The sequence below is a fragment of the Pantoea sp. USHLN256 genome (assembly GCF_037149875.1).
Lineage (GTDB): Bacteria > Pseudomonadota > Gammaproteobacteria > Enterobacterales > Enterobacteriaceae > Pantoea > Pantoea nemavictus.
This window is the reverse complement of sequence record NZ_JBBCQO010000003.1, coordinates 1-57,671: the sequence shown is the minus strand read 5'-3', so window position 1 is coordinate 57,671 and position 57,671 is coordinate 1. Positions and strand designations below refer to the sequence as shown.

Annotated in this window: 50 protein-coding genes, 1 rRNA gene and 2 pseudogenes (1 of these 53 running past the window's edge); 40 read left to right on the top strand and 13 right to left on the bottom strand. The window is 52.6% G+C overall.

Features of this window, described 5'->3' with window-relative positions:
- The 3 genes in view from WFL93_RS09525 to WFL93_RS09515 are tightly spaced (at most 14 nt apart) and all read left to right on the top strand, a layout consistent with a single transcriptional unit that may run on beyond the window.
- On the top strand, window positions 1–171 hold the 3' portion of the coding sequence (locus WFL93_RS09525; protein ID WP_097096377.1) for a hypothetical protein. 54 nt of this gene lie to the left of the window's left edge; the window shows 171 of its 225 coding nt (coding positions 55–225); the start codon falls outside the window, past its left edge; the stop codon is at window positions 169–171.
- Complete coding sequence (locus tag WFL93_RS09520) at window positions 168–491, top strand: DUF5375 family protein (RefSeq protein ID WP_336778007.1); 324 nt, start codon at window positions 168–170, stop codon at window positions 489–491. Before WFL93_RS09525 ends, WFL93_RS09520 begins: the two co-directional genes overlap by 4 nt.
- A gap of 14 nt (window positions 492–505) precedes the next feature.
- Window positions 506–2,824 carry a phage/plasmid primase, P4 family gene (locus WFL93_RS09515; protein WP_336778006.1) on the top strand — a complete coding sequence of 773 codons (2,319 nt, stop codon included), beginning with the start codon at window positions 506–508 and terminating at the stop codon, window positions 2,822–2,824.
- 248 nt (window positions 2,825–3,072) lie between these two features.
- Here WFL93_RS09515 and WFL93_RS09510 read toward each other — a convergent pair.
- Window positions 3,073–3,473, bottom strand: a pseudogene (locus WFL93_RS09510) (VOC family protein).
- Window positions 3,474–3,866: 393 nt separating this feature from the next.
- On the opposite strand from WFL93_RS09510, the gene WFL93_RS09505 reads away from it, so the two are divergent.
- From WFL93_RS09505 to WFL93_RS09495, 3 genes are all read left to right on the top strand, one after another.
- Window positions 3,867–4,523, top strand: a complete 657-nt coding sequence (locus WFL93_RS09505) for a GIY-YIG nuclease family protein (protein WP_336778005.1) — start codon at window positions 3,867–3,869, stop codon at window positions 4,521–4,523.
- Between the two features lie 139 nt (window positions 4,524–4,662).
- A complete protein-coding gene (locus WFL93_RS09500; protein WP_336778004.1) occupies window positions 4,663–5,880 on the top strand; it encodes a hypothetical protein in 1,218 nt (405 codons plus the stop codon).
- Between the two features lie 463 nt (window positions 5,881–6,343).
- Complete coding sequence (locus WFL93_RS09495; RefSeq protein WP_336778003.1) at window positions 6,344–6,832, top strand: DUF3916 domain-containing protein; 489 nt, start codon at window positions 6,344–6,346, stop codon at window positions 6,830–6,832.
- 148 nt (window positions 6,833–6,980) lie between these two features.
- Here WFL93_RS09495 and WFL93_RS09490 read toward each other — a convergent pair whose 3' ends face one another.
- Complete coding sequence (locus WFL93_RS09490) at window positions 6,981–7,190, bottom strand: DUF6434 domain-containing protein (RefSeq protein WP_336778002.1); 210 nt, start codon at window positions 7,188–7,190, stop codon at window positions 6,981–6,983.
- 355 nt (window positions 7,191–7,545) lie between these two features.
- Between WFL93_RS09490 and WFL93_RS09485 the strand changes: the two are divergent.
- The 5 genes and pseudogenes from WFL93_RS09485 to WFL93_RS09460 all read left to right on the top strand — a co-directional run bounded on the left by WFL93_RS09485 (window position 7,546) and on the right by WFL93_RS09460 (window position 15,753).
- A pseudogene (locus WFL93_RS09485) lies at window positions 7,546–8,369 on the top strand (pyridoxal-phosphate dependent enzyme).
- A gap of 566 nt (window positions 8,370–8,935) precedes the next feature.
- A complete protein-coding gene (locus WFL93_RS09475) occupies window positions 8,936–11,251 on the top strand; it encodes a tellurite resistance TerB family protein (RefSeq protein ID WP_336777999.1) in 2,316 nt (771 codons plus the stop codon).
- Window positions 11,252–12,568, top strand: a complete 1,317-nt coding sequence (locus WFL93_RS09470) for an ATP-binding protein (protein WP_336777998.1) — start codon at window positions 11,252–11,254, stop codon at window positions 12,566–12,568.
- A complete protein-coding gene (locus tag WFL93_RS09465; protein ID WP_336777997.1) occupies window positions 12,565–14,763 on the top strand; it encodes a DEAD/DEAH box helicase in 2,199 nt (732 codons plus the stop codon). Before WFL93_RS09470 ends, WFL93_RS09465 begins: the two co-directional genes overlap by 4 nt.
- Window positions 14,764–14,922: 159 nt before the next feature.
- The gene (locus WFL93_RS09460) at window positions 14,923–15,753 is read left to right on the top strand and encodes an HNH endonuclease (protein WP_336777996.1); all 831 of its coding nucleotides are present in this window, start codon (window positions 14,923–14,925) and stop codon (window positions 15,751–15,753) included.
- A gap of 280 nt (window positions 15,754–16,033) precedes the next feature.
- On the opposite strand, the gene WFL93_RS09455 is transcribed toward WFL93_RS09460, so the two are convergent.
- A complete protein-coding gene (locus WFL93_RS09455) occupies window positions 16,034–17,071 on the bottom strand; it encodes a S66 family peptidase (RefSeq protein ID WP_336777995.1) in 1,038 nt (345 codons plus the stop codon).
- A gap of 209 nt (window positions 17,072–17,280) precedes the next feature.
- Complete coding sequence (locus WFL93_RS09450) at window positions 17,281–17,997, bottom strand: helix-turn-helix transcriptional regulator (protein ID WP_336777994.1); 717 nt, start codon at window positions 17,995–17,997, stop codon at window positions 17,281–17,283.
- Window positions 17,998–18,054: 57 nt separating this feature from the next.
- On the opposite strand from WFL93_RS09450, the gene WFL93_RS09445 reads away from it, so the two are divergent.
- The gene (locus WFL93_RS09445; RefSeq protein WP_293797516.1) at window positions 18,055–18,417 is read left to right on the top strand and encodes a VOC family protein; all 363 of its coding nucleotides are present in this window, start codon (window positions 18,055–18,057) and stop codon (window positions 18,415–18,417) included.
- A gap of 94 nt (window positions 18,418–18,511) precedes the next feature.
- On the opposite strand, the gene WFL93_RS09440 is transcribed toward WFL93_RS09445, so the two are convergent.
- On the bottom strand, window positions 18,512–18,694 hold the full coding sequence (locus WFL93_RS09440) for a hypothetical protein (protein WP_336777993.1): 183 nt from the start codon (window positions 18,692–18,694) through the stop codon (window positions 18,512–18,514).
- Window positions 18,695–19,607: 913 nt separating this feature from the next.
- Here WFL93_RS09440 and WFL93_RS09435 point away from each other — a divergent pair.
- The 4 genes from WFL93_RS09435 (at window position 19,608) to WFL93_RS09420 (ending at window position 22,842) form a co-directional block, all read left to right on the top strand.
- Window positions 19,608–20,300, top strand: a complete 693-nt coding sequence (locus tag WFL93_RS09435; RefSeq protein WP_336777992.1) for a hypothetical protein — start codon at window positions 19,608–19,610, stop codon at window positions 20,298–20,300.
- Between the two features lie 250 nt (window positions 20,301–20,550).
- Window positions 20,551–21,405: a PA4780 family RIO1-like protein kinase gene (locus WFL93_RS09430; RefSeq protein ID WP_336777991.1), complete on the top strand. Its 855-nt coding sequence runs from the start codon at window positions 20,551–20,553 to the stop codon at window positions 21,403–21,405.
- Window positions 21,406–21,702: 297 nt separating this feature from the next.
- The gene (locus WFL93_RS09425) at window positions 21,703–22,059 is read left to right on the top strand and encodes a hypothetical protein (RefSeq protein WP_007886138.1); all 357 of its coding nucleotides are present in this window, start codon (window positions 21,703–21,705) and stop codon (window positions 22,057–22,059) included.
- Between the two features lie 123 nt (window positions 22,060–22,182).
- The gene (locus WFL93_RS09420; RefSeq protein ID WP_007886137.1) at window positions 22,183–22,842 is read left to right on the top strand and encodes an epoxyqueuosine reductase QueH; all 660 of its coding nucleotides are present in this window, start codon (window positions 22,183–22,185) and stop codon (window positions 22,840–22,842) included.
- Between the two features lie 135 nt (window positions 22,843–22,977).
- Here WFL93_RS09420 and mgtA read toward each other — a convergent pair whose 3' ends face one another.
- The gene (gene mgtA, locus WFL93_RS09415) at window positions 22,978–25,701 is read right to left on the bottom strand and encodes a magnesium-translocating P-type ATPase (protein ID WP_007886136.1); all 2,724 of its coding nucleotides are present in this window, start codon (window positions 25,699–25,701) and stop codon (window positions 22,978–22,980) included.
- 797 nt (window positions 25,702–26,498) lie between these two features.
- Here mgtA and WFL93_RS09410 point away from each other — a divergent pair.
- From WFL93_RS09410 to speG, 6 genes are read left to right on the top strand one after another with little or no spacing between them, the layout of a single operon-like run.
- Window positions 26,499–28,067: an ABC transporter substrate-binding protein gene (locus tag WFL93_RS09410; RefSeq protein ID WP_336777990.1), complete on the top strand. Its 1,569-nt coding sequence runs from the start codon at window positions 26,499–26,501 to the stop codon at window positions 28,065–28,067.
- Window positions 28,067–29,119, top strand: a complete 1,053-nt coding sequence (locus WFL93_RS09405; RefSeq protein WP_007886439.1) for an ABC transporter permease — start codon at window positions 28,067–28,069, stop codon at window positions 29,117–29,119. The genes WFL93_RS09410 and WFL93_RS09405 overlap by 1 nt, the downstream gene beginning before the upstream one ends.
- Window positions 29,116–29,973: an ABC transporter permease gene (locus WFL93_RS09400; RefSeq protein ID WP_336777989.1), complete on the top strand. Its 858-nt coding sequence runs from the start codon at window positions 29,116–29,118 to the stop codon at window positions 29,971–29,973. Before WFL93_RS09405 ends, WFL93_RS09400 begins: the two co-directional genes overlap by 4 nt.
- Window positions 29,963–30,796 carry an ABC transporter ATP-binding protein gene (locus WFL93_RS09395; RefSeq protein WP_336777988.1) on the top strand — a complete coding sequence of 278 codons (834 nt, stop codon included), beginning with the start codon at window positions 29,963–29,965 and terminating at the stop codon, window positions 30,794–30,796. The genes WFL93_RS09400 and WFL93_RS09395 overlap by 11 nt, the downstream gene beginning before the upstream one ends.
- Window positions 30,789–31,481, top strand: coding sequence for an ABC transporter ATP-binding protein (locus tag WFL93_RS09390; protein WP_336777987.1), 693 nt, complete (start codon window positions 30,789–30,791; stop codon window positions 31,479–31,481). Before WFL93_RS09395 ends, WFL93_RS09390 begins: the two co-directional genes overlap by 8 nt.
- Complete coding sequence (gene speG, locus WFL93_RS09385) at window positions 31,478–32,023, top strand: spermidine N1-acetyltransferase (protein ID WP_007886431.1); 546 nt, start codon at window positions 31,478–31,480, stop codon at window positions 32,021–32,023. The genes WFL93_RS09390 and speG overlap by 4 nt, the downstream gene beginning before the upstream one ends.
- 83 nt (window positions 32,024–32,106) lie before the next feature.
- Here speG and WFL93_RS09380 read toward each other — a convergent pair whose 3' ends face one another.
- From WFL93_RS09380 to WFL93_RS09365, 4 genes are all read right to left on the bottom strand, one after another.
- A complete protein-coding gene (locus WFL93_RS09380; protein ID WP_007886429.1) occupies window positions 32,107–32,526 on the bottom strand; it encodes a hypothetical protein in 420 nt (139 codons plus the stop codon).
- 84 nt (window positions 32,527–32,610) lie between these two features.
- Entirely contained in the window at window positions 32,611–33,546 is a 936-nt protein-coding gene (gene mmuM / locus WFL93_RS09375) for a homocysteine S-methyltransferase (protein WP_336777986.1), read from the bottom strand.
- A complete protein-coding gene (gene mmuP / locus WFL93_RS09370) occupies window positions 33,536–34,951 on the bottom strand; it encodes an S-methylmethionine permease (RefSeq protein ID WP_336778170.1) in 1,416 nt (471 codons plus the stop codon). The genes mmuM and mmuP overlap by 11 nt, the downstream gene beginning before the upstream one ends.
- 132 nt (window positions 34,952–35,083) lie before the next feature.
- Window positions 35,084–35,422 (bottom strand): DUF2002 family protein, encoded by a 339-nt coding sequence (locus tag WFL93_RS09365; RefSeq protein ID WP_007886422.1) that lies wholly within the window; start codon window positions 35,420–35,422, stop codon window positions 35,084–35,086.
- 150 nt (window positions 35,423–35,572) lie between these two features.
- Between WFL93_RS09365 and WFL93_RS09360 the strand changes: the two genes are divergently transcribed.
- From WFL93_RS09360 to emrB, 11 genes are all read left to right on the top strand, one after another.
- Window positions 35,573–35,893 carry a DUF883 family protein gene (locus tag WFL93_RS09360; protein WP_007886414.1) on the top strand — a complete coding sequence of 107 codons (321 nt, stop codon included), beginning with the start codon at window positions 35,573–35,575 and terminating at the stop codon, window positions 35,891–35,893.
- Between the two features lie 458 nt (window positions 35,894–36,351).
- Window positions 36,352–36,594 (top strand): glutaredoxin-like protein NrdH, encoded by a 243-nt coding sequence (gene nrdH, locus WFL93_RS09355; RefSeq protein WP_007886413.1) that lies wholly within the window; start codon window positions 36,352–36,354, stop codon window positions 36,592–36,594.
- Between the two features lie 3 nt (window positions 36,595–36,597).
- Window positions 36,598–37,002 (top strand): class Ib ribonucleoside-diphosphate reductase assembly flavoprotein NrdI, encoded by a 405-nt coding sequence (nrdI, locus tag WFL93_RS09350; RefSeq protein ID WP_007886412.1) that lies wholly within the window; start codon window positions 36,598–36,600, stop codon window positions 37,000–37,002.
- On the top strand, window positions 36,981–39,119 hold the full coding sequence (gene nrdE, locus WFL93_RS09345; protein ID WP_336777985.1) for a class 1b ribonucleoside-diphosphate reductase subunit alpha: 2,139 nt from the start codon (window positions 36,981–36,983) through the stop codon (window positions 39,117–39,119). The genes nrdI and nrdE overlap by 22 nt, the downstream gene beginning before the upstream one ends.
- Window positions 39,120–39,127: 8 nt before the next feature.
- Window positions 39,128–40,087: a class 1b ribonucleoside-diphosphate reductase subunit beta gene (nrdF, locus tag WFL93_RS09340; protein ID WP_036620205.1), complete on the top strand. Its 960-nt coding sequence runs from the start codon at window positions 39,128–39,130 to the stop codon at window positions 40,085–40,087.
- A 459-nt stretch (window positions 40,088–40,546) separates the two neighbouring features.
- Window positions 40,547–41,737 carry a glycine betaine/L-proline ABC transporter ATP-binding protein ProV gene (gene proV / locus WFL93_RS09335; protein WP_007886409.1) on the top strand — a complete coding sequence of 397 codons (1,191 nt, stop codon included), beginning with the start codon at window positions 40,547–40,549 and terminating at the stop codon, window positions 41,735–41,737.
- 2 nt (window positions 41,738–41,739) lie between these two features.
- Entirely contained in the window at window positions 41,740–42,924 is a 1,185-nt protein-coding gene (proW, locus tag WFL93_RS09330) for a glycine betaine/L-proline ABC transporter permease ProW (protein ID WP_336777984.1), read from the top strand.
- A 63-nt stretch (window positions 42,925–42,987) separates the two neighbouring features.
- Window positions 42,988–43,983, top strand: coding sequence for a glycine betaine/L-proline ABC transporter substrate-binding protein ProX (gene proX / locus WFL93_RS09325; RefSeq protein WP_336777983.1), 996 nt, complete (start codon window positions 42,988–42,990; stop codon window positions 43,981–43,983).
- Window positions 43,984–44,701: 718 nt separating this feature from the next.
- The gene (gene mprA, locus WFL93_RS09320) at window positions 44,702–45,232 is read left to right on the top strand and encodes a transcriptional repressor MprA (RefSeq protein WP_007886395.1); all 531 of its coding nucleotides are present in this window, start codon (window positions 44,702–44,704) and stop codon (window positions 45,230–45,232) included.
- A gap of 148 nt (window positions 45,233–45,380) precedes the next feature.
- Window positions 45,381–46,553, top strand: coding sequence for a multidrug efflux MFS transporter periplasmic adaptor subunit EmrA (gene emrA, locus WFL93_RS09315; protein ID WP_007886393.1), 1,173 nt, complete (start codon window positions 45,381–45,383; stop codon window positions 46,551–46,553).
- 17 nt (window positions 46,554–46,570) lie between these two features.
- The gene (emrB, locus tag WFL93_RS09310; RefSeq protein WP_007886391.1) at window positions 46,571–48,106 is read left to right on the top strand and encodes a multidrug efflux MFS transporter permease subunit EmrB; all 1,536 of its coding nucleotides are present in this window, start codon (window positions 46,571–46,573) and stop codon (window positions 48,104–48,106) included.
- Window positions 48,107–48,142: 36 nt separating this feature from the next.
- Here emrB and WFL93_RS09305 read toward each other — a convergent pair whose 3' ends face one another.
- A complete protein-coding gene (locus tag WFL93_RS09305; protein WP_007886389.1) occupies window positions 48,143–49,285 on the bottom strand; it encodes a tRNA/rRNA methyltransferase in 1,143 nt (380 codons plus the stop codon).
- A gap of 156 nt (window positions 49,286–49,441) precedes the next feature.
- Here WFL93_RS09305 and trxC point away from each other — a divergent pair, with 156 nt between their 5' ends.
- The 7 genes from trxC (at window position 49,442) to WFL93_RS09265 (ending at window position 56,012) form a co-directional block, all read left to right on the top strand.
- The gene (gene trxC / locus WFL93_RS09300; protein ID WP_007886387.1) at window positions 49,442–49,861 is read left to right on the top strand and encodes a thioredoxin TrxC; all 420 of its coding nucleotides are present in this window, start codon (window positions 49,442–49,444) and stop codon (window positions 49,859–49,861) included.
- 94 nt (window positions 49,862–49,955) lie between these two features.
- Complete coding sequence (locus WFL93_RS09295; RefSeq protein ID WP_336777982.1) at window positions 49,956–50,648, top strand: tRNA-uridine aminocarboxypropyltransferase; 693 nt, start codon at window positions 49,956–49,958, stop codon at window positions 50,646–50,648.
- An 83-nt stretch (window positions 50,649–50,731) separates the two neighbouring features.
- Window positions 50,732–50,983, top strand: coding sequence for a hypothetical protein (locus WFL93_RS09290; RefSeq protein ID WP_336777981.1), 252 nt, complete (start codon window positions 50,732–50,734; stop codon window positions 50,981–50,983).
- Window positions 50,946–51,515 carry a YiiX/YebB-like N1pC/P60 family cysteine hydrolase gene (locus tag WFL93_RS09285; protein WP_336777980.1) on the top strand — a complete coding sequence of 190 codons (570 nt, stop codon included), beginning with the start codon at window positions 50,946–50,948 and terminating at the stop codon, window positions 51,513–51,515. Before WFL93_RS09290 ends, WFL93_RS09285 begins: the two co-directional genes overlap by 38 nt.
- A gap of 43 nt (window positions 51,516–51,558) precedes the next feature.
- On the top strand, window positions 51,559–54,216 hold the full coding sequence (locus WFL93_RS09280) for a bifunctional acetate--CoA ligase family protein/GNAT family N-acetyltransferase (protein ID WP_336778169.1): 2,658 nt from the start codon (window positions 51,559–51,561) through the stop codon (window positions 54,214–54,216).
- A 116-nt stretch (window positions 54,217–54,332) separates the two neighbouring features.
- A complete protein-coding gene (pssA, locus tag WFL93_RS09270; RefSeq protein ID WP_007886380.1) occupies window positions 54,333–55,688 on the top strand; it encodes a CDP-diacylglycerol--serine O-phosphatidyltransferase in 1,356 nt (451 codons plus the stop codon).
- Between the two features lie 3 nt (window positions 55,689–55,691).
- Window positions 55,692–56,012, top strand: coding sequence for a YfiM family lipoprotein (locus WFL93_RS09265; RefSeq protein ID WP_180822321.1), 321 nt, complete (start codon window positions 55,692–55,694; stop codon window positions 56,010–56,012).
- Here the strand turns inward: WFL93_RS09265 and WFL93_RS09260 are convergent, their stop codons facing one another.
- The gene (locus WFL93_RS09260) at window positions 56,013–57,317 is read right to left on the bottom strand and encodes an MFS family transporter (RefSeq protein WP_336777979.1); all 1,305 of its coding nucleotides are present in this window, start codon (window positions 57,315–57,317) and stop codon (window positions 56,013–56,015) included.
- A gap of 245 nt (window positions 57,318–57,562) precedes the next feature.
- Window positions 57,563–57,671 (bottom strand): 5S ribosomal RNA (gene rrf / locus WFL93_RS09255); the annotation flags it as partial.

The following is a 57,671-nucleotide window of genomic DNA, read 5'->3' as shown; positions in this document are numbered from 1 at the left end:
AACGCCGGGCGCTTCGTCAGCGATATGACCGCCTTTCAGGAGTGCCACGAACTGCCGCAGCCCGCTCAGCGCGCGCAGCTGGCTTCGCTGGTCTTTCTCATCACCGAGCAGCTGGATGACGTGGTGACGCGCTGCCAGAACAACTGGATGAACGCGGAGGATGAATCATGAAAGACCGCACCCTTTCGCCTGAACTGCGCGCCGCGCTTTCACGCCGCGCCGTCGCCTGCGCATGGCTGACCGTCTGCCGCGAACAGCAGCGCTACCCCGGCCTGACGCTGGCGCGCCTTGAGCACGTTATTGAAGCCGAGCTGGAGGGCTTTTACCTGTGCCAGCACGGACGCAGGCGCGGTCAGGAAATTGCCTGCGCGCTGCTGGACGACCTGCTGTCCACCGGGCCGCTGAAGTCGGCCCCGCGCCTGAGCTTTCTCGGCCAGGTAATGATGGATGAACTCTGCCTGCGCATGACAGACGCGCCGGTGCTGCACTGAGGGAGAACAGAACGATGAAAATGATCGTATCAGAGGCGGCCACCGCAGCGCGGGGCCACTGGCCCCGCATTCTGCCCGCGCTGGGCGTGAAGGTAATCAAAAACCGCCACATGCCGTGCCCGGTCTGTCAGGGAACGGACCGCTTTCGCTTCGACGATATAGACGGGCGCGGCACGTGGATTTGTAATCAGTGCGGAGCCGGTGACGGCATGGACCTGGTGAAAAAGGCGCTCAGCATTACGTTCCGCGAGGCCGCCGCGCGCGTAAACGACCTGACCGGCAACCTGCCGCCGGTGGCTGCTGGCATCAGTGCCGGCCCCGAAACGGACGAGGCATCACGCGCCGCAGCGTCTGCACTGGCGCAGCAGCTGGTCAGCACGGCAAAGGAAACGGCGGGCAACGCCTACCTGTCCCGGAAGGGGCTGCCAGAGCAGGCGTGCCTTACGCTTTCGAAGGCGCATAAGGTGGCGTTAACGACCTACCGCACCGGCGATGTGGTTGTGCCCCTGCACGACATGAGCGGCCGGCTGGTTAACGTGCAGCTCATCAATGCCAGCGGAGAGAAGCGCACGCTCAAGGGCGGCCAGGTGAAAGGCGCCTGCCACGTTCTCAGCAGCGCTAAGCCCGCAAAGCGCATCTGGCTTGCCGAGGGCTACGCGACCGGCCTGACGGTGCACAACCTGACCGGTGATGAGGTGTGGGTTGCGCTCTCATCGGGCAACCTCCTTTCTCTGGCTGGCCTTGCCCGTGAAAAGCACGCCACGCTGCAGCTGATGATTGCCGCCGACCGCGACCTTAACGGCAACGGCCAGGACAAGGCGAAGAAGGCCGCTGATGTCAGTAACGCCGTCGTCGCGCTGCCGCCCGTGTTCGGCGACTGGAACGACGCCTTTGTGCAGCTCGGCGGCGTCCCGACAAAGCAGGCGCTTGCTGAGGCCGCAGCGCCCGCCACCGCCAGCCCGTTTGACGTGATGAGCGAAGCGGAGTTTTCGGCGATGAGCGCCAGCGAAAAAGCGGAGCGCGTTGCTGAGCATTACCGCAATGCGCTGGCGGTGGATGCCAGCGGCGAAATCCTGTCACGCTACAGGGCGGGCGCGTGGAAGGTCATTTCGGGGAAGCAGTTTGAGCGCGACGTGGCGAAACTGTTCCAGCGGCTGCGCGCGCCGTTCTCGGCGGGCAAGATTTCAGGCGTGGTGGACACGCTGAAGCTGATGCTGCCGCAGCAGTCCGACCCGGCGCGCCGCCTGATAGGTTTCCGCAACGGCGTACTGGACACGCGCACCGGCAGCTTCAGCCCGCACAGCAAACGCTTCTGGCTGCGCACGGTCAGCGAGGTGGACTTTACCCCGCCGGTTAAGGGCGAGACGCTGGCAACCCACGCGCCGTACTTCTGGCAGTGGCTGGACCGCGCCGCCGGACGCGACGCGGCAAAGCGCGATATTATTCTCGCGGCGCTGTTTATGGTGCTGGCGAACCGCTACGACTGGCAGCTGTTTCTGGAGGTCACGGGTCCCGGCGGCAGCGGCAAAAGCATCATGGCCGAAATCGCCACGATGCTGGCCGGAACGGACAACACCACCTCCGCGACCATCGAGACGCTGGAGTCATCGCGCGAGCGCGCGGCGGTGATTGGCTTCTCGCTGATAATTCTGCCCGACCAGGAGAAGTGGAGCGGCGACGGCGCGGGCATCAAGGCGATCACCGGCGGCGACGCGGTATCCGTGGACCCGAAATACCGCGATGCCTACTCAACGCACATTCCGGCGGTGATACTGGCGGTAAACAACAACCCGATGCGCTTCACCGACCGCAGCGGCGGCGTATCGCGCCGCCGGGTTATCCTTCACTTCCCGGAAATCATCCCGGCAAACGAGCGCGACCCGCAGCTGAAGGAAAAAATCAGCGGCGAGCTGGCCATTATCGTGCGCCAGCTGATGCAGCAGTTCAGCCAGCCGCAGGACGCAAGGGTGCTGCTTCAGTCGCAGCAGAACTCCGATGAGGCGATGCGCATCAAGCGCGACGCGGATCCGATGGTGGACTTCTGCGGCTACCTGTTCACCACGCCGGAGCCTACTTCGCTTTATATGGGGAACGCCAGCATCAGGCCACTACAGCCGAAACGCTATCTCTATCACGCCTATCTGGCTTACATGGAGGCGAACGGCTACAGGAATCCACTCAGCATGAAGATGTTCAGTCTGTCGCTGGAGAGCATTATGCGCGAGTACGGGCATCATTATCTGAAGCGGCGCACGAAGCTTGGGATGCAGACCAACCTCGATCTGACTGAGGAAAGTAGTTCTGACTGGCTGCCAAAGTGTGATGCCGCCTGAGCTTAATAACTAACAAGAACCGGCGAAAGCCGGTTTTTCTGCACAAAAAGTGGCCGTATAACCTATTTGGCCGCCTGTAAAATCTGTTCACCACTTTTATAAGAGTGCTTTCGTAACCGAATCCTACAAATGAGACTTTAGGCAGCTATGAGCGAGGAGCGGACGTTAAAATGATGGCGACCGGGAAGTTCTGCCACTTTAGACATAACACCCCGGCCACGAACGGAACACGCGCAGCCTTAAAGCGGTTAGGGCTGAGCGTTCTGGTAGAGGTCCCAGCGATTGCCGTAGATGTCCTCGAATACAACCACCATCCCATACTTCTCCTCCCGCGGCTCCTGGCAGAAGTGGACGCCCTTTTCCTTCATGGCGTTGTAGTCGCGCCAGAAGTCGTTGGTCTGCAGGAACAGGAATCCCCGCCCGCCCACTGGTTCCCGATAAAACTCTCCTGCCGCTCGTTTGAGGCGCGAGCCAAGAGGAGATTACAGTCGCTTTCCGGCTTCGGTGTCACCACAACCCAGCGTTTGCCTGGCTGCGGCGTGTCCTCAACCAAGGTAAAGCCCAGCTTGTCGGTGTAGTACTCTATCGCTCGGTCGTAGTCGTCGACCACGATCGCCACGTATCCCATACATCGCTTTTGCGTTCTCATTTCTGCTCCGTCAGGTTTCAGGCACAACAGCCCGGACACACTCTTTTGACATAAAAGTGCCTTACCGCCCCCCCTGAGAGGCCCTCAGCGCGATTCTGGCGCTAACGAAGCGTTTCCGGCACTTTTTTCCGGCCAGAATCCTGAAAAAAGGCCATGAAGATTACGGTGCATCTGAATTATTGTGCGGTAAGATTTACTCTTCACCGATTAGTGCTCGCAGATGCTGGAAACGTCCGCTTCAAATAGCACGAAGCGGACGCTAGCAAAAGGTTCGCTATGAGCGAGGAGCGGACGTTGGTCACTTTATTAGTAGTCATCACAACTTGCCTGAAGAATGATGGGCTGTGGTGAAATATGTAGCAGGCTAGAATTTTAGCAAAAGGAAAAGTATCTATGGTTCCTGGATATGTATATATTCTAATCAATCCGAGCATGCCCGGGTTGATTAAAATCGGTCGAACGTTACGCGACTCCCGCATGCGTGCACGTGAACTTTCTTCAACTGGTGTGCCCACACCGTTTCAAGTGGCCTTTGAGCTGTTTGCTGAACAACATGAAACTCTCGAAGCTATGGTACATAATGAACTGAATGATTTCCGTGTCAGTACGTCACGAGAGTTTTTTCGTTACCCGCTCGATAAGGCTATTGCATTATTAATCAAATCAGCAAAACCACATCAAAATTCCACTGAACATTATATGGCCGAGGATGTCACGCAACGACTTCGAGAAAAATATCCTTCATATCTTCGTCCTGAAATTGTAGCTGTGAGAATCGTTCAGATGCCCGGATACGTCTCGTTAGAAATTATGATTGAGGAAGAAAAAGCTGGATATCTTATTGACCAGACGATCCGACGTATGGACTTAGAATTTATCAGTGATAAAGATGGACTATTCTTTCGGCCGGAAGATGATGTAAGTTTGAATGCAGATAAACTTGTAAATGACTACGATCCTTATTCTATTGTCATGACAACAGATCTTTTTCATGAGAAAGCATGCCAACAAATAGCAAGTGAATTTGAAAGGCACCACGATAGCTTCTAACTTGGTATTCTCAAGAGTTGGGCGAGAAGTCTGCTATGGGCGAGGAGCGGGAATTGCTAACCTCATTGCTTGTGAATCAATGGGTAGCAAGTCAACATATCTAAAGGAAGTTTAAAATTACATGTGGAGGTAAGAACTCATGAGTGAAAAAACATTGACTTTTGTGTGCTGCTTAGACAAGGCAAATATAACCTTAGACTATATGCCTGAACATCAAGGTGTCAGATTAAATAGTTTCAATAGAGATGAGTTGAATGACGATTCAACTGCGGTTTCAACGTTTTCAATCGACATCAAAGAGTCGGAGTTTTACAATAGAGAATCCAAAAAAGGAAACTTGTATGTTCAACGGCATTTCAATAACCTTAAGAATAGCCATTGCTATGTTTTATTGAAGTTTAAAAATTCAAATATTGCCGATGGATATTATTATCAAAATTATCAACCCTCTGAGGCAAGTGAAACAGAACAAGAGTATGAAAAAATTAAAATCATAAGCTTGGCATTTGTTTACCCATCAAATAAATTGGTGACAAAAAACAATCTGATTCAAAGCTTCCTAAATAAAAAGAAAAATCCTACAAAAATAAATAAGGAGTTTAGTGGGAAAATATATTTAAACAGTTATTCTGTAGGGCAAGGAATGTGCTCATTGCTACACAACGGAAAAGAGGGTATCCTTCTTGACTGTGGCGCAGGTAAGCCCATTTTAAAGCCTAATTATAAAAAACTGTCCACCAATAAACTTATAATTGATCTTAATTCTTTATCACAGGTGGATATGATTTTATCTCATTTAGATAGCGATCATCATAGACTTTTATCTTGGGATTCAAACATATTAAAAATGGTGTCTAATATATACATCCCTAGCAATACAAATGATCTTTTCCTTAAGGATAAACTAACTTTTCAGAAGGTTATACCCTGTTCCTTGATTAAAATAAAATTTGCTAACGGGTTTCTGCATTCATATCGTACTCAACCTATTTCTTCTTCAAAAGAAAAAAACGATAATGCACTAGTTACACATATTAGTACTGAAAAAGAGGAGGTTTTAGCTCCCGGAGATTATTTATACAAACATATTCATACTGATTTATGTCCAGAAATAGCTGCGCTTAAGAACAATGAATACACTTATGTTATTGTGCCGCATCATGGTGACATAGAAAGCAGTAAATTAATCCTAAGTCCATCAAAGTCAATTTTAGCAATTGCTTTTTTTTCAGCTGGCACTCATGATAAATGGAAGCATCCATCCACTCAATCAATGGTTGCACATAGTGCATCGATGTTCATAAATGTCGTAGACAATGAAAACAATGATATTGACAGAATACAGTTTAATCTTTAATTGCTAGAGTGTTTAATTACATTGTGCCTTTGGGTACACCCGCCTAATTTTAGGAAAGGATGAGTTAACCTTCTCTCCGCAGATTAGTAACCCCGGAGTTAGTAACGTCCGCTCATGGCAAAGGCTGTGTTAAAACTCTGACCTAAAACTGAAGTGCGTGCATCTAGGCAAAACAAGGAATTTCTCGACTGTTTAGCGTAGCTAAAATTTACTTATGAGCGCAGTTTTCAGCGCTGTTTTTCGTAGTTTAAACAATCAAAGCAGTTTTCACACAGACTGGGCTCGAAGAGGACGAGCTAACATAGTTGAAGGCCCTCAGAAAGCGAAGAGCAGACCGCAGGTAATTTCAAATCGGGAAAGAATAGTTACATAATTCGTAACCATCATCTGGACTATATAAATAGAGTGTGGTCCTGTACTGAAATACCGCCTAAACCATCTGAAGGGTAAAATTTTAATATATATGAGCAGACGATTTAACAGAGATCATCGAACCAAAGTCAGAAATACTCCACGCCGCTTGAAAGCCCTTAACCGTTGGGCTGATACTTTTTACTGCCCTGATCGGGCCCTATTTTCTGAAAATGAGCATTATTGGAATTTCAAAATCCCTGTAGAGATCAATCTTGTTCAGGGGAAGTACAGCACGATTAGAGATAAGGCAGCTTGTGCGCAGACCATGATCAACGCCTGTTCAAATCTTATTATGGCAACTACATACATGGATTATCGTCCTCGGATTACTGCAGTAATATGCCTTCCCGATATGTTTACAAGCGAAATCTGTCTCTATTGTTCAGAAGACTATTACCAAAGCTTTATTACTGAAGGCCGTTCTGAAAATGGTGCCTCCACTTTGATTAAAGAGCGCAGCCTAGCTGCCGAGTGGGGGCTCATTCTTCCTGCTAATGTGCAGGAACTGGATATTACACTCGAATACTATGGGAATTAGGATCGTGATGAATGGTTCACCGGTGAGCGTTAGTATTATGGACAGGTCCTGTGATTGTGCTGTTTTCTATATTTACTTAAACGTCCGCTCCTGGCACTGATCGGCCCGAAGCGTTCCTCACTGGCAGCGAAGACAGGCCGCTCCTGCTTTAGAGTGAATGTCTGCGTCTCAATTCATCAATTACATCACCCAAATTTTTTGGTACATCATTTCTTATCCAGGCCATAAACTCGCGATCAAAGCGGAAGTCTGCACCACACACATCCACCATGAAACGGCGAACGTTTTGTGTATTTTTATAATTTTTATCCACGATTTTAGAACGTGTTAATGAAGAACTATGCCAGTCGATGTTCACTTATGGACTCCTGTTTTAAGCAAACGATAGCAGCGTTTAAATTTAACACACTGAATTTGAAATGCCCGCTTCTACACGAAACTGCCCCATGCATGGGCGAAAGGGCTGCTGTGAGCGAGAAGCGGACGAACCGTTACTTTGTTAGGACGTAACTGTAACCAGTACTTTCGTTAGACGTTGTATCCATCCCTTTACGCTCGTACCCCTTATGATAAATCTGTCTCTTAGACTGAAACGCTTCCGTTTATCAGGAAAAGAAATCCTAAGGAACACACTCATGGGAATAAGTATCCGGACTCCTCTTATACATTCACTGCCTTTAAGTTAGCATTGCGAATGCCATGTCTGGCTTAAAATGGAATCTTCCCAGCCGACAGGATCGTTCAAGCTCAGGAGCGCGGAGAATATTTGTCGCCACTACGCGGAAAGGGGCGCAACAGCCTTCATCAGTTCATCTGGCGGCAATGCAGGCATAGCGGTGGCACATTGCGGCCGCAAACTAGAGTTGCCGGTCACTGTCGTGGTGCCAGAAAGCACGTCTGCTAGGGCAAAAGAGCTTATCGAGCAGGAAGGCGCGAGGCTTATTCTGCACGGGAAAGTATGGAGTGAGGCGAACGACTACACCCTGTCACTGGCGACAGATGACATCATCTGTGTGCATCCCTTTGATCATCCACTTTTGTGGGAGGGCATCAGCACAATCGTGGATGAGGTCATCAGCGAAGGGGTAAAGACTGATGCGGTGATCCTTTCCATTGGTGGCGGAAGCATGCTGTCCGGCATCGCTCAGGGGCTGGAGAAACATCAGCTTGGCCATATTCGGTTTACGCCGTGGAAACCCACGGCACGGCCTCTCTTCACGCCTCGCTTAATGCCGGTAAGCTGGTGCGTCTTGATAAGGTCAGCGGCATAGCCACGACGCTGGCCGCAAGTCAGGTGTGCGAAAATGTTTTCAATGTGGCCAGACGGCTGGATGTCAGAAGTATGCTGGTTTCCGACCAGGAAGCGTTGCAAGCCTGCCGGCGCTTTCTCGATGACCATCGAGTACTTACTGAGCCGGCATGCGGCGTGTCACTCTCACTGTTGTACGACCGTAAAATCAGGTTTAACACTCCTGATAACGTACTGGTCATTGTTTACGGCGGAGCATCGGTCACGCTGGAAGGGATAGCGGGCTGAGAGAAAAGCAAATTGATTCTGCCAGGGTTTATGCACAAAAAGGTTTTGCGAATTGTCGGTTAGTTAACCTTTAAAGTAAATTAAGCCCGCTTTGGCAAAACGCAAACAGGCGCGCGAGTCAAAGCCCGCTTAGAGCGAAAAGCGGACGTAATAGGTTTTTTAGAAGATGGAGGTTTTGCTAAGAGACTCTCGTGAAGTCTTCACCTGGCATAGTCTCTTCATGCACATAGCCAACAAGCACATGAAACCTAATTTCTGCTGAGAACGAACGGCGGAAGATAGCAATTCGAATCTCCTCACCGTGACACCCCCAAAAATCCTGCTGCATCTCAGGAGCTGGAGTCCAGAAAGATTTTACCCCCTCACAACGATAGTTGCTCCCAGATTAGTTTGGTTACAGCAAATCATACTGACTTCGCTTATGTATTTAATTATTTATTCATAAATATTAGTAGCTTAGATAGGTGAAGAATTTAGTGTTAACCCTGGGGATATAGAAGTATTATTTTAAGATTAATCTACTTGCGTCATAACTCACAGCCAAATTAACTCAAAGGTTATTGCTCATGGAATTATGGATATTCATAGCGGCAATTTATCTGATTTATTTATTGTTTTTCAAAAAGAAAAAACAAAAATCAGGCAATTCAAATTCATATAAAGCCGAAAAAGAGTATCCCAGTACGTGGAATACGGATAACAAAAACAGTGGGAATAATGTGGTAAACGATGACAGTGACGACGATGCGCTTGCAACATTTACGCTGACAACGGGACGGACTGTGGAGTACCGGATCTCTGCCGCTCCACGACAGGCTAGTTCCAAGAAAAGCGGCGTTCTCGCTCAGTGGATACTGCCGGGTAATGAGATCTCTGTAGGTGGGCTCGTCATTGCTGGCGGGTTCCTGTATTTCGGCCAGCGGATGAAGCCTCAGGGGCAAAGCCTTAGTGGAAATTATAATGATGGGAGTGAAGCATCACTGATTGATGCCACGCTAAAGACTCAGCATGTTTCCTATGATTACGAAGACGGTTCTCTGGGTTACTGGCCGCAATATTGCTCCCTTACTCCAGAGTCTCGCGGCGCATATCTCAGTTGGCTGGCAAGTGACCGATGTGATGCATCATGCCCTGTAGGATATGTGTTTATCTACCTCTATGGGTTGGAGAGAAGGGCCCTTGTGGACAGCAGAGATGAAAATATATCCGATGCTGAATTTTGCTCGCTGTTTTCTGAGGTTGAACGGCTGAGGTCGGTATTCTTTGAAAACCGCTCCTTCCGTCACTACTCATCGCAGTTGCTGGAAGCCATGTCTATCTTGCGGCCGGAGACTGAACTCCATACCGCTTCTGGCAACGAGTCTGGATTGAGTAACGGCATGATGTTTAAGCTCTCACTTGCACAAGCGGTAGAAGCAGGAATACCCGTGTCAGCCGATCTGGCGCTTACGTGGGTGACACATCATGCGGAATACACGATACGTACCCCTGCCCGTCGTTGTGCGAGAGAGTTTGCGATGCTTTTCAAGCGGCGATACACCCTCAAATTTGGGGACGGGATGGTCGTTAAGCCGAACAAAACACGACTGCGGCTTGATTACGCGCCCGCCAGCCCAAGCCTACGCAATGTACGTCTCCCGGTTGCCGATCTTCCTGATCCAAGTTCCTTAAAAGGTCCCATTCAGAAAATTGTGACACTGGCAGAGGTGTGTACAGAAGACCTGGATGCTTACAGTCGTTATCTGGGCAGGAAAGATACTTCTGAAAACGACACTGCAGCGATTATGTTACTGCCAGCAGAAATCATCAACGAAAGCGCAGGCAAAGCATTAAGTGCATTCAGGAACTGGGCTGATGGCGTCATTGCGGGTCAAGCAGGTTTAACCTCGGTTGCCGATTTCTGGGAGCATATGGGGGCGGGTATCCCGGCAAAATTAAATAAAAAAGAAATCGATCTGATGCAGGCTTTTGCCGCAAAAATGGGATATCGGATGGCACCTGATCCGTTTTATCACCATGTGAAGTCTGAAGTCGGCGGTGTGCTGGTGTTATATGCAGCAGGAGACGGACACCGCATCTCTCCGACACCGGCATTCACTTCAGCCGTCATGATGCTGCGGCTGGGGGCGATTGTGGCCATGATCGATAATAACATAGAGCAGTCAGAACGGACCGTGCTGGAAAACGCTATCGATCATAATCCGGACTTTAACGAAGATGAAAGGCGCTCCCTGCATGCCTATCTGAGCTGGCAGCTTCACACGCCGGCTAATATGACGGGAATGAAAAACAGGCTGGCGTTGCTGAATCCTGCTGAAAAGGCAGCCGTCGGCCAGTTTATCGTGAGCGTGGCCTGTTCAGATGGACGCATCGAGGCCGCTGAAATCAAACAGCTGGAAAAAATTTATTCGGGGCTAGGACTCGATCCCTCCACGCTATCCGGCATCATCCATCAGCATTCGACGAACGAACAGCCCTCAGCACAGGTCTTCACACATAAAACTCCAGTTCCACAGGAGTTTACTCTTGATGCCAGGGTGCTGGCCCGACATGAATCGGCTACGGATGACGTGCGCAAACTACTCAGCACGATTTTTACAGAAGACGAATTAGAGCCGCGCGAGGGCGCCCCCCCTCCAGAGCCACAGACGGCAGGACTGGACCTCGCTCATAGTCAGCTTTACGAAAAGCTGAGAGAAAAAGAACAGTGGTCCCGCAAAGAAGCAACCGATCTCTGTGGGCAGTTTGGCCTGATGCTGGGCGGAGCGCTTGAAGTGATTAATGACTGGTCGTTTGCAATGGTCGATGCGCCAGTACTGGACGATGCAGAAGATGATATCTGGGTAGACCTTGAAATTGCCGAAGAATTAGAGGAAGTGTAAATGTCTGGAGCACGTATAAGAACCAGAGAGCGTGATGCCGTTATTCAGTCACTGAAATCAGGTGTGACGCCAAGAATTGGCATCCAGCATATTCAGGTTGGACGCATAAATGAAATTACAGCGCTCCATCAGGATATTGAGAGGGTCGCCGACGGTGGCGCCAGCTTCAGGCTGATCATCGGCGAATATGGTTCGGGAAAAACCTTCTTTATGAGCGTTGTGCGATCCATTGCACTGGAGAAAAAACTGGTCACTGTCAGTGCCGACCTCTCCCCTGACAGACGTATTCATTCTTCGGGAGGACAAGCGCGTAATCTTTACTCTGAGCTGATGAAAAATATGTCAACCCGGAATAAGCCGGATGGGAACGCGCTTCTGAGCGTAGTGGAGCGTTTCGTCACGGAGGCGAGGAAAGAGGCGGATGCTGACCGCTCTGCCGTTTCTACGGTGATCCACAGACGTCTGGAAGCGCTGACTGAGATGGTGGGTGGATATGATTTTGCAAAAGTCATTGAGGCTTTCTGGCGCGGGCATGAACAGGATAATGAGGCGCTGAAATCCAATGCCATTCGCTGGCTGCGGGGTGAATACACCACGAAAACAGATGCCCGAAACGATTTGGACGTCCGTACTATTATTTCAGACGCCTCATTCTATGATGCGCTTAAGCTGATGAGTCTCTTCGTACGCCAGGCGGGCTATTCCGGACTTCTGGTCAGCCTGGATGAGATGGTGAATCTCTATAAGCTGAACAATACGCAGGCGAGAACGGCAAATTATGAGCAAATCCTGCGGATCCTGAATGACTGCCTGCAGGGCTCCGCTGAAAACCTTGGATTTATCCTCGGTGGCACACCCGAATTCCTGTTTGACCCGCGCAAGGGCCTTTACAGTTATGAAGCGCTTCAGTCTCGCCTGGCTGAAAATCGGTTTGCACAACGTTTTGGTGTCATCGATTACTCCTCTCCAGCACTGCATCTCGCAAGCCTGACGCCTGAAGAGCTCTACATACTGCTAAAAAATCTCCGTCACGTATACGCTGGTGGGGATACGGATAAATATCTCGTTTCGGATGATGCGCTCACCGGTTTTCTTCACCACTGCAGTAACACTATCGGGGATGCTTACTTCCGGACCCCCCGCAATACTATCAAGGGGTTTCTGGATATGCTGGCCATTCTGGAGCAAAACCGTTCGATGAACTGGCAGTCGTTAATCTCAGGCGTTGCTATCGAGGATGACAGACCAAGCGACATGGATGACGCCGTTTCTGACGACGAAGAAGATAATGACGGCCTGGCCAGCTTCAGGTTATGAGTCGCGCTTATAACAGCCTCGATCCCCGTGTTCAGAAATGGGTCTACCGGCAGGGCTGGCCGGCTTTAAGACCCCTGCAGGAGAGCTCAATTCCTGCCGTCTTAGCAGGTGACCGCGACGTGCTGATCAGTGCCGGTACAGCTGCGGGTAAAACAGAGGCGTTTTTTCTGCCAGCCTGCTCTGCAACGGCTGATGTTACCGGCGGGTTTGGCATCGTCTATATCAGCCCGCTTAAAGCGCTGATCAACGACCAGTATCGTCGTCTGGAAAGTCTGGGCGAGGCGCTTGGTATGAAGGTGACGCCCTGGCACGGCGATGTTCCTCAGAGTAAAAAGCAGAAAGCCCGGGCCAATCCTTCCGGCATCCTTCTCATTACGCCTGAGTCGCTTGAGTCTTTGCTGATTAACTCATCGGGCTGGCTTAAGCAGGCATTTTCATCCGTTGCCTATGTGGTCATTGACGAGTTTCACGCGTTCATTGGCACAGATCGCGGCATGCAGCTATTGTCTCTGCTGAACAGAATTGAACATGTGCTCGGTCGCCACGATAATCCGGTTCCCCGGGTCGCGCTGAGCGCCACACTTGGCGAACTGGAGAAAGTGCCTGAACAGTTGCGCCCGGACAGGCAGCTGGAGTGCATAACGATAACGGACAACAGCAGTTCGGCCATGCTTCAGGTGCAGGTCAAAGGCTATCTGGAGCCGGTTAACATCAAGGACGAAGAGATAAAGGCGCCGGCTGAAGAGCGCGTATGTGCGGACATCTTCAGGCTCTGCCGTGGTGATTCTCATCTGGTCTTCGCCAACAGCCGAAAGCGTACGGAGAGCATTGCTGCCACGCTTAGCGACATGTGCGAGGAAAAGGTCGTCCCCAATGAGTTCTTTCCCCACCACGGCTCTCTCGCCAGAGAACTTCGCGAGACGCTGGAAAAACGATTACAGCGAGGAGATTTGCCCACTACAGCTATTTGTACCATGACGCTGGAATTGGGTATCGACATCGGTAAGGTGCAGTCAGTTATTCAGGTTACCCCTCCTCACTCTGTCTCAAGCCTGCGTCAGCGCATGGGCCGTTCAGGGCGGCGTGGAACTCCGTCGGTACTGCGAATGCTCATTACAGAACGCGAACTCACAGCAACAAGTGGCATGATAGACCACCTGAGGCTGCAGCTGGTTCAATCGATGGCAATGATTAGACTCACTATCTCGCAGCAATGGTTCGAACCAGCGGATACTTCTCAGAAACATTACTCGACGCTGCTGCATCAAATCCTCGCTATCACCGCGCAGTGGGGGGGGGTTCGGGCGGATCAGCTCTGGTTACAGCTCTGTCAAAAAGGTCCGTTCCGGAATATCGATTTATCCGCTTTCAAAATACTGCTCAAACACATGGGTGCATGCGGGCTGCTCACGCAGCTGGCGAGCGGAGAGGTCGTTGTAGGCGCTGAGGGCGAGAAACTTACCAACCACTATACGTTTTATGCCGTATTCAATACGCCGGAAGAGTTTCGCATAGTCACAGGCAGCCGGATTCTTGGCACACTTCCGGTAGACTCACCCCTTTTGCCAGGGCAGCACATCATCTTTGGTGGGCTTCGCTGGAAGGTGACCGAAATTGATGCAGAGAAAAAGGTCATTTACGTCGAATCAACCAAAGGTGGCCAGCCACCGCTGTTCAGCGGTGGAGGCATGTCTGTGCACGATGTTGTTCGCCAGGAAATGCTTGCGATATACATGGAAGGGGATTACCGCATAGCGATTGGTGACCAGAGGGTGGACTATGCCGATGCCGCCGCAAGATCGCTCTTTAAAGAGGGCCTTAACTACTTTCGGCGTTACCAACTGCAGGATGCTCACTTTATCACTTTGGGACCGCACTGTTGCGTGCTCCCCTGGATGGGGGACAAAGTCGTCAATACGATCACAGCATTGCTCGTGCGATTCGGCTTTAAAGTCAGTTCATTTGCCGGTGTGATTGAGGCTGAAGACGCAAGCGTGGCATCGGTCAGGCACGCGCTTAAACATATGGTGAACTCGGGCCTGCCCACCGAGGCTGACCTCGCCGCAGACGTTCCGGAGAAGTACCTGGAAAAATATGATGTATTCCTTCCAGATTCACTGCTTGCAAGCGGTTACGGATCAAAGGCGTATGATGTTGAGGGCACTCGTCGCTGGCTTCAAGACAATCTTCAGTAATCTGCTTACGTTTGCTGTAAGTAGAGCCGTTAAGCTTTCATCGAACTCACAGAAGCGGCGCTATGGGCCTGACGACTGTGGCTGATTGGGAATGATTAGTGTTGCTGCAAATTAGGTCTGCTAAGAGCGATCAGCGGACGTTTTTTCAATGGTGTAGTATTGCGAAATACTTCGCTGATCGGCAATTTAACGCCCTATTTATTCAGATCAGACTATGAATGCAATATCGATTTTTTACTATTAAGGAAGACCGTTGTGACGAGGCGATACACACCAGAACAAGCCGACAGGATGCGTAAAAGACGATACTGGTTTTACATTGATGGTGAGCGATTCAGCAGTGCAGGTGCAGCGAATAAACACGTAGGCGAACGCATCTTTCATGCTGCCTGGAGAGCGAACTTAATTGCAAGTTCAGGCGGTGAGTCGATGCAAATTGGCGATCGGACTCCGCCCGTCCAGAGAGGAAAATATACCGTCGTGCTTGAGCGACGTAAGGATCTCTCTGATAAATCCGTGCGTGATTACGCAGCTGCACGGAAGAAACTTCAAAGCGCTGGCTGGCCGGACGATGAACTTGATGAAATGGATGATGGTGAGATTTGGCTTGAGTACAAGAGTGAACTTGAGCGGGAAAAGCTCGACGTACCACATTATTCCAGTCAAAAAAAATATACCCGGGCTGAAGTCAGGCAAGCTCAGGGACGATTCAGGTGCGCAGTCCTGACCAACTGGGAAAATCAATGCGCAATTTCAGGTACACGACTCGCGCTTGAAGCTGCACATATTATCAGCTACGCGAGTGGAGGGTCTTCAAGTGTAGAAAACGGCGTCTGCCTTGCGGCCGATTTGCACAAGCTTCTTGATAAAGGCCATATGCAAATTGAGACGGGCTGCGTCAGATTCTCCGATGAGGCAAAAGCCGATCCCCGCTATGCAGCTCTCGAAGGTAAGCCGCTTCGTAAGCCACTTATTAACGTTACGTTTTAATGGCTGGGTCTAATCCGTCTTTCTTACCCTGTCAGAAGTTGCATTAAATAGTAGGCGTAGCCACTTTCAGCATTTGTTCTTTCCCATGATTTTTGGACTGCCGGATATTATGTAAAAAGTGCCATCTGAAATCATTTTCGGGTATCCAACTTCAATTATAGTAACGTCCGTTCCTGGCACGGAGCGGAAATACGCGCCCAGCAAGGTCCGCAATGAGCGAAAAGCGGACCTTAAGAGCAAAAGAACGCAAGGACCGCCTTAGTTATTAAAACTACCTTATCTACAACTGCTGAGTTACCGAACTACCATTTTCTGCAAAAAATACCGTCGCATCGGCTCCATTTACCAGGGAGATTTGAGGAGGTATATGACCAATATCAACATCATACAGTACGGGCACGGCAACATTCTCAAAAGCGGCTTTAAGGGCATCCAGATAATTATGTTTAGTTGGGTCGCTTATGCCGGGTGCAGCACTTCTTCCTATAAGAACACCATTTAAGTTATCAAACCAACCCTGTAATCGTAAGCTAATTAATGCGCGTGTTAATTCACAGGGAGCCATTTCCACGTTTTCAAAATAGAGAATTACTCCTTCAGCGCTATTGCTCGCCTTGAACAATGGTAAATTCCCGAATGGTGTACCTGCTAACCTCGATATTATTTCAAGGCAGCCGCCAATCAGTTTGCCACTAAAGGTAAGAGAAGATGTAACACCATCAAGACGTTTCCACTGTGTTTTTTGGGTCAGATTAAAACCTTCATCTGATGCTGTCCCCCATTGATTTTCATCAGCCTGGAATGCAGCTGAAGAGTATTGTTCTATTACAGTTCCACGATTCGATTCCAGAATTTCCCATACAGCCTGAGTGGTGGCATCTAACTTTTGAGCGCCAAGATCCATTAGGTTTGGCCCATGCAGAGTAGCCCAGCCCGAAATCGTGGTTAGTGGAAAATGAAATGTACTTAGATCTGAAAAACCTACAAACCATTTCGGCTCAGACTTGGCTAGCAGATTAAAATCAATTAATTCAATTATTTCCATTGCTAGATCGCCGCCCCAAGGGGGCATGACAGCTTTTATTTCTGGGTCAGTAAGATAAGACATTAATTCTTCAGCGCGAGAACTCTTACTTGAACTTTTATTTTTGTGCTGCGAGCGTAAGCAGTTTCCTTCGCGGACTTGGAAACCTTTTTTCTTCAGGTTTTTGATGGCGAGTTCCAACCTGGGGTGCAGGTGCTCAGGTACGCCAGAAGATGGAGCTGTTACTCCAATAGCATCTCCCGGAACCAGCCTGGGTGGAAAGAGGACGCGCATGTATAAATCCTTTTCAGAACATGTGGAAATCCATAATCCATAAATTAAGCGTGGATGTAAAATCAGCAGGCGAAGAAACCGCTAATTCTTCCATGACCTTAACAACGTCCGCTTTTGGCACAAGGTGGGCTGGCTAACTGAGCTGAAGGTCCGCGGACATATTCATAAATATGGGCAGGCCTAAATATCCTGGAACACTGGCACTCAGTTCAGGCACGCCCGGGAATTGTGTTATCCAGACCCGCACTGCGCCACATTTGGAGTAAGCGATGACGGGAATGGGGATAACTTTCAGGCACAAGCTGAAGAAATGTTAATCGCGTTGCGTCGAAATGGCGGAAGGCATTACGTTTTTCACACCATGCCGCAAGCACAATATCACCAGAGAAGTAACCTAAGGCGAAAGGCCATATCGTTCTTTCACTCACATTACCCAGCCTGTCTGTATAACCAGTCCGGATTTTCTGTCTCCTCCTGATGGCGCTTCGAAGAGAGTTCAGATTTTCAAAATTGTGATGGGCAACCTGAGTTCTTCCAACTAATTGTGTCGATTCATCAAACAGCGTCTTTAACTTTGCGGGCAGACCTTGCCGGATCTTACCCGTAACCTCAGAAGCTGCTTTTGCGATACCTGCGTCACCATATACTGATACCCAACGCAATCCGAGCGCCAGTGCGTCGAGTTGCTCAGGGGTAAACATCATAGGCGGCAAATGATGGCTTCGTGAGAGGATAAACCCCGTCCCGGCTTCTCCCTGAATGTCAGCTCCCTGAGCACGTAGCGCGCAAATATCACGGTAAAGCGTGCGAAGGCTGACGGAGAGTTCTTTAGCAAGCCAGTTTCCGCTTACCGGATATCGATGCTGATATAAAATCTGTAAAAGATTGAGTAGGCGCTCTGCACGCTTCGGTCCTGATGCTGACATGTTCTGTCAATGCTCCCTGCGATAGTGAAGTCTCTTTCTTTTTGACGAGTAACACTCATGATTCCTAACCTGATCATTCTTTATGTTGATAACCCAATCACTAGCAGCGGATTTTACCAAAAGCTATTTAATAAAGAACCAGATGTAATGTTTCCAACATGGGCGGCTTTTTCCTTCAAAAATGGCCTGAACCTCGGACTATGGTCAACAACGGCGAGTGACTTTGCATCCTGCGGTGAAGGTAACCGAACTGAGCTGAGTTTTATGGTTAAAGATATTAAGGAAGTTGATGCACTATATCAGCAGTGGTTAGAAAGCGGTGTGCAGATAGAACAGGAGCCCAGGCAGGCTGTTTTTGGCAAGACGTTCGTTGCGTTAGATCCCGACGGGCACCGTATCCGGGTGTGTATACCGGACTAATAAAGACTTTTACCTGCCCATGTTTAAACTTGAAACGTCCGCTTTTGGCACAAAGCGGACTGTCGATTACGTAAGCCCGGCAGGAAGTGAAACGCTAAAACTCATGCGCCTGTTTCTTACAGTGACTGGTAAATGCCGCTGGACGCAAAGTGAAGGAGCGCAGCGTCATCGCTGCGCCGTTTTTAGTCATGGCGAAAATCGCTACCATGATGGCAGTAGCGGATGAGGTGGTGTTTGCATCTTTCGAAAAGTTGGAATATTTGCGAGCGCGCTGCATTGATTGACCTCTCCCTGATACGTTTGCGCTTTCAGGAGATGGAACGGTGTCAGAGCTGTACTAAAGGTTATTACCGGAAGAGACGTAGTGTCTGACAATCCGAAATGCAGGGACATTAATTCAAGGTACATTCCTGTGATAATACTTGCCGTTACCAAACACCCGCTGCGCTTCACTGACCGCAGCGGCAGCGTATCGAGCCGCCTGCCTATCCTATGCCTACTATAAATCATCCCAGTAAACGAGAACGATTTGCAGCTGAAAAAGAAAATCAGTGGTGAGCTTGCCGTTAACACGCGCCAGTTTTGCAGAATTACAGCTTGCCACACTAATCATAAGTTCTTCCTCAGTCCTAGCAGAATGCGGAAGAATTCATATGCATTAAGTGAGGCGCCTATCCTATAGCCGATTTTTGCGGCTACCTTTTTACCTTGCCAGAATCAATTCGCTTTATGAGGGGAACGCCAGCACTAGCCGCTTATAGCCTAAGCTGTACCTCTATCACGCATATCTGGCTTTGATGGGGTCAGCTGCTACAAGAATTCGCAAGGTGTTAAGATGCTTAGTTTGCTGTTTGAGGGCGTAGTGCGGGAGTGCGGGCATCACTACTTGAAGCGACGCACGAAGCTGGGCATGCATACCAACCTTGACCTGAGGGTAGAAAGCAGCAGCGACTGCCTACCGAAATGTGATGATCCAACAGCAATATGACTGCCCAGAACTGGCGAAAGCCGTTTTTTTGCGGCCATGCTTCACCAGCGGTGAACGATACAGCTCACCATTCATGGATTAATCATCACTTAATTCATTGTTTTTAATTGTAAAAAATACAAGGTGAACATTGTGAAGGATAAATCCAAAAAAAACTTTTTTCACGTATTATGAAGTGATTATTTTCACTGAAGGGATTCAAATGGAAGCCACAAAAAAATTCATCTTAGATGGTTTAGCAGACTTTGGCTTAAGCGATTTACCAGGAAGGCCTTACGACAGTGCCTTTGAACTTTTAGCATCTCCTCCAGATCGAAAGTGCGTAATAATGATGGGATTCAATGGTTCCCTCGTAGATGCTCACATTACCAACGCGCAATCCATTGAGAAAGATTTCGAGTCCCCTACCATCTCAAATGTTCAGAACGGAATCGAAGGTGCCTGGGGAATAACTCACCTCGCGAAGAGGTTGCAACAAATTCCTGTAGGGCTTGGTTATGATTGGCAGGATGTCGTTTACACTAACGCTCTTATGATGTGCTCCCAAAATGCAGCATCCATCCAAAAGGAAGCATTGATGCAGAATCTATCCGTTGAGCAACTGGTGAAAAACTCCATGGGCTTCTTCGAGAATGTAACGCTGCCGCTTTGCAAGCCAGAGGTGATCATCGCATATAGCAATGGGCTAACTTCATTGTCCGCCGCCAGTTTGTTACTTAAACATTTTGGCGAGGCTGGTACATTGAAGTATTCGCATCCTAAAGGGTATTACACCACATACGCCTTTTATGCTAAATTCCACAGCCAGCGGGTTCTGGTTGTGTGTGTGCGGCATATGTCGAAGTTCAAACCTCATGAAGAGTATATTAAATCAGCGATTTCGCTGATGAGATAAGATGGTCCAATTTCGAGTTTTTTATTTGTTACTTTCCTGAATTGGTATACGTTTAGGTATACGAAGGAAACTTGAATTGAATAAAACATTTTATTTTCATTAAGTTATATTCCTTATTCAGACTCCGCCAGCCCACCAAAATTCTCCATCGATGACACCAGAGTCATTCGATGAAGTCCTAAGAGCCCGCACGGCGTAAGCCTTGCGGGCTTTTTTGTATCTGTACTCGTACTCTTTCAAGGCGACTGGAATGAAAATCCCAAACAGACTCCAACCTCTCGTCGATGATGGCTTGATCGACGAAGTACTTCAAAGACTTAGAAGCGGCAAAGAAGCTGACGTATACACAGTTTTAAGTGGCGGTAAAATTCAATGTGCCAAAGTGTACAAAGAAGCCACGCAGAGAAGCTTTAAGCAGGCGGTGAATTATCAGGAAGGACGTAAAGTCCGTAACTCGCGTAATACGCGTGCCATGCAAAAGGGCTCGAAATTCGGACGTAAGCAACAGGAAGAGACCTGGCAAAGCGCGGAGGTCGATGCGCTATTTCGTCTGGCTAATGCTGGCGTGCGCGTTCCCCAACCCTATATCTGCATCGACGGTGTGTTGTTGATGGAGCTGGTCACGGATGCAGAAGGCATGGTTGCTCCACGTCTGAGTGACGTGATGCTTTCGGCAGAGGATGCCGCTGTTGATTTCGCAACCATGATCCGCAACATCGTGCGCATGCTGTGTGCCGGCATTGTTCATGGTGACCTGTCAGAGTTTAACGTGTTACAGGACGCGAACGGGCCAGTGATCATCGACCTGCCACAAGCTGTCGACGCCGCCGCTAATAATCACGCCGAATCCATGTTTGAGCGCGACGTCAATAATATTACCGCTTACTACGGCCAGTTTGCCCCGCAGATACTGCAAACCCGCTATGCGAAAGAGATCTGGCAGCTGTACGAAGATGGAAAATTAACGCCAGAAACACCGTTAACCGGCCAGTTTACCGAAGAGTTGCATAGCGTAGATGTTGATTCGTTGATGGACGAAATCATCGCCGCAGAAGATGAGTTTTATGCCCGTCAGCGGGCCGCCAAAGAGCGTGACGATGAGTAAAAGTTGCTCCAGATTTTAGGTGAGCTAGTCGAGCAGATCCCACTGAGGATAAGTGATGACAGTACAACCATTCAGCGCGGGGTAACGTTGGCATGCAAGCTTAATCTTTGTTGCTGAACGTAAAGCACGTCATTTGTGCTTGCCTCCTGTAAATGCCAACGGCTTAAAATGCTATCTGCAGGTGATTTCACCAGCGAAACTAGACCTTTTTCATTCCTGGTTTATTCTTAAATCTTTCCATCGTGGCTTATGCCAGGATGAATACCTGAGACGACATATTTCAAGAAAGAGGGAATTATGAAAAAGACAATTATTGCAGTATCGGCTCTTCTGTTGGCTTCTTCGGCTTTTGCTGCCACTACACATGCTACTGATGACACCGTCGCTAACGCGCAAGCCGGTGCTAACACCGCTAAAGAAAAACTGCATCAGGCGCAGAACGAAGGTAAAGAGCAGCAGCTGAAAGCTAAACATGCTGCTGAAGGCAAAAGCGATAATCTGAGCAGCAAAGCGAGCGAAGGCACGCAAAAAGCCTGGAACAATACTAAAGAAGGTTCCGAGAAAGGTTGGGATGCCACGAAAGAAGGCACGCAGAAAGGCTGGAATAAAACCAAAGAAGGTGCCAGCGATCTGAAAAAGAAAGTGACTGAATAACGCTCTTTGCCCAATCCAGAGGCCGCGCTTGCGGCCTTTTTTATTGCCCCGTTTTCGTCAATTTTGCATCTTCAGCCTAATCACCTTAGACTTTACGCAACACTCTATTAACCAATAATTCTTATGTCTGATACCTTCACACGCCAGCCGCTCCCTTTACCCAACGGTCACAATAAAGTACTGCTGCACTCGTGCTGTGCGCCCTGCTCGGGCGAAGTGATGGAAGCGATGCTGGCTTCCGGCATTGATTACACCATTTTCTTCTACAACCCAAACATTCATCCGCTGAAAGAGTACGAACTGCGTAAAGAGGAGAATATCCGCTTTGCCGAGCAGTTTGGCGTCCCTTTTGTGGATGCCGATTACGACAAAGACAATTGGTTTGCGCGCGCACGCGGCATGGAGTGGGAACCGGAACGCGGCGTGCGCTGCACCATGTGTTTCGATATGCGTTTCGAGCGCACCGCGCTGTATGCACATGAAAACGGTTTTCCGGTGATCACCAGTTCACTTGGCATTTCGCGCTGGAAGAACATGCAGCAGATTAACGATTGCGGCGTGCGTGCGGCTGCACATTATCCCGATATGCTTTATTGGCAATTTAACTGGCGTAAAGGCGGCGGATCGTCACGCATGATTGAGATCAGCAAGCGCGAACGTTTCTATCAGCAGGAGTATTGCGGCTGCATCTATTCGCTGCGCGACAGCAATCGCCATCGCGTCGCCAGCGGTCGCGAGCGCATTGAAATCGGCGTGCAGTATTACCAACCGGATGAAGAGTAAAGAAAAGGGCAGGATTTCCTGCCCTTCATGTGATTAACGCAATACCAGCGTCAACACCACGATGACCACCATCATCAGCAGCAGATGGAAGACCACCTTATTAAGATTTCTGTTGCGCATGTCACCTCCATCGTCTTAGAACCACTGACCAAAGCGCTTGATGTAGAGCATTTTCATGCCCTGCGCGACGACGCAATAGCCGAGCAGCGTTGCCACCAGCCATGGGAAGTAGGACCACGGCAGCGGCACTAATCCAACCATGGCACCCAGCGGTGAGAACGGCAGCAGAATGCCGGCGATCATCACGCAGGCCGTGGTCAGCAGTACCGGCAGCGCAGCGCGGCTCTGGATAAACGGAATCTTTTGCGTCCGCAACATATGTACCACCAGCGTTTGCGACAGCAGGCCTTCAATAAACCAGCCAGACTGGAACAGCGACTGCATCTCTGGCGTATTCGCCGCAAATACGTACCACATCAGCGCAAAGGTGGTGATATCGAAAATTGACGACGTTGGTCCAATCCATAGCATGAAGCGTTTGATATTACGCGCGTCCCATTTACGCGGTTTACGCAGGAATTCACGGTCCATTTTGTCCCACGGCAGCGCCAGCTGAGACAGATCGTACATCAGGTTCTGAATCAGCAGATGAATCGCCAGCATCGGCAGGAACGGAATAAAGGCGCTGGCCACCAATACCGAGAACACATTGCCAAAATTAGAACTGGCGGTCATGTTCAGGTACTTTATGATGTTGCCGAAGGTTTCGCGCCCCGTCATCACGCCCTCTTCCAGCACCATCAAATCTTTTTCCAGCAGGATGATATCGGAAGATTCTTTCGCGATATCCGCCGCGCTATCGACGGAAATCCCTACATCAGCATCACGCAGCGCCGGAGCATCATTAATACCATCGCCCAGGAAACCAACGGTGTGACCAAGCTGCTGCAGCGTACTCACCAGACGTGATTTTTGCAGCGGCGTGAGTTTAGCGAACACCGAACTTTGTGCTGCAGCCGCCGCCAATTGCTCATCGCTCATTAATGCAATTTGGTCGCCGGTAACGATCGCGCCGCTATCGATGCCAACCTGCTGGCAAATGCGCGCGGTAACCACCGGATTATCGCCGGTTAATACCTTGACGCTGACGCCATTGTCGCGCAGTGCGCTAATGGCTTTCGCGGCGCTCTCTTTTGGCGGATCGAGGAAGGTCAGCAGTCCTTCCACAGTCAATCCCTGCTCATCCGCCACGCTCAACGGCTGCTGCAAACCCGGCTCCGCCAGCACGCGACTGGCCACCAGCAACACGCGGAAACCCTGCTCATTATATTGATGTGCTAGCGCCAATAGTTCTGCACGGCGCGTTTCGTTCAGCGGCTGCACCAGTTTGCCTTCGCGCTCGGCGGTAGCGATGCTCAGCATCTCTTCCACTGCGCCTTTGCAAATCAGCATCTGTTGATTCAGGCGACGATCGCGCACCACCACCGAGACACGGCGCCGGATAAAATCAAACGGCAGTTCATCCACTTTGATGTAGCTGTCGCCAACCGCCTCGCTAACCCGGTTTTTGCCGTACTGCAAAATGGCGCGATCCATCAGGTTCAGCGTACCGCTTTGATAATGGCTGTTGAGCCAGCTCAACATCAGCACGCGTGAGTTTTCCACCCCAGCACAATCCAGATGATGCTCCAGAATGATGTTGTCCTGCGTCAGCGTACCGGTTTTATCGGTGCAAAGGATATCCATTGCCCCGAGGTTTTGAATCGCGTTCAGGCGCTTAACGATCACTTTGCGCCGCGACATGGCGATGGCGCCTTTCGCCAGATTTGAACTGACAATCATCGGCAGCATTTCCGGCGTTAATCCGACCGCCACCGCCAGCGCAAACAGCGATGCGTCGAGCCAGTCGCCTTTGGTGAAGCCATTGATCAGCAGCACCACCGGCACCATCACCAGCATGAAGCGGATCAGCAGCCAGCTCACGCTGTTAACGCCGCGGTCAAAGGCGGTTTGTGAGCGGTTACCAACAATCGATTTCGCCAGGCTACCAAAATAGGTTTCGCTGCCGGTCGCCACCACCACTGCTTTAGCGCTGCCGCTGGAGACGTTGGTACCCATCAGGCAGACGCTGCCCAGTTCCAGCAGCGACGTGCCCTGCTCGCTGGCACCGCTGCTTTTGCTGGTGACATGGCCGGTAACGTCATATTTTTCAACCGGTAACGATTCGCCAGTTAAAATTGCCTGGCTGATAAACAGATCGCGCGAATCCAGCAGACGCACATCGGCGGGCACCAAATCCCCCGCGGAGAGATAGATGATGTCGCCAGGCACCAGCGTAGCAATGTCCACTTCCTGTTTGCTGGGCGCGTGCTGCGCTGATTCACGACGTAATACGGTCGCGGTGGTGCGCACCATCGACTTCAGCGCCTGTGCCGCTTTATTGGTGCGGAACTCCTGCCAGAAGCGCAGCAAACCGCTGAGCGTTACCATCGTCACAATGATGATAACACCGGTCAGATCGGTCTCCTCGCCGTTGCGCATCGGCAGCCAGAAATCAGTGAAAAAACTCACCGCAGCCAGCGCCATCAGGACATAGATAAACGGATTGTTGAACGCGTGCAGCAGCTGCACCAGCGCCGGCGGCGCTTTATCGTGTTCAACCTGATTACGGCCATACACCGCTAAGCGCGCCTCGGCTTCACGCTCATTCAGGCCCAGCGCATCACTACGCAGGCGCACCAGAGTTTCATCGGCAGTGAATCCGGCTTCATCTTCAATCAGGTAGCGCGGCGTTTTATGACGCTGCGGACGTGTGGTATTCCAGGCTTTTTTGTCCTGGTTGAGTTTCATGTCAGTCATGATGACATTCCTCTGTTTTACGGCAATAGATATCCCTGCATGCCATGCACACAAAATGGATGTAATTAAATTAACGGCAATGCGTTATTAAATTAAAAATAACCTGTCGGGAATTTCCATATCACCTCCCGGAAATTAAAGACGAAAAAAGTCGCTCGTTAAATAACGAGTAATAGATAATGACGAGGGAAAACACCACGCAGTCGAACAGCGAAGAGCTGTCTAACGCGCAGCGTAAATCAGCACGCTGAGGTTCAGCGCGCGCATCGAGGCGGAGGGAAAAGTGTGTTAAAAATCATGTGCATGATGATGTTCCCACGAGCTTCGGCCCGTTACAGTGTCGTTGTGAGGGAACAATCATCAGAAGAGAGGAGGATTGCTGCCCGCCGTGTTGGCAAGCAGCGACAAAAAAGTTCGCGCGTCAGCTTGCCTTGTGTTGCCATCTAAAAGGGTGACTGTCCAACTGAACTCTCCTGCTTTGAAATTGCGGCTATTATATTCCGGGACGTAACGAAGTAAAGTTAATTATCTGTAACTCAACACTCATTTAAATTCCGTTGTGGTTGAGTTGATATTAACTATTCCGATCGCCATTAATGGCGCCCCTACAATTATCGCTGAGCTTTTGTCGGCTACGCATTTATGCGTACCGCGTAACCCGCGCTGCACTTACCGCCAGCCTTATAACTGAACCACACGACTTAGATCATTAATGCATATGCATAGCCTGAAATTGACTATTCTTCACTGCTGCGCTCTCGTAAACTCGCGTTACTTTTTTTAGGCAAGGAAACAACATGAAAAAAATTATTCCCTCACTGCTGGTGCTATCGCTGGCAGCCGCCTTCTCTGTTCAGGCAGCGACGCCGAAAGATACCTTGGTTATTGCCCAGTCAACGGATGATGCCGACAGCTTCGATCCCGCGCAGGGCTTTGAGCTCACCACGGTGCAAGCATTCACTAACATTTATCAGCGCCTGGTCCAGTCTGATCCTACCAACCCTACCGATTTGAAACCCACGCTGGCCACCTCATGGAAAGCCGGTGACGATAATCGCAGCCTGACCTTTGAACTGCGCAAAGGCGCACAGTTCGCCAGCGGCAATCCGCTGCGTCCGGAAGATGTGATCTTTTCGCTCGGTCGCGTGGTTAGACTGAATCTCGATCCCTCCTTTATTCTTACCCAGCTCGGCTGGAATAAAGACAATGTTGATACCTTCCTGAAAAAGGTCGATGACAACCATGTGCAGATCAGCTGGAGCGCCAACGTCAGCCCGGCTTATGTTCTGAGCCTGCTGTCTGCGCCGGTATCCTCAATTGTGGATGAGAAAACCGCGCAGGCGAATGCCAAAAACGGCGACTTTGGCCACGCCTGGCTTGGCACCCACTCGGCCGGCAGCGGACCGTACCAGATTCGCAAAGTGGTGCTGCATGAAGCGATTCTGCTCTCGGCCAACCCGACTTCCCCGGCGGGCGCACCGAAGCTGAAAAACATCCTGATCAAAAACGTACCGGAACCGGCTGCGCGTCGTCTGCTGCTGGAACAGGGTGATGTAGACATCGCGCGTAACCTCGGCGCGGATCAGATCGCCTCGCTGAAAGGTAAAGCCGGCGTGAAGACCGAAGCGATCCCCATGGCATCGCTCTACTACATCCAGTTCAACATGGGTGAAAATCCGGTGCTGAAGAATCCGGCGCTATGGGAAGCGGCTCGTTACCTGTTCGACTATAAAGGTATCGCTAACGACCTGCTGAAAGGCCAGTTCGACGTGCATCAAACCTTCCTGCCGAAAGGTTTCCTCGGTGCCATTAACGACACGCCGTACAGCTACGATCCTGAAAAAGCCAAAGCGATTCTCAAGAAAGCCGGCCTGACCAACGTCAGCTTTACGCTTTCAACCAGCAACCAACCGCCGTATCTCGACATCGCCCAAGCGCTGCAGGGCAGCTTCGCCAAAGGTGGCGTGAAAGTGGAAGTGCAGCCGGGCCTGAGCTCTGAAGTTTCCACCCGCGTGAAGGCGCACAAATACGAAGCCACCCTGAACGCCTGGGGCGCAGACTATTTCGATCCCAACACCAACGCCGCGTCCTTCGCGTACAACCCGGAAGATGGCAGTAAAACCGTGGCTTACCGTTCTGACTGGCACATTCCAGAGCTGAACAAGCAAACGCTGGCGGCCACCGCCGAGAGTGACACGAACAAGCGCGTTGAGCTGTATCAGGCGATGCAGCGTGAAGTGCTGAAGAACTCACCGTACGTGATTGGCTTGCAGGCAAAAAACCTGATTGCGCTGCGCGACAATCTGCAAGGCTATGTGCAAGGCATCAATCCAGACATGGTGTATTACTCGCAGGTCTCTAAGTAATGGCAGTGTCAGCTTCACAGGCCGGGTTCGCCCGGCCGCTCTGGCAACGCGTTAGCCACCTCGTCACTAGCCTGCTGTCGCTGCTGGTGACGTTGATCGGTTTGTTAGCGTTCACTTTTATGCTGTCGCACCTGTCGCCTGTCGATCCGGTGCAGCAGATCGCCGGCGATCACGCCAGTGAAGCCACCTATGCGCAGGTGCGCCACGATCTCGGTCTCGATCAGCCGGTGCTGGTGCAGTTCTGGCGCTACATCAGCCATCTGGCACGCGGTGATTTGGGCTTGTCGCACCTGACCAATCAGCCGGTCAGCGCCGACCTGATGCGCACCTTCCCTGCCACCCTTGAGCTGGCAACCTGTGCAATGATTTTTGCCGCGGTGTTCGGCATTGCCTTAGCGCTGCTGGCAGCGTGGAAGCCAGGCAGCATCATCGATAACGTCGCACGTTTTGTTTCGCTACTCGGTTACTCAGTGCCGGTGTTCTGGCTCGGTTTGCTGGGTTTGCTGCTGTTTTACGCCGTGCTGCACTGGTCGGCCGGTCCGGGCCAGCTTGACGACATCTGGATCTACACGCTGGAGCCGAAAACCGGCTTTGTGCTGATTGATAGCTGGATGTCCGGCGATCCCGAGATGTTCCGCAATGCGATTGCCCATCTGTGGCTGCCGGTGGTGATTCTTGGTCTGCTGGCGATGGCGGGCATTACGCGCCTGCTGCGTGCTGCGTTGCTGGAAGAGAGCAACAAAGAGTATGTGGTACTGGCACGCGCCAAGGGCGCCAGCCGTGGCCGCATCCTGCTGCGCCATATTTTCCCTAACGTGCTGGGCACGCTGATTACCGTTATCGCCCTCTCCTACGCCACGCTGCTGGAAGGTTCGGTATTGACTGAAACGGTATTTGCCTGGCCGGGCGTCGGTCGCTACATGACTAACGCACTGTTTTCCTCTGATGTACCGGCGATTCTCGGCTCAACTCTGCTGATTGGTAGCTGCTTCATTCTGCTCAATGCGCTGGCCGATGCCCTGACCTGGTTAACCGATCCGAGGACCCGATGACTCAACTACTCTCTGAACTGGAAACGCTGCGCCCGCGTCGCCGTCGCGCCCGCATGACCTCGCTCACCATTGGCTTGACGCTGGTGCTGATTGTGGTGGCGATGGCGCTGTTCGCGCCCTTGCTGGCGCCGTTTGATCCCAATGCGCAGATCATCTCCCAGCGTTTACAAGCGCCGTCGGCGCTGCACTGGTTCGGCACCGATGGCTTTGGCCGCGATTTGCTGTCGCGCGTCATCTACGGCGCACGCCCGACGCTGCTGCTGGTATCGCTGATTCTGGTGCTGACCATTCCGGTTGGCCTGCTGGTCGGTATCACCGCCGGTTACGTCGGCGGCTGGACCGAGCGCGTATTAATGCGCATCACCGATATCTTCCTGTCGCTGCCGAATCTGGTGATCGCGCTGGCGCTGGTGGCCATGCTCGGTCCGGGTTTGATGAATGGCGCGCTGGCGCTGGCGCTCACCAGCTGGCCGCCGTTTGCACGCCAGGCGCGTGCAGAAACGCTGGCGCTGCGCCGCAGTGATTATCTTGCTGCCGCGCGGATGCAGGGCATCACCGGCTTGCGCCTGATGTTTGGCCATATTCTGCCGCTGTGTATGCCAACGGCGGTGGTGCGCGCCGCGCTGAGCCTCGGCGGCATTATTCTGTCTGCCGCCGGATTGGGCTTCCTCGGCATGGGCGTGCAACCGCCTACCGCTGAATGGGGGTCGATGGTGGCCGAAGGCAGTAAAGTCATTTTCGACCAATGGTGGGTTGCCGCCGCGCCCGGTGGTGCCATTCTGTTCGCCAGCCTGGCGTTTAACCTGACAGGCGATGGCCTGCGTGACCGACTGGATACTCGCCATGCCAAATGATCTGTTAATTGACGTACAGAGCCTGACCATCCGCAGCGATGATGCGCTGCTGGTCGATAACATCGGCTTTCAAATTGGCCGTGAGCGTGTGGCGCTGGTGGGGGAGTCCGGTTCCGGTAAATCGCTAACGGCCCGCTCGCTAATGGGCTTGCTATCGCCTTCGCTGCAGCTGCAGGCCGACCGTTTGCAGATTGTCGGCACCGATGCATTGAGCCTACGCGAGCGCGACTGGATCCAGCTGCGCGGCAGTAAAGTGGCGATGGTGATGCAGGATCCGAAATACGCGCTCAATCCCACGCGCACCATTGGCTGGCAGGTGGAAGAGCCGCTAGTGCTGCACCACAAACTGAGCCGTGCCGAGCGCCAGGAGAAAGTGTGCGAGATGCTCGATGCGGTCGGCTTGCCCGATCCGCGTCAGCTGATGAAGCGCTATCCGCATCAACTCTCTGGCGGCATGGGACAACGCGTGATGCTGGCGATCGCCCTGATTACCGATCCCGAATTGCTGATCGCCGATGAACCGACGTCGGCACTTGATCATGCCATGCGCGATCAGGTGTTGGCGCTCATTCGTCGTCTGGTAGAACAGCGCAACATGGGTTTGCTGCTAATCAGCCACGATCTGCAACAGGTTGCTGAACACTGCGAGCGCGTGATGGTGATGTATCAGGGCCGCGTGCTGGATACCTTGCCGGCCGCCGAGCTGGCTAATGCCAGCCATCCATATACCAGTACCTTGTGGGCCTGTCGTCCGAGCAAAGCCACCCACGGTGAACGTTTACCGGTACTCGATCGCGCCGCGCTGGAGAGAAATTATGATTGAGTTATCCAACCTGAGCGTGTCGCACAAGCAAGGGTACGAGTTGCGTACCGTGGTGCACGACGTGTCGCTAACGGTCGCGGCCGGTGAATGCTTTGGTCTGGTGGGCCCATCCGGCTGCGGCAAGTCGTCGCTGCTGTGGGTGCTGGCCGGGTTAAACCCACACTGGAGCGGTGCCATGTCGCTGGCAGGCAGCGCAGTGCAACCCGGCAAAGCTTTCACCGGCCAGCTGCGCCGTGACGTGCAAATGGTGTTTCAGGATCCTTATGCCTCGCTGCATCCGCGTCATCGTCTGCGTCGCACGCTGGCGGAACCACTGAAAATGCTGAAGCGTGATAGTATCGACGACCGGATTAATGCCGGTTTCCGCCATGTCGGGCTGGATCCGGCGCTGGCGGATCGCTATCCGCATCAACTTTCGGGCGGCCAGCGTCAGCGCGTCGCCATTGTGCGCGCGCTGCTGCTGGAACCGAAGATCCTGCTGCTGGATGAGCCGACCTCGGCGCTGGACATGTCGGTCCAGGCCGAGATCCTCAACCTGCTCAACGATCTCAAGCAAAAAGATGGTTTAACCATGGTGCTGGTCAGTCACGATCCCGACGTGATCGATCACATGTGCGATCGCGCGGCGCGTATGGCGCAGGGCCGCATCGTGGAGCAACACTCAACAACAAGGAACACCGTATGACGGTTAAGTTACGTCCGCTGGAGCGCGAAGATTTGCGCTTTGTGCACCAATTAGATAACAACGCCAGCGTGATGCGTTACTGGTTTGAAGAGCCGTACGAAGCGTTTGTCGAGCTTTCAGACCTGTATGACAAGCATATTCATGACCAAACCGAGCGTCGCTTTGTCGTGGAGCACGACGGCCACAAAGCCGGCCTGGTGGAGTTGGTCGAGATTAATCACGTGCATCGCCGTGCTGAATTTCAGATCATCATCGATCCTTCACATCAGGGCAAAGGTTTAGCCACCAAAGCGGCGAAGTTAGCGATGGATTACGGCTTTTCGGTGCTGAATCTCTACAAACTCTATCTGATTGTCGATCAGGAGAATAAGAAGGCGATTCACATTTACACCAAGCTGGGTTTTGAGGTGGAAGGCGTACTGAAGCACGAATTTTTCATCAACGGCGAATACCGCAACACCATCCGCATGTGCATTTTCCAGCAGCAATATCTGGCGCAGCATAAGCCCGCCACTGCGATGGTGAAGCCTACCGCGCAGTAATGACGATGTGGTCGCCATGAATGGCGACCTTACGTTAATGTAACCGGGTTTTCGTAGGGTGCGCATTCATGCGCACCTGTATATCAACCGCGCGCACCCACCACGTTCAGCTTCGGCTGCGGATGTTCAGGCTTCAGATCGTACATGCCGCCATAGAAGGGATCGACCAACAGCCAGCCGGGGAAGCCCAACAGCGGGATATTGCCGATCAAATACCACAGATTGGCATTGGCCTCGATCGGCAACGTCACCGGCACGTAGCCCGGGCTCTCCAGCATCACCTGATAGTGCTTCTTACCAAAATAGTTACCGGTGGATTTTGCCAGCTCGACGGTTTGCGGCGTATAACCCTGCGCTACCGCGCGGCCGTTCTCATCCTGCACGGTGAAACGTGCGCCTTGCGGCACGGAGTCGATTTTTACCGGTTGCGTTTCAGTGCCGACAATGGTGGCACAGCCGCTCAGCAGCAGCGCACAGGCAGGAAAAAGGTGTCGCAGGTTCATAGCAGGTCCGCTTCAGCATCAGAAAGGAGAGTTTACCTCGCCCTTCTGTGCTTAATCGCGCTATCACTGATGATTTTCTGCGCTTTATTGCGGTTGACAACAGGCGGCAATCGCGGCGATATCCTGCGGCGTGGTGCGGCAGCAGCCGCCAATCAGACGCGCACCGGCCAGCTGCCACTCGTGGAACTTGTCATGCAGCGTGCAACCCGACGGTGCCGAGTGCCAGGTTTTGCTGCTGGCATCATATTGCTCACCGGAGTTGGGATAGACCAGCAGCGGCTTATCGCTCTGCGCCTGCAAGCTGCGCAGGGCCGGCGTTACGCTCTCTAGCGCTACGCAGTTGATGCCAATCGCTACCACCTGCGGCGCGCCATTCACCAACTCGGCCACTTGGCTCAGCGGCGTTCCGTCGCTGATGTGCTCAGCATCACGCAAGGTAAAGGAGAACCACGCGCTGCTGTCCGGGAACTCGGCCAATAAGCTTATCAGCGCCTGCGCTTCGGCAAACGACGGCAGCGTTTCACATGCCAGCAGATCAACTCCCGCCTCCAGCAATGCCTTCACGCGCGGACGATGGAACGCTTTCATCTCCTCTTCTGGCAGCGCGTAATCACCGCGATACTCGGCGCCATTGGCCAGAAACGCGCCATACGGCCCGACAGAACCGGCCACCAACAGCGGTGCGGTGCTGGCAGATGATGCGCGATAATCGTCGCGCGCACGCTGCGCCAACTGCACGCTCTGTTTGATCAGTGCCAGCGCCTGCGCTTCATCTAATCCGCGCGCGGCAAACCCCTGCGGCGTGGCCTGATAGCTGGCGGTGATCGCCACATGTGCGCCTGCGGCAAAGTAGTCGTGATGCACCTGATAAATCAGCTCTGGATTTTCCATCAGCACTTTGGCCGACCACAGTGCATCAGCCAGATTGCAGCCGCGCGCCTCCAGTTCTGTCGCCAATGCACCATCCAGAATCAGCGTGTCAGTGTGGGTTAGTGCCTGCGCGATGGGATTACGCGACATCGTTGGCCTCCTCAGCCTTGTGAGATGATTTACGTCGTTGGGTGACATGGTAGGCGGCATAGCAGAACAGCACAAATGGAATGCCGCACCACAGCGCAATGCGCTGCGACGGATCGAACGCTAAACCGATGCATGCCAACAGGCACAGCAGGAAGCCGAGAATCGGCGTTAGCGGGTAAAGCGGTGCGCGATAAGCCAGCTGTTGCAAAGTACCGCCCGCCTGCAGATGACGACGGCGGAACACATAATGTGAGGCGCAAATGCTCAGCCACACCGCCACTACGGCAAAGCCGGAGATCGCCGACAGCGCGACAAACACCGTATCCGGTGCAATGACGCTGGAGAACAGCGCCAGCAGCCCGCCAATCATACTGACCGTTAGCGCCAGCACCGGAATGCCACGCGGGTTCACGCGCGCAAAACAGCGCGGCAAGGTTTTCTCATTGGCTAGCGACCACAACATACGACCTGAAGCATACAGGCCCGAGTTGGCGGCCGAAAGAATCGCCGTGAGGATCACGAAGTTGAAAATATCCGCTGCATACGGAATGCCGATCTTTTCAAACACCAGCACAAACGGACTTTTGACGATCCCCGCCTGATCCATCGGGATCAACGCCGCCAGCACGAATACCGTGCCGATAAAGAAGATGATCAAACGCGCGACCGTCGTGCGGATCGCCAGCGGCAGCGCTTTTTGTGGCTGTTCGGTTTCACCGGCGGCGATACCGATCAATTCCGTGCCCGAGAAGGCGAAGTTTACCGCCACCATGGTCATCAGAATCGGCAAAGTGCCGTGTGGCAGCCAGCCCGAGGCGGTGAGATTGTGCAAGCCGGGCGCGGCGCTGCCATCTTTCATCGGGATAAAACCGAAGATGGCACCGGCCCCGAGAATGATAAAAGCGATGATGGTGATCACTTTAATGATGGAGAACCAAAACTCGCCTTCGGCAAAGAAGCGCGTCGAGACAATGTTCAGCAGATAAATGGCGATGCAGAACACCAGACACCATAGCCACACCGGCACGCTCGGGAACCAGTACTGCATACAAAAGCCGGCGGCAGTCAGGCTGGATCCCAGCGCAACCGTCCAGGTGAGCCAGTAGAGCCAGGCGACGGTATAACCGGTTGCCGGGCTGAGATAGCGTGCGGCATAGACATGAAACGCGCCGGTTTCCGGCATCGCTACAGCCAGCTCGCCGAGGCACACCATCACCAGCCATACCACCAGCGCGCCAATCAGATAAGCCAGCAAGGTGCCAGCCGCGCCGGTAGTTGAGATGATGTAGCCGGTATTGAAGAACAAGCCGGTACCAATCACACCGCCGAGCGACAGCATCACCAGATGCCGTACTTTCATGGTGCGCTTAAAATTTTCCTGCGGGGGCGAATCCTGAGTTTGCATCATTTTTATCCGTATGGACGTCTGAACATCTATATGGACACAGGGTTATACGCGTCGGCGTGGCGATTTGCAACGTGGTAGAAGGTAAGGATTTGGGGAAGGTGTGCGGCCCCGCAACCACGGGGCGCAGCATCAGGCGCCGAAAACGCCCTGCAGATAACGCTCAAGCGCCACGCGCGAGCTGAAGCCGTGCGGAATGCCGTAATGCTCCTGCGAATCGCCCATTAAGTAGAGCGGGAATTGCGTGTAGTGATCGCAGGTTTTCATTTCCGACGCCGGTTCAGCAAAGCCGTGGCTTTTCTCTTTCAGCGTAGGGTGAATAATCAACGCAGTACGTCCCATGCGCGCTTCGCGATTAACGTAGACATAGTTTTCGCCGCGGCGATAACCGTAAATTTTTGGCGTCTGGGTATCCATTTCGAAGCCCGCTTTCTCTAGTACGCGTGCTACCTCATCGGGTCGTAAATACATGCTTGCTCCTCTCTTCTCACAGCCCCGCAACCTTACAACAGCAGGATGGCATGGGCATTCGGAATTTTCCCTAAAGCCTGGCACATCCCTGCGTTTAATCACGCTTCGTCTACACTGAGTATTACGTTTTAAATCAAAGGGAGCTAAAAAATGTTTAATCGAAGCGTAAAAAACGATGACATTGATATCAATCAGGATGTAAACGAACTGGCCGATTCGCTAGAGGCGTTACTTAAATCTTATGGCAGTGAAGCCAAAGACGAGGTTGATAGTGCACGCAGCCAGGCGCAGGCGCTGCTGAAACAGACGCGTGCCAAACTGAGCGGCGGTCAGAGTCGCGTGTCACAAGCGGCACGTGATGCGGGTACTCAGGTTGATGCTTATGTGCATGACAAACCGTGGCACGGCGTTGGTGTTGGTGCTGCGGTAGGTCTGGTGCTCGGCGCGCTGTTGGTGTCTTCTCGCCGATAAGCGTGTCATTGCATGCAAACAGCCTCGCCTTGTGCGGGGCTTTTTTGTGGGTGCGATCTGTGCGCTTTGGCCCTCACCCTAACCCTCTCCCGCAAGCGGGAGAGGGGATAGCTAGGTGGTTCATTAGTTTATATCGAAGCTCGATCGGCTCCTTCTCCCGCTGGCGGGAGAAGGCTGGGATGAGGGCCAAACCGCACAAAATTCGACCTAACCTCCCCCCTCAATCCCTTTACAAAAAATTTTTCCGGCCTGGAAGGCGCATGATCTCTGGCCTTAGCGATTATCCGACGTTCAAAATCACAAAACCCTATATCTGGTGGGCTTGACCACCAGAAGCACTACATCTAGTATTCAACCCATCAACCAGCTACCAAATGTCGTCAAGGACGAAGTTCGATGCAAACCGGATTTTGCTTCGTATCTCGCAATCTGACCGCCATCAAAGGGAAATACGAATCATGCGCATTATTATTTACACCAAAGACAACTGTGTCCAGTGCAATGCGACAAAAAATGCCATGGACCGCAAAGGTATCGACTATCAGCTGATTAACCTGGATAGCCAACCTGAAGCCATCGACAACCTCAAATCCCTTGGTTATCGCCAGGTGCCGGTGGTGATGACGCAAGACGATCACTGGAGTGGTTTCCGCCCCGACAAAATCGCCGGCCTGCGCCAGCTCGCAGCGGTCGGGGGATAAGCCATGTTTCCACTGGTCTATTTCTCTAGCCAGTCGGAAAACACGCACCGATTCATCACTCGTCTTGGGCTGCCTGCCCGCCGCATTCCGGTTGACGGCACGCAGCGCCTGCATATCGAACAACCCTACATTTTAGTGGTGCCGAGCTACGGCGGCGGCAGTTCGCGCGGTGCGGTGCCGAGACAAGTGATTCAATTCCTCAATGATGATGCCAACCGACGCGGGATTCGCGGGGTGATTGCTGCCGGTAACCGCAACTTCGGTGAAGGCTATTGCCTGGCGGGCGACATCATTGCGCAGAAATGTCAGGTTCCCTATCTCTACCGCTTTGAGCTAATGGGAACCCCCGACGATATCGCTAATGTAAAAGCGGGAGTGACCCAATTTTGGCAACGACAGACACCCTGAACAGCACGCAGCTGGACTATCACGCGCTGAACGCAATGCTGAACCTGTATGACGCCGATGGCCGTATCCAGTTCAGCAAAGATCACGAAGCTACGCGCCAGTTCTTCCTGCAACATGTGCAGCCCAACACCGTGCAGTTTACCTCGGCGGGCGAGCGCCTGCGCTATCTGGTGGCCGAAGGCTACTACGAAGCCGACGTGCTGAATCAGTATGAATTCGATTTCCTGTGTCAGCTGCATGACGACGCCGACGCTGCGGGTTTTCGTTTTCACACCTTCCTTGGTGCGTGGAAGTTTTACACCAGCTACACGCTGAAAACCTTTGACGGCAAACGCTATCTGGAAACGTTCGAACAGCGCGCCTGCATGGTGGCGCTGACGCTGGCACGCGGCAATGAAAGCTTAGCGCGTGAGTTGCTGGCGGAGATGCTTAGCGGCCGCTTCCAGCCCGCTACGCCAACCTTCCTCAACTGCGGTAAGCAGCAGCGCGGCGAGCTGGTCTCCTGCTTCCTGCTGCGCATCGAAGACAATATGGAATCGATTGGTCGCGCAGTGAACTCAGCGTTACAGCTGTCAAAACGCGGTGGCGGCGTGGCGTTCCTGCTCTCCAACCTGCGTGAATCGGGTGCGCCGATTAAGCGCATTGAGAACCAATCGTCCGGTGTGATTCCGGTAATGAAGATGCTAGAAGATGCGTTTTCCTACGCTAATCAACTTGGCGCGCGTCAGGGTGCGGGCGCGGTGTGGCTGAATGCGCATCACCCGGATATTTTCCGCTTCCTCGATACCAAACGCGAAAATGCCGACGAGAAAATCCGCATTAAAACGCTATCGCTTGGCGTGGTGATCCCGGATATCACCTTCCAGCTGGCGAAAGAGAATCGCGATATGGCGCTGTTCTCGCCCTACGATGTCGAGCGCATCTACGGCAAAGCGTTTGGTGATATCAGCATTAGCGAGCATTACGACGAGATGCTAGCGGACGATCGCATCACTAAAACCTACATCAAGCCGCGCGACTTCTTCCAGACGCTGGCGGAGATTCAGTTTGAATCGGGCTATCCGTACATCATGTTCGAGGATAGCGTTAACCGCAGCAACCCGATTGCCGGCCGCATCAACATGAGCAACCTGTGCTCCGAGATTTTGCAGGTCAACAGCGCCAGCGAGTTCTATGACGATCTCAGCTATCGCCGCGTCGGCAAGGATATCTCCTGCAACCTCGGCTCGCTCAACATTGCGCATGCCATGGATTCACGCAATCTGGCGCAGACTGTGGAAACCGCGGTGCGTGCACTGACCGCCGTCTCTGAAATGAGTGAAATTAACTCGGTGCCATCGGTGGCGGAAGGGAATCGTCGTTCGCACGCTATCGGCCTCGGTCAAATGAACCTGCACGGCTATCTGGCGCGCGAAGGCATGGCGTACGGTTCAGAAGAAGCGCTGGACTTCACCAATCTCTACTTCTACTGCGTCACCTACTACGCTGTGCGCACCTCGAATCTGCTGGCGCAGGAGCATCAGAAAAGTTTCGACGGTTTCGCCGAATCACAATACGCCAATGGCAAATATTTCGATAAGTATGTCGAACAAGCCTGGCAGCCACGCACCGCGCGTGTGGCACAACTGTTTGCCGATGCCGGGATTGCCCTGCCGTCGCAGGCCGACTGGCAAGCGTTGCGCGAAGCGGTAATGCAGCATGGGTTATACAACCAGAACCTGCAGGCGATTCCGCCAACCGGTTCGATCTCGTACATCAACCACGCCACTTCAAGCATTCACCCGATCGTGTCGCGCATTGAGATTCGTAAAGAGGGCAAAACCGGCCGCGTCTATTATCCGGCGCCGTTTATGACCAACGACAATCTTGACCTCTATCAGGATGCGTACTCGATTGGTCCGGAAGCGATTATTGATACTTACGCCGAAGCCACGCAGCACGTCGATCAAGGCCTGTCATTGACTCTGTTCTTCCGCGATGACGTTACGACGCGCGATATCAACAAAGCGCAGATTTACGCGTGGAAGAAAGGCATCAAAACGCTCTATTACATTCGTCTGCGCCAGATGGCGCTGCAAGGCACCGAGGTACAGGGCTGCGTCTCCTGCTCACTGTGATGAAAACTATGCAACTAAAACAAATTCAAGCGATTAACTGGAACCGCATCCAGGATGAGAAAGACCTCGAAGTGTGGAATCGTCTGACCAGCAACTTCTGGCTGCCGGAAAAAGTGCCGCTCTCCAACGATCTGCCTGCCTGGCAGTCGCTGGACCACCAGCAGCAGCAGCTGACGATTCGGGTATTTACCGGCTTGACGCTGCTCGACACCATCCAGAACGTGATCGGCGCACCGGGCCTGATGGAAGATGCCATTACGCCACACGAAGAGGCGGTGCTATCAAACATCTCCTTTATGGAAGCGGTGCATGCGCGCTCGTACAGTTCGATTTTCTCCACGCTGTGTAATACCGCGGATGTCGATGCGGCCTATCGCTGGAGCGAAGAGAACGAAGCACTGCAAAACAAGGCGAAGATTGTGCTGGAGCACTATCGCGCCGAAGATCCGCTGAAGAAAAAAATCGCCAGCGTGTTCCTTGAATCGTTCCTGTTCTATTCCGGTTTCTGGCTACCGATGTATTGGTCGAGCCGAGGCAAGCTGACCAACACCGCCGACCTGATTCGTCTGATCATTCGTGACGAAGCGGTGCACGGTTACTACATCGGCTACAAGTACCAAAAAGCGCTGGAAAACGTCGATGCAGGCCGCCGCGAAGAGCTGCAGCAGTTTGCGATTGATTTACTGCTGGCGCTGTACGAAAACGAAGTGGTGTATACCGAAGCCTTGTACGGCGAAGTGGGCTGGGCGGAAGAGGTGAAAACCTTCCTACACTACAACGCCAACAAAGCGCTGATGAACCTCGGTTATGAGGCGCTGTTCCCGGCGGAGCTGACCTCGGTGAATCCGGCGATTTTGTCCGCGCTATCGCCCAACGCCGATGAAAACCATGACTTCTTCTCAGGTTCCGGCTCCTCTTATGTTATGGGGAAAGCAGTAGAGACCGAAGACGAAGACTGGAACTTTTAATACGCGTCATACTTCGCACCACAGCTGCGTTGACTGCGCCCACTCTTCCCAGTCACATAGTGAACTATGCTCCTGGGTCGAGCGGGCTTGTCGCCTTGCTGCAGCACGAATTATTTAGCGTATTAATCCGGTGATGATTATTTTTTAAACCAATTTTATTTCCGCTCATTTTAGTCATTTATTTCACTTATATTTCTTCATTTCGAATTGATTTTCGGCCACTCTGTACCAGAAACAGACCGAAACACGCCTAAATTCAATTATCAAACGCAAAAAATTAATCCACGCGCATCCCTTGTGAGCACTGGAGATTTTAGCTATTCGTGCATGCGCGCATCGGCGAATATCGCCATTCAGGGTTGTCAGATAATTTCACTATGCTAGGGTATAGGGCGCTTAAATTTAATCAGGACCACAACAAGAAATAGTTAAACATTTAACCGGGAAATTAATTACTGCATGGCAATTAAACTCGAAGTAAAGAATTTATATAAAGTATTTGGGGATAATCCCGAAAAGGCATTTAAGCTGATTGATAAAGGCGAAAGCAAAGAGAGTATTCTGGCGAAAACCGGTCTCTCTGTCGGCGTCAAGAATGCCAGTCTGGCCATTGAAGAAGGCGAGATCTTCGTCATCATGGGGCTTTCAGGTTCAGGTAAGTCCACCATGGTTCGCCTTCTCAATCGTCTGATCGAGCCCACCCGCGGCCAGGTAATCATAGACGGTGTCGATATTGCTAAAATATCGGATTCAGAACTGCGTGACGTCCGCAGAAATAAGATCAGCATGGTATTTCAATCCTTCGCGTTAATGCCGCATATGACGGTACTAAATAATGCCGCCTTTGGCATGGAATTAGCCAACGTGCCGTTGCAGGAGCGCCAGGAAAAAGCGCTGGAAGCGCTGCGTCAGGTTGGCCTGGATAATTATGCCCACTCCTATCCGGATGAACTTTCTGGCGGTATGCGTCAGCGCGTTGGATTAGCCCGCGCGTTGGCTATTAATCCCGATATTTTACTGATGGATGAAGCCTTCTCAGCACTCGATCCGCTGATTCGTACTGAAATGCAGGATGAGCTGGTAAAACTGCAGGCTAAGCATCAGCGTACCATCGTATTTATTTCTCATGACCTCGATGAAGCGATGCGTATTGGCGATCGCATTGCCATTATGCAAGGTGGCGAAGTCGTACAGGTCGGCACGCCGGATGAAATCCTTAATAATCCCGCCAACGATTATGTACGCACCTTCTTCCGTGGCGTCGATATCAGCCATGTATTTAGCGCCAAAGATATTGCCCGTCGCAGTGCGGGCTCGCTGATTCGTAAAGCCGCCGGTTTTGGTCCGCGATCGGCCATCAAGCTGTTGCAGGATGAAGATCGTGAATATGGCTATGTGCTGGAGAAACAGAAGTTTGTCGGCGTGGTGTCCACCGATTCGCTGAAAGCTGCGCTGGCAGCCGGTGAAGGGCTGGATAGCGCGCTGCTGGAGACGCCGTTAGCGGTTCCTGCCGATACCTCGCTGAACGATCTGCTCTCCCATGTGGCACAAGCGCCCTGCGCCGTGCCGGTGGTCAGTGAAGAGAATCAGTACGTCGGTATCATTTCGAAAAGCATGCTGTTGCGCGCTTTAGATCGTGAAGGAGCCTAATCATGAGTGAACAAACATCTAATCCGTGGGAAAGTGCCAGCCAAACTACCCAGCAACCGGCCACCTCCGATACCAGTGCCGCCGCCAGCAGCAGCGATCCCTGGGCAAGCGGCAGTGCTGCACCGGCTGATAGCGGTTCGGCTAACGGCTCGGCCGATGCGTGGGGCGATCCCTCCGCGGCCAGCAGCGGTGGCCATGATGCCGCCAGCAATGCCGCCAGCAGCAGCGACTGGCTCAGCAGCGCACCCGCTCCCGCACCTGAGCATTTCAACATCATGGACCCGTTCCATAAAACCTGGATTCCGCTCGACAGCTGGGTGACCGAAGGCATCGATTGGGTGGTGAGCCATTTCCGTCCGGTATTCCAGGGCATTCGTGTGCCGGTGGATTACATCCTCAGCGCCTTTCAGCAGTTACTGCTCGGCATGCCTGCGCCGGTGGCAATTGTGGTGTTTGCGCTGATTGCCTGGCAAATTGCCAGTCCAGCGATGGGGATTGCTACGCTGATCTCATTGATTGCGATTGGCGCGATCGGTGCCTGGTCGCAGGCGATGGTGACGCTGGCATTGGTGCTTACCGCCCTGTTCTTCTGCATTGTGATCGGCTTGCCGCTCGGCATCTGGCTGGCGCGTAGCGAACGTGCCGCACGCATTATCCGTCCGCTGCTGGATGCAATGCAGACCACTCCGGCCTTCGTTTATCTGGTGCCGATCGTGATGCTGTTTGGTATCGGCAACGTTCCGGGCGTGGTGGTGACCATCATCTTTGCGCTGCCGCCGATTGTGCGTTTGACCATTCTCGGCATCAAGCAGGTGCCTGCTGATCTGATCGAAGCAAGTGAATCCTTCGGTGCCAGCCCGCGTCAGATGCTGTTTAAAGTGCAGCTGCCGTTGGCAATGCCGACCATCATGGCCGGCGTAAACCAGACGCTGATGCTGGCACTGTCGATGGTGGTGATCGCTTCAATGATTGCCGTTGGTGGCCTCGGCCAGATGGTACTGCGCGGTATTGGTCGCCTCGATATGGGGCTCGCCACCGTGGGCGGCGTAGGCATTGTTATCCTCGCCATCATCCTCGATCGCCTGACGCAGTCGATGGGCCGCGACAGCCGCAGCCGTGGCAGCCGCCACTGGTACAGCACGGGCCCGCTGGGTCTACTGCTCCGCCCTTTCAGTAAAAAAGCCTGATTTTAATGAGCGGTCCGCTGGGGCCGCTCGTCTCCGACGTAACACGTAAAATAAGGAATGACTATGCGCAAGACAGCTCTAATTGCTGCCGTCCTGACGACGTTCGCCGCGACGCACGTGTCCGCCGCCGACCTGCCCGGTAAAGGCATCACCGTTAAACCGACTCAGAGCACCATTTCTGAAGAGACCTTCCAGACGCTGCTGGTGAGCCGCGCGCTGGAGAAACTCGGCTATACCGTCGAGAAGCCAAGCGAGATTGATTACAACGTGGCGTACACCACCATCGCTGCTGGCGATGCCACTTTTATTGCCACCAACTGGAAACCGCTGCACGACGACATGTATAAAGCTGCGGGCGGCGATGCGAAATTTTATCGCCAGGGCACCTACGTCGGTGGCGCCGCACAGGGTTATCTCATTGATAAGAAAACCGCTGAGCAATATCACATCACCAATATCGAGCAGCTGAAAGATCCGAAGATCGCCAAACTGTTTGATACCAATGGCGATGGTAAAGCCGATTTGACCGGCTGTACGCCAGGCTGGGGCTGTGAAGCGGTGATTAACCATCAGATTGATGCTTATAAGCTGAGCAACACCGTAGAGCATAATCAGGGCAACTACTCGGCGATGATCGCCGATACCATCACACGCTTTAAGCAGGGCAAACCGGTGTTCTATTACACCTGGACGCCTTATTGGGTGAGCGACGTGCTGAAGCCGGGTAAAGATGTGGTGTGGCTGCAGGTGCCGTTCTCTTCTCTGCCAGGCGAGCAGAGCAACGTTGATACCAAGCTGGCAAATGGCGCCAACTACGGCTTCCCGGTGAACACCATGCATATCGTGGCGAACAAAGCCTGGACCGAGAAGAACCCGGCCGCGGCGAAGCTGTTTGCTGAGATGAAGCTGCCCATTGGTGATATCAACGCCGAAAACGCGGCGATGCATGCCGGTCATGCTTCTGAAGCCGACATCAATGGACACGTCGACGGCTGGATTAAAGGTCATCAGGCGGAATTTGATAAATGGATTCAGGACGCATTAGCGGCAGCTAAGTAACCGCATTACATTAGCGTTAATATTGTTGCGGCGCGATTTATCGCGCCGTTTTTCATCCTACCCATGGCACCCTGGCCACAAGCGCATGAGATTGCACCGCTACAGCAGGTTCCTGACTCGCCCTTTCCTTCCCTTGAATAACCTCTCGATAAGCGAAGCGTGCGCTATAGCGTACTGGTACGTCCTGTTAATTAACACACCAATGAAATAATTTTTTGGGTTATTATTACCCTCAAATGATTATCTCTCTCATCCTCACGCTCTGAATGCTTCCCGTTTGGCGATCGAATTCCATCATCATGGCTGGTATTCCTATGGCGCGAGCGTTGTTAAGATAATGTTAATCAAAGCATTGATTTACTTAGGCAAGATGCGCTGAAAAAGTGTTTAGAAATCGTAAAGGTCAGGCCAAACTGGTGAGCAATACTGTTCATTGATGATTGGCTTTGTTATGGTTAGCAGCGCAGTTATTCACCAGAGTTATTTTTTCTCGCGAAATTATTTATCTGTAAAAAGGTTTCCCGGGATGAATTGATGGCATCGGCCGCGCAGGTTTTCAAGCGGGATGTCAGGGCGAAATGCCCAGGGTTAAGGAACAACCTGGAATGTCAGATGTTGACAATGTGATCGTGCGAACAATCACCTGCGGAAAATATGACTACGCTTTATCTGTCACCATCATTACTATACCAGTTGCAACTAAGAGGTTTTTTTAAAAATGGAAAGTTCGTTTACTCCCATTGAACAGATGCTAAACATCCGTGCTAACCGCCATAAAGATTTTCCGCTGCAGGAGATCATTCTGACCCGCCTGTGCATGCACATGCAGGGAAAACTGCTGGATAATCGCAACAAAATGTTGAAGGCGCAGGGAATTAACGAGACCTTATTCATGGCGCTGATCACCCTCGATGCCCAGGAAAATCAGAGCATCCAGCCATCAGAATTGAGTTCTGCATTGGGCTCCTCACGCACTAACGCAACGCGTATCGCCGATGAGCTGGAGAAGCGCGGCTGGATTGAACGCCGTGAAAGCGAGAACGATCGCCGCTGCCTGCATCTGCACCTGACTGAAAAAGGCAACGAATTCTTGCGCCAGCTGCTGCCACCACAGCATCAGAGCCTGCAATATTTGTGGTCTTCGCTCTCCACTAATGAGCAGGATCAGCTGGAAACCATCACCCGTAAGTTACTTAACCGTCTCGATAAAATGGACGAAGATCAGGTTATCGCCTCCCTGTCACGTTAATAGCAAGAAGTGCGACACAATCACCTTCCGAAATCGCTATTTTAATCCCCTTTTATCCGGCCAGCGCTTAAGCGCTGGCTTTTTCGACTCGGGCAACCGTGTTGATGGATCAACACATCCCGACTAAATGGAAAACGTGGAGAACAACATGAGTGCGACAGCGGAAGCTCAAAGCCCGCAACAGCCAGCAAATAAAAAGAAGAAGCGCAAAGGTGTGCTGATCCTGCTGGCTATCGTGTTTGTCATTATTGGTGTTTCGTATCTGGCTTACTGGTATTTGGTGCTGCGCCACTTCCAGGAAACCGATGATGCGTATGTGGCGGGTAACCAGGTGCAGGTGATGGCACAGGTTTCTGGCAGCGTAAATAAAGTTTGGTTTGATAATACTGACAGGGTCAAAAAAGGTGACGTGTTGGTTTCGCTGGATAAAACCGATGCGCAGCAGGCGTTTGAAAAAGCGCAGACCGCATTAGCCACCAGCGTGCGTCAAACCCACCAGCTGATGATCAATGGTAAGCAGTATCAAGCCACGATCAAGCTGCAGCAAACCGCGCTGGATCAGGCTGAAGCTGACCTGAAACGCCGCGAGCCGCTGGGTGCCTCAAACCTGATTGGCCGCGAAGAGCTGCAACACTCGCGTGATGCCGTCGCCACCGCGAAAGCACAGTTGGATGTCGCCGTTCAGCAATACAATGCTAATCAGGCGATGATTCTCAACACCTCGCTGGAAAATCAGCCTGCGGTACAACAGAGCGCAGCTGAACTACGTGATGCCTGGCTGGCGCTGCAGCGCACCGACATCCGTAGCCCGATTGATGGCTTCATTTCACGCCGTAGCGTTCAGGTGGGGTCACAAATTTCCACCACCACACCGCTGCTGGCGGTGGTTCCGGCCACCAACCTTTGGATTGATGCCAACTTCAAAGAGACTCAGCTTTCTGGCGTACGTATCGGTCAATCCGCCACGGTGGTGAGTGATATCTACGGGGATGACGTGGAGTATCACGGCAAAGTGGTTGGACTGGATATGGGTACCGGTAGCGCCTTCTCGCTGCTGCCAGCACAGAACGCCACCGGTAACTGGATCAAAGTCGTGCAGCGTCTGCCGGTGCGTATCGAACTGGATCCGAAACAGGTTGCCGAGCATCCGCTGCGTATCGGCCTCTCCACGCTAGTGAAAGTTGATACGCAGAATAAAGAGGGTGCAACGCTGGCGAGTGTGGTGCGTCCGCAGGCCGCCTACGAAAGTAATGCGTTGGCAATCGACCTTGCGCCGGTTAACCAGCTGATTACTGACATCGTTCGTGCCAACGCTGACTAACGCCGCGGGAGGCTGTTGTGGCACAAAAACCGCTTGAAGGTGCGCCGTTAGTCCTGATGACCATCGCCCTGTCGCTGGCGACGTTTATGCAGGTACTCGACTCCACCATCGCTAACGTGGCGATTCCGACCATCGCCGGTAACCTCGGTGCCTCGAACTCACAAGGCACGTGGGTGATTACCTCTTTCGGGGTGGCGAATGCCATCTCGATCCCCATCACCGGCTGGCTGGCGAAACGCATCGGTGAAGTTAAGCTGTTTACCTGGTCGACCATCCTGTTTGTGCTGGCGTCCTGGGCTTGCGGCATGTCCGAAAGCCTGGAGATGCTGATCTTCTTCCGCGTCATTCAGGGTGTGGTCGCAGGTCCGTTGATTCCGCTGTCGCAGAGTTTGTTGCTCAATAACTATCCACCGGCGAAGCGCAGTGTGGCGCTGTCGCTATGGGCGATGACGGTGATCGTGGCGCCGATCTGCGGTCCGATTCTTGGCGGCTGGATCAGCGATAACTATCACTGGGGCTGGATCTTCTTTATCAACGTACCCATTGGTTTGGTGGTGGTGTTACTGACGCTGCAAACTTTACGCGGACGTGAGACCAAAACCGAGATCCGTCCGATCGATATGGTCGGCCTGGTGCTGCTGGTGGTCGGGATTGGCTCGCTGCAGGTGATGCTCGATCGCGGTAAAGAACTCGACTGGTTCAGCTCCACCGAAATCATTGTGCTCATGGTGGTCGCAGTAGTGGCGCTACTGGTGCTGCTGGTGTGGGAGCTGACCGACGATCACCCGATAGTCGATTTGTCGCTGTTCAAAATGCGCAACTTCACCATTGGCTGTTTGTCGATAAGTCTGGCGTATATGCTCTACTTCGGCTCGATAGTATTACTGCCGCAGCTGTTGCAGGAGGTATATGGCTACACCGCCACCTGGGCCGGATTGGCGTCAGCGCCGGTAGGTATTCTGCCGGTAATCCTGTCGCCGATTATTGGTCGCTTCGCACATAAGCTGGACATGCGTAAGCTGGTGACCTTCAGCTTTATCATGTATGCCGTCTGTTTCTACTGGCGCGCCTACACGTTTGAGCCGGGCATGGATTTTGGCGCATCGGCGTGGCCGCAGTTTATTCAGGGCTTTGCGGTGGCGTGCTTCTTTATGCCATTGACCACCATTACGCTGTCGGGCTTACCGCCGGAGCGCATGGCGGCAGCATCAAGCCTGTCGAACTTCGTGCGTACATTGGCCGGTTCTATCGGCACCTCGATCACCACCACCATGTGGAGTAATCGGGAATCGATGCATCATAGCTATTTGTCGGAGTCGGTGAATCCGTACAACGTCAATTCACAGCAGATGTACGACCAACTGGAAAGCATGGGGATGACCCAGCAGCAGGCATCGGCGTATATCGCACAGCAAATTACCAATCAGGGGCTGATTATCTCGGCGAATGAGATCTTCTGGGCGTCGGCGGGTGTGTTCTTGATCTTGCTGGTGCTGGTGTGGTTTGCGCGTCCCCCCTTCGGTGCCGGCAGTGGCGGCGGCGGTGCGCACTAAGCGATAAAACAAAAACGGGCCTTGCGGCCCGTTTTTTTATGCGTTCTGACGCCACCATTCGGCGAGCAGAATACCGGTTGCCACTGACACGTTGAGGCTTTCAACGTTGCCAGTACCGCCGATTGACAGGCTGAGATCACCCTGCTGGAAAGCGCTGTCGGACAGACCTTCACTCTCCTGGCCTAATACCAGCACCATTTTAGCCGGCAGTTCAGCTTTCGCTAATGGCGTACCTTCGTGACTGGAGGTGGTAACGATGGTGTAACCCGCTTTTCGGAACGCTTCCAGGCCATCAGCAAAGCTTTCGCCGCTGATCGCCTGTACGTGCTCAGCGCCACCTTCGGCGGTACGAACTGCCGCACCCGATTCCAGCAGCGAAGCATCATTCACCAGCAAACCTTTCACACCGAAGTGCGCGCAGCTACGCATAATGCCGCCGAGGTTGTGCGGGTTGCTGACATCTTCCAGTGCTAGCACGCAATCTTTGGTCGATGCCTTTGTCAGCCACTCAGTAACCGGCATGCCCATACGTTTTTTAATGATGAAACACACGCCGCCGTGGTGTTCAGTACCTGAAGCTTTGGTCAGCTCGGCATCTTCCACTACGTGATAGGCTTTACGGTTGGCCGCCAGCCAACGCAGCGTTTCACGGAAACGCGGCGTTACGCTCTGCACAAACCAGGCGCGCACGATGCTTTCCGGACGGCTCAGGAACAGCGCCTGACACGCATTTTCACCGTATACGCGCGTCTCTTCCTGACGCTGACGGCGAATCTGCTCGGGATCGATTACCGGCTTGTTGCTGGCTGCGTCATCCAGCTGGCTGTCATCAGCCACGGGTGGACGTGAAACGGTACGCCACGGTGAATCACCGAAGCTGCGGCTGTCGCCACCACGATCGTCTCGCTGACCAAAGCTGCGGCCACGCTCACTGTTACGTGCATCACGCGGGGCAGAACCACGACCGCCCGCTTCGCTGCGTGCGCCACGCGGTGCGCCGCTACGGCCACCCTCTTCATTAGTACGTGCACTGCGAGGACCAGAACGACGATTATCTTCCTGGCGCGCAGCAGGACGGCCGCCTTTGCCGGTACGGGGATTAGGCTTTTGACCACCCTCCTCATCACGTACATACATCACTTTTACCTTGCCGCTTTTGCCTTTAAATTCGTCGTTCATCTGTTCCTCCAGCATTGAGAGCGCGAAGATTACCTGATGTGTCGGTGCTTAGCTATCAACTATTGAACCTATTGGGCAATCCAGATTGAGCATAGCACTCAACCTTTTCATAATGTCCGGCAATCATCAGATTTACAGGTCCGGGTTGAGGTAAATATGAATACAGTCTGTGCCTCCTGTCAGGCAACCAATCGCGTGCCCGAGTCGCGTATTGCCGATGGAGCAAAATGTGGGCGTTGCGGCGGTGAGCTGTTTAACGGTGAAGTCGCCAACGCGACATCCGCCACGCTGGATAAATATCTGCAGGACGATCTGCCGGTAGTGATCGACTTCTGGGCACCGTGGTGCGGCCCGTGCGTAAACTTTGCGCCCGTATTTAAAGATGTCGCCGACGAGCGGCGCGGCAAGGTGCGATTTGTGAAGGTAAACACGGAAGCGGAACCGGCGCTGAGCTCGCGTTTCCGCATTCGCAGCATTCCTACCATTATGCTGTTCAAGAACGGCGAGATGGTCGACATGCTGAATGGCGCCATGCCGAAAGCGCCGTTCAATGAATGGCTCGACGAATCGCTGTAAATCGCTGATGGCCAGCCGCGTGCTGGCCTTCCTTATGATTACCTTTCCCTGCTAATTCCATTACACTGACGTTTTTCCTCCTGCCAGCGAATCTATGTTTGAAAATGCCGTCCTGCGCTTACGTGCGCAACGTTTAGCACGCGCTACGCGCCCGTTTCTGGCGCGCGGTAATCGTGTCATACGTTGCCAGCGCTGTTTGCTACCGCAGAAAAATTGTCTGTGCGCGACCATCCAGCCACAGCAAGCGCGTAGCCGCTTTTGCCTGGTGATGTTCGATACCGAGCCGATGAAGCCAAGCAATACCGGCAGGCTGATTGCCGATGTGCTGCCAGATACGCAGGCGTTTGGCTGGTCACGCACCGAACTTGATCCAGCATTGCTGGCAGCGGTTAAAAATGAGCATTATCAGCCGCTGGTCGTGTTTCCTGCTGCTTATGCTGATGCCGATCGTGAAGTACTCACCCGCCCACCGCTCAGCGGTAAACCGCCGCTGTTTATCATGCTCGACGGTACCTGGACGGAGGCGCGTAAGATGTTTCGCAAAAGCCCGTGGCTGGATGCGCTGCCGGTGATGTCGCTCAACGTCTCCACTCCATCACGCTATACGCTGCGTGAAGCCCATGGTGAAGGTCAGCACTGCACTGCAGAAGTCGCCGCCGCGCTGCTGGAACAAGCGGGCGATCTTGCCGCCGCCGCGGAACTGCAGCACTATTTCGCACGCTTCCGTCACGCTTATCTGGCGGGAAAGCCGCACCATCCCGTGCATAGCCTCGAAAATGTCCTTTAAGGATTTGCAGCTTTTGTAACCAGCCAGTTTGATTTATAGTCGCGCATCGCCACGGAGTTGGCCTTATATGCAAAGGATGCACGATGAAAATTTTCTGGCTGCTGATGCTGCTGCTCACCGGCTGCAGCACCGCCCCACAACCCGACCGCGCTTTTCCGCCGCAGCTGCAATCTGCCAGCACCCGCCCAACCGCACTGATTTCAAGCAGCGCTTTGATGCCTGGCGATTTGTTGCTCTCATCCGCCACGTCACCACAATCGTGGGGAATTCGCCTGTTTACACTGACTGGCGTAAGCCATGCAGCGATTTATCTTGGCGATTTATCTTGGCGATGAACAGGTCGCGGAAGCGGTTGGTAGCGGCGTTAAAATCATTCCGCTAAATCATGCTATTGATGAAAGCAATAGTCTGCTGGTGCTGCGCGTGCCCGGCATGACCAGCGAGCAGATGCTGCGCTTACGGGAGTTTGCCGATTTACAGCAAGGCAAAAAATACAACTTCAAGGGCATCGTAATGTTTATGCCGTTTATGGTGTCACGCCGTCTGTGTGAACTGCCGCTCGTCAATGAAGAGGTTCGCAGTGCCTGCCTTACCGCAATGGCCCGCGTGCAGTTAGCTGATGTTGACGATCCTCAAGCCAATCGCTTCTTCTGTTCCGAATTTGTATTGGCGGGCTGTCGTCACGCGGGTATTGAACTGTTGCAGGGGCAGGCCAATTGGGTCAGCCCGGCGGATTTACTGCATTTACGTGACGGCGATGTCTCTGCATGGCAGGCGCAGCAGAATATGCAGTATGTCGGCCATTTAAAACGCTGGAATTTAAAAGAGATCCTCGGCCTGCGATCGGCGAATCGGCAAGCGCGGTAAAAAGCGTTTACAATCATGCCAATCTTGATAGCAGGAGCGGATGATGAGCCAACGCGGACTGGAAGCGCTGTTACGACCTAAATCAATCGCGGTAATCGGTGCCTCGATTACACCGGGGCGCGCCGGCTACTTTATGATGCGTAATCTGCTGGCCGGCGGATTTAGCGGTCCGGTGTTGCCGGTGACGCCGAAGTACAAAGCGGTGAGCGGCGTGCTGGCCTGGCCCGATATCGCCAGCCTGCCCTTCGCGCCCGATCTCGCCATCATCTGCACCCACGCCAAACGTAATCTCGAACTGCTGCAACAGTTGGGTGAAAAAGGCTGCAAAGCCTGCATTATTCTTTCGGCACCGGCCAGTCAGCTGGAAGAGCTGAAAGCCTGTGCCAGCCAATGGCAAATCCGCCTGCTCGGCCCGAACAGCTTAGGTTTGCTGGCGCCATGGCAAGGGCTGAATGCCAGCTTCTCACCGGTGCCGATTGCGAAAGGACGTATTGCCTTTATTTCACAATCGGCTGCGGTCTCTAATACCATCCTGGATTGGGCGCAGCAGCGAAACCTCGGTTTCTCGTGGTTTATCGCCTTGGGTGACAGCCTGGATATCGACGTTGATGACCTGTTAGATTTCCTCGCGCGCGACGGTAAAACCAGCGCCATTTTGCTCTATCTCGAACATCTGAGCGATGCGCGCCGCTTTGTTTCCGCCTCACGCAGCGCCTCACGCAATAAACCCATTCTGGTAATAAAAAGTGGTCGTAGCCATCAGGCGCAGGCGATGATCGGCACCCGTAGCGGATTGGATGCTGCCTGGGATGCGGCGATTCAACGCGCTGGTTTACTGCGCGTGCAGGATACGCACGAACTCTTTACGGCGGTAGAGTCGCTCAGCCATATGCGCCCGTTACGCGGCGATCGGCTGATGATTATCAGCAACGGCGCGGCACCGGCTGCGCTGGCGCTCGATGAGCTGTATGCGCGCAACGGCAAGCTGGCGACGCTGAATGATGAGACATTACAGGCGCTGGCGGCGCTGCTGCCGGAAGGTGTCGGTCGCGGTAATCCGCTCGACTTAAAAGATGATGCAACACCGGCACGTTATGTGGCCTGCATTGAACGGCTACTGGATAGCCATGAACTTGATGCGCTGATGATCATTCATGCGCCAAGTGCCGTATCGCCTTCCAGCGAAACCGCCGAGCAGATTATCGCTGCGGTTGCCAAACATCCGCGTGGCAAGCAGGTCACGCTACTGACTAACTGGTGCGGCGAATACTCCTCACAGGCTGCGCGGCGCGCCTTTACGCAAGCCGGCATTCCCACCTGGCGTACGCCTGAAGGTACCGTCACCGCATTTATGCATCAGGTTGAGTACCGTCGTAACCAGAAACAGCTGCGCGAAACGCCCGCCTTACCGCTTGGTTTGACGCAGAACAGCGCGCAAGCGCACCAGCTGATTCAACAGGCGCTGGATAAGGGCATCACCATGCTGGATACCCATGAAGTGCAGCCGGTGCTGCAGGCTTACGGTTTAGCAACGCTGCCGACCTGGATTGCCAGCGATAGCGCAGCCGCTGGCAAAATCGCCGATCAGATTGGCTATCCGGTGGCGCTCAAGCTGCGTTCACCGGACATTCCGCATAAATCTGAGGTGCAAGGCGTGATGCTTTATCTGCGAAGCGCTGCGGAAGTGGAACAAGCCGCTGAAGCCATTTTCGATCGCGTGCGCGAAACCCATCCACAGGCGCATATAGACGGCCTGCTGGTACAGAGTATGGCGAATCGTGCCGGCGCCCAGGAATTGCGTGTGGTAGTTGAACAGGATCCGCTGTTTGGTCCCATCATTCTGTTAGGCGAAGGCGGCGTGGAGTGGCAGCCGGATAAACAAGCCGCCGTGGCTTTACCGCCTTTGAATATGACGCTGGCACGTTATCTGGTGATTCAGGCGATGAAAAGCGGCAAAGTGCGCAGCCGTAGTGCGTTGAGGCCGCTGGATATCGCCGGACTTAGCCAGCTGCTGGTGCAGGTTTCCAACCTGGTGGTAGATTGCCCGGAGATTCAGCGACTGGATATTCACCCGCTGCTGGCGTCGGCCAATGAATTCACGCTGCTGGATGTCACGTTACAGCTGGCGCCGTTTATTGGTGATAACGAAACACGCCTGGCGATCCGTCCTTATCCCCATCATCTGGAAGAGAAGGTGCAGTTGAAAGATGGGCAATTTTGCCTGTTCCGGCCGATTCTGCCAGAAGATGAACCGCAACTGCGCGCCTTTATCGCTCAGGTAACCAAAGAAGATCTTTACTATCGCTACTTCAGTGAAATCAATGAGTTCACCCATGAAGATTTGGCGAATATGACGCAAATCGATTATGACCGTGAAATGGCCATTGTTGCGGTCCGCCAGCGTAACGGCGTGGATGAGATTATCGGCGTGACGCGTGCGATTTCTGATGCCGATAATATCGACGCAGAATTTTCCGTTCTGGTGCGTTCTGATCTGAAAGGATTGGGCATGGGCAGGCGCCTGCTGGAGAAGATGATTCGGTATACGCGCGATCATGGCCTGCAACAATTGAACGGTATCACCATGCCACACAATACCGGCATGATCACGCTGGCTCGAAAACTCAATTTTCGCGTGAATATTCAACTGGATGATGGCATTGTCAGCCTGAATTTACCGCTGAGCGATGTCATCAGCTAACCTGTACAGAAAGGTAAAAATCCTGCTCTGCAGGCCGGTTGATGGTATTATTTAACGTTAGGATCATGATTTGATGGCAAAAGGCCATGCAATGAACAGAGAAGAAGTGCACTGTGATGTTGTCTAAATTTAAACGTAATAAACACCAACAACACCTCGCACAGCTGCCTAAACTGTCACAATCCGTGTCGGATCTGACGACGCTTTACTCGCCCGCCGAGTTTCGCGAAACCCTGCTGACGAAAATAGCCACGGCAGAAAAGCGTATCTGCATTACGGCGCTGTATCTGGAAAATGATGACGGCGGCCGGGGAATAATGCAGGCGCTGTACGCGGCGCGTCAGGCTCGTCCAGAGTTAGATGTCTGCATTCTGGTCGACTGGCATCGTGCGCAGCGTGGTCGTATTGGCGCCGCACGCGGCGTGACCAATGCTGATTGGTATTGCGAAATGGCGGCTCAGCATCCCGATATCGCCATCCCGGTTTATGGCATTCCGGTGAATACGCGTGAAGCGCTCGGCGTACTGCATCTCAAAGGTTTCATCATTGATGATACGCTGCTCTACAGCGGTGCGAGCCTGAACGATGTTTATCTCCATCAGCATGATAAATATCGTTATGATCGCTATCAGTTGATCCGTAATCCGCAGCTGACCGACACCATGTATGCGTGGATCTGCGAAAATCTTAAAGAATCTGATGCGGTCAACCGCCTCGATAAGACTGAGCGCCCTTCCAGCCCAGAAATAAAGAACGAAACGCGTCAATTCCGTCAGGAGCTGCGCAGCTTTAATTATCAGTTCACGGGCAATGCAGATAATGAATCCCTTGCCGTCACCCCACTGGTTGGCTTGGGTAAACGCAGTCTGCTGAACAAAACCATCTTCCATTTGATGCCTTGCGCCGAGCGTAAGCTAACGCTGTGTACACCCTATTTCAACCTGCCGGCTATTCTGGTGCGCAATCTGATTCATTTACTGCGCCAGGGTAAGGAAGTGGAGATCATCATCGGCGATAAAACCGCCAATGACTTTTATATCCCGCCAGAACAGCCGTTCAAGATTATCGGTGCTTTGCCGTATCTTTATGAAATTAACCTGCGTCGCTTCCTTAGCCGTCTTCAGTATTACGTGAATAATGGTCAGCTGACCGTGCGCTTGTGGAAAGATGGCGAAAACAGTTATCACCTGAAAGGCATCTGGGTTGATGACGAATGGATGATGATTACCGGTAATAATCTCAATCCACGCGCGTGGCGACTTGATCTGGAAAACGCGGTGCTGATTCACGATCCTCGCAATGAGTTAGCTGAACAACGTGAGAAAGAGTTGGCGTTGATTCGTGAGCATACGTCCGTGGTGCAGCATTTCCGCGAGTTGGAAAGCATCTCAGATTATCCAGCTAAGGTACGTAAACTAATTCGCCGCCTGCGTCGTATCCGTATTGACCGCTTGATTAGCCGTCTGCTCTAGCCGATGCGTGCGCTTATCCTCTGCGTGGTTTTGCTGTGTAGTGGATGCGCGCACGTTGCGCAGGATAACTGGACGGGCAAAGATAAAGCAGAACACTTCTTCTCATCTGCGGCGCTGGCCGCGGCAGGCAGCGAGATATCTCAACATCAGCATCAAAGCCGTGGGAAAAATTTGCGCTTCGGCTTTCTGTTTTCATTAAGTTTTGGTGTGGGTAAAGAGTTATATGACAGCCGCTCAACGGGGAGCGGCTGGAGTTGGAAAGATCTTAGCTGGGATGTTGCCGGCGCTGCCAGCGGTATCGCGCTTTGGAATTTAAGCCAGTAACTACAGCGCAATCCCCTTCCCTTTTCGATGCAGCATAAGCGAGACCAGAAACGCCAATGCTCCCATCGCCGAGACATACCAGAAGAAACTGGTTTCAATGCCTTCCCGCTTCAGCAGTAGTGCCACGTACTCTGCAGAACCACCAAAAATCGCATTCGCGACCGCATAGGATAGCCCAACCCCCAGTGCACGGACTTCTGGCGGGAACATTTCGGCCTTCAAAATGCCGCTGATGGCGGTATAGAAGCTGGTAATGATCAGCGCCAGCATAATTAATACAAATGCCAGCCAACTGCTCTGTACATTTTGCAGCAGCATCAGAATGGGGACGGTACAAATTGCCGCGCCAGCGCCAAAAATCATCATTGATGCGCGGCGGCCAATTTTGTCTGACAATGCGCCAACAATCGGCTGAATTAGCATGAATACCAATAATGCGCCGGTCATTAAGCCACTGGCGCTGCGGGCGTCCATTCCCGCGGTATTGACCAGGTATTTTTGCATATAAGTGGTGAAGGTATAGAAGCTGAGCGAACCGCCTGCAGTGAACCCTAGCACCATCAGAAAGGCTCGCGAGTGATTACGCAGCAACCCCATAATACTGCCGGCATCTCGGTGTTCTCGGTGTTTTTTCTCTGATGTTTCATTGAGAGAACGACGCAACCACAGTGCAACGACAGCCAGGATAGCGCCGAGGAAGAATGGGATACGCCAGCCCCAGCTGCGGAGCTCTTCATCGCTAAGGATTTGTTGCAATACTACGACAGTCAGCACTGCCAGTAATTGACCACCAATTAACGTTACATACTGGAAAGAGGCGTAAAATCCTTTTCTTCCTTCTAGCGCCACTTCGCTCATATAGGTGGCGCTCGTACCATACTCGCCACCAACCGATAAGCCCTGGAACATACGCGCCAGCAGGAGAATAACTGGGGCGGCTATTCCAATTTCGCTAAAGCCCGGTAAACAGGCGATGACTAACGACCCCAGACACATCATGCACACTGAGATCAACATTGAGGCTTTACGGCCGTGGCGATCGGCAATGTATCCAAACAACCATCCACCGATCGGACGCATTAAAAAGCCCGCAGCAAAAACGCCCGCAGTTTGCAGCAGTTGCGTGGTGGTATCACCGCTAGGGAAGAAGACGTGGGCAAAATAGAGTGAGAAGAAAGAATAGACATAGAAATCAAACCATTCGACTAAATTGCCGGATGAAGCGCCAACAATCGCCCAGATGCGCTGTTTACTGTCGGCTGCTGCTTCAGATAGTGCCACTTTTTGTTGTTGTGAGCTTGTCATGCTTACCTCTTTTCCTTGCGAAGAATTAACGCCAAAGGATTTAGTAAAGCATCTATCTGCTGCTTGCGGGGATTGTCGCTGCCTGTGGATGGAAAATTGTGACAAGGAGAGAATTTTGCAGAGGAGTTCTTTCAGTTTTTCAGTTAATTCGGGGATCTAATGAGCTCTTCAATTAGTAAAACTTACCGGATTCAAGACGTAAAAAAGCCCTGAACTTCCGTTCAGGGCTTCTTCACCTAATTAATGCCTGGCAGTTCCCTACTCTCGCATGGGGAGACCCCACACTACCATCGGCGCTACGGCGTTTCACTTCTGAGTTCGGCATGGGGTCAGGTGGGACCACCGCGCTAAAGC

What these genes read in the sequence shown, in the direction of transcription:
- nrdI (WP_007886412.1), top strand. Translation starts at nt 36,598, where the DNA reads ATGTTTCCACTGGTCTATTTCTCTAGCCAGTCGGAAAACACGCACCGA.
- WFL93_RS09515 (WP_336778006.1), top strand. Translation starts at nt 506, where the DNA reads ATGAAAATGATCGTATCAGAGGCGGCCACCGCAGCGCGGGGCCACTGG.
- WFL93_RS09420 (WP_007886137.1), top strand. Translation starts at nt 22,183, where the DNA reads ATGTCTGATACCTTCACACGCCAGCCGCTCCCTTTACCCAACGGTCAC.
- speG (WP_007886431.1), top strand. Translation starts at nt 31,478, where the DNA reads ATGACGGTTAAGTTACGTCCGCTGGAGCGCGAAGATTTGCGCTTTGTG.
- WFL93_RS09400 (WP_336777989.1), top strand. Translation starts at nt 29,116, where the DNA reads ATGACTCAACTACTCTCTGAACTGGAAACGCTGCGCCCGCGTCGCCGT.
- WFL93_RS09410 (WP_336777990.1), top strand. Translation starts at nt 26,499, where the DNA reads ATGAAAAAAATTATTCCCTCACTGCTGGTGCTATCGCTGGCAGCCGCC.
- WFL93_RS09280 (WP_336778169.1), top strand. Translation starts at nt 51,559, where the DNA reads ATGAGCCAACGCGGACTGGAAGCGCTGTTACGACCTAAATCAATCGCG.
- WFL93_RS09295 (WP_336777982.1), top strand. Translation starts at nt 49,956, where the DNA reads ATGTTTGAAAATGCCGTCCTGCGCTTACGTGCGCAACGTTTAGCACGC.
- nrdF (WP_036620205.1), top strand. Translation starts at nt 39,128, where the DNA reads ATGCAACTAAAACAAATTCAAGCGATTAACTGGAACCGCATCCAGGAT.
- WFL93_RS09395 (WP_336777988.1), top strand. Translation starts at nt 29,963, where the DNA reads ATGCCAAATGATCTGTTAATTGACGTACAGAGCCTGACCATCCGCAGC.
- WFL93_RS09520 (WP_336778007.1), top strand. Translation starts at nt 168, where the DNA reads ATGAAAGACCGCACCCTTTCGCCTGAACTGCGCGCCGCGCTTTCACGC.
- WFL93_RS09445 (WP_293797516.1), top strand. Translation starts at nt 18,055, where the DNA reads ATGATTCCTAACCTGATCATTCTTTATGTTGATAACCCAATCACTAGC.
- emrA (WP_007886393.1), top strand. Translation starts at nt 45,381, where the DNA reads ATGAGTGCGACAGCGGAAGCTCAAAGCCCGCAACAGCCAGCAAATAAA.
- pssA (WP_007886380.1), top strand. Translation starts at nt 54,333, where the DNA reads ATGTTGTCTAAATTTAAACGTAATAAACACCAACAACACCTCGCACAG.
- nrdH (WP_007886413.1), top strand. Translation starts at nt 36,352, where the DNA reads ATGCGCATTATTATTTACACCAAAGACAACTGTGTCCAGTGCAATGCG.
- WFL93_RS09465 (WP_336777997.1), top strand. Translation starts at nt 12,565, where the DNA reads ATGAGTCGCGCTTATAACAGCCTCGATCCCCGTGTTCAGAAATGGGTC.
- proX (WP_336777983.1), top strand. Translation starts at nt 42,988, where the DNA reads ATGCGCAAGACAGCTCTAATTGCTGCCGTCCTGACGACGTTCGCCGCG.
- WFL93_RS09390 (WP_336777987.1), top strand. Translation starts at nt 30,789, where the DNA reads ATGATTGAGTTATCCAACCTGAGCGTGTCGCACAAGCAAGGGTACGAG.
- WFL93_RS09285 (WP_336777980.1), top strand. Translation starts at nt 50,946, where the DNA reads ATGCAGCGATTTATCTTGGCGATTTATCTTGGCGATGAACAGGTCGCG.
- WFL93_RS09425 (WP_007886138.1), top strand. Translation starts at nt 21,703, where the DNA reads ATGAAAAAGACAATTATTGCAGTATCGGCTCTTCTGTTGGCTTCTTCG.
- WFL93_RS09290 (WP_336777981.1), top strand. Translation starts at nt 50,732, where the DNA reads ATGAAAATTTTCTGGCTGCTGATGCTGCTGCTCACCGGCTGCAGCACC.
- trxC (WP_007886387.1), top strand. Translation starts at nt 49,442, where the DNA reads ATGAATACAGTCTGTGCCTCCTGTCAGGCAACCAATCGCGTGCCCGAG.
- WFL93_RS09440 (WP_336777993.1), bottom strand. Translation starts at nt 18,694, where the DNA reads ATGCAGCGCGCTCGCAAATATTCCAACTTTTCGAAAGATGCAAACACC.
- proV (WP_007886409.1), top strand. Translation starts at nt 40,547, where the DNA reads ATGGCAATTAAACTCGAAGTAAAGAATTTATATAAAGTATTTGGGGAT.
- WFL93_RS09455 (WP_336777995.1), bottom strand. Translation starts at nt 17,071, where the DNA reads ATGCGCGTCCTCTTTCCACCCAGGCTGGTTCCGGGAGATGCTATTGGA.
- WFL93_RS09500 (WP_336778004.1), top strand. Translation starts at nt 4,663, where the DNA reads ATGAGTGAAAAAACATTGACTTTTGTGTGCTGCTTAGACAAGGCAAAT.
- WFL93_RS09505 (WP_336778005.1), top strand. Translation starts at nt 3,867, where the DNA reads ATGGTTCCTGGATATGTATATATTCTAATCAATCCGAGCATGCCCGGG.
- WFL93_RS09360 (WP_007886414.1), top strand. Translation starts at nt 35,573, where the DNA reads ATGTTTAATCGAAGCGTAAAAAACGATGACATTGATATCAATCAGGAT.
- WFL93_RS09380 (WP_007886429.1), bottom strand. Translation starts at nt 32,526, where the DNA reads ATGAACCTGCGACACCTTTTTCCTGCCTGTGCGCTGCTGCTGAGCGGC.
- WFL93_RS09430 (WP_336777991.1), top strand. Translation starts at nt 20,551, where the DNA reads ATGAAAATCCCAAACAGACTCCAACCTCTCGTCGATGATGGCTTGATC.
- WFL93_RS09450 (WP_336777994.1), bottom strand. Translation starts at nt 17,997, where the DNA reads ATGTCAGCATCAGGACCGAAGCGTGCAGAGCGCCTACTCAATCTTTTA.
- WFL93_RS09405 (WP_007886439.1), top strand. Translation starts at nt 28,067, where the DNA reads ATGGCAGTGTCAGCTTCACAGGCCGGGTTCGCCCGGCCGCTCTGGCAA.
- WFL93_RS09470 (WP_336777998.1), top strand. Translation starts at nt 11,252, where the DNA reads ATGTCTGGAGCACGTATAAGAACCAGAGAGCGTGATGCCGTTATTCAG.
- WFL93_RS09475 (WP_336777999.1), top strand. Translation starts at nt 8,936, where the DNA reads ATGGAATTATGGATATTCATAGCGGCAATTTATCTGATTTATTTATTG.
- proW (WP_336777984.1), top strand. Translation starts at nt 41,740, where the DNA reads ATGAGTGAACAAACATCTAATCCGTGGGAAAGTGCCAGCCAAACTACC.
- WFL93_RS09260 (WP_336777979.1), bottom strand. Translation starts at nt 57,317, where the DNA reads ATGACAAGCTCACAACAACAAAAAGTGGCACTATCTGAAGCAGCAGCC.
- WFL93_RS09435 (WP_336777992.1), top strand. Translation starts at nt 19,608, where the DNA reads ATGGAAGCCACAAAAAAATTCATCTTAGATGGTTTAGCAGACTTTGGC.
- WFL93_RS09265 (WP_180822321.1), top strand. Translation starts at nt 55,692, where the DNA reads ATGCGTGCGCTTATCCTCTGCGTGGTTTTGCTGTGTAGTGGATGCGCG.
- WFL93_RS09495 (WP_336778003.1), top strand. Translation starts at nt 6,344, where the DNA reads ATGAGCAGACGATTTAACAGAGATCATCGAACCAAAGTCAGAAATACT.
- WFL93_RS09365 (WP_007886422.1), bottom strand. Translation starts at nt 35,422, where the DNA reads ATGTATTTACGACCCGATGAGGTAGCACGCGTACTAGAGAAAGCGGGC.
- mmuM (WP_336777986.1), bottom strand. Translation starts at nt 33,546, where the DNA reads ATGTCGCGTAATCCCATCGCGCAGGCACTAACCCACACTGACACGCTG.
- mmuP (WP_336778170.1), bottom strand. Translation starts at nt 34,951, where the DNA reads ATGCAAACTCAGGATTCGCCCCCGCAGGAAAATTTTAAGCGCACCATG.
- WFL93_RS09305 (WP_007886389.1), bottom strand. Translation starts at nt 49,285, where the DNA reads ATGAACGACGAATTTAAAGGCAAAAGCGGCAAGGTAAAAGTGATGTAT.
- mgtA (WP_007886136.1), bottom strand. Translation starts at nt 25,701, where the DNA reads ATGACTGACATGAAACTCAACCAGGACAAAAAAGCCTGGAATACCACA.
- mprA (WP_007886395.1), top strand. Translation starts at nt 44,702, where the DNA reads ATGGAAAGTTCGTTTACTCCCATTGAACAGATGCTAAACATCCGTGCT.